32 protein-coding genes are annotated in these 45,685 nt (G+C 60.4%); 12 read left to right on the top strand and 20 right to left on the bottom strand.

Annotated elements, in window-relative coordinates:
• Nucleotides 1-439 precede the first annotated feature (439 nt).
• Together M0D69_RS32895 and M0D69_RS32900 are read left to right on the top strand one after the other, a co-directional pair.
• Nucleotides 440-1,837, top strand: coding sequence for an OFA family MFS transporter (locus M0D69_RS32895; protein WP_301786017.1), 1,398 nt, complete (start codon nt 440-442; stop codon nt 1,835-1,837).
• Between the two features lie 33 nt (nt 1,838-1,870).
• The gene (locus M0D69_RS32900; RefSeq protein WP_301786018.1) at nt 1,871-2,017 is read left to right on the top strand and encodes an oxalate:formate antiporter; all 147 of its coding nucleotides are present in this window, start codon (nt 1,871-1,873) and stop codon (nt 2,015-2,017) included.
• 121 nt (nt 2,018-2,138) lie between these two features.
• Here M0D69_RS32900 and M0D69_RS32905 read toward each other — a convergent pair whose 3' ends face one another.
• Nucleotides 2,139-3,218, bottom strand: coding sequence for a glycosyltransferase family 4 protein (locus M0D69_RS32905; protein WP_301786019.1), 1,080 nt, complete (start codon nt 3,216-3,218; stop codon nt 2,139-2,141).
• Nucleotides 3,218-4,465, bottom strand: a complete 1,248-nt coding sequence (locus tag M0D69_RS32910; RefSeq protein WP_301786020.1) for an oligosaccharide flippase family protein — start codon at nt 4,463-4,465, stop codon at nt 3,218-3,220. Before M0D69_RS32910 ends, M0D69_RS32905 begins: the two co-directional genes overlap by 1 nt.
• Before the next feature lie 344 nt (nt 4,466-4,809).
• On the opposite strand from M0D69_RS32910, the gene M0D69_RS32915 reads away from it, so the two are divergent.
• The gene (locus tag M0D69_RS32915; protein ID WP_301786042.1) at nt 4,810-6,012 is read left to right on the top strand and encodes a glycosyltransferase; all 1,203 of its coding nucleotides are present in this window, start codon (nt 4,810-4,812) and stop codon (nt 6,010-6,012) included.
• A gap of 177 nt (nt 6,013-6,189) precedes the next feature.
• Here the strand turns inward: M0D69_RS32915 and M0D69_RS32920 are convergent, their stop codons facing one another.
• Complete coding sequence (locus M0D69_RS32920; protein ID WP_301786021.1) at nt 6,190-7,395, bottom strand: acyltransferase; 1,206 nt, start codon at nt 7,393-7,395, stop codon at nt 6,190-6,192.
• 289 nt (nt 7,396-7,684) lie between these two features.
• On the bottom strand, nt 7,685-8,830 hold the full coding sequence (locus tag M0D69_RS32925; RefSeq protein WP_301786022.1) for an acyltransferase: 1,146 nt from the start codon (nt 8,828-8,830) through the stop codon (nt 7,685-7,687).
• A 742-nt stretch (nt 8,831-9,572) separates the two neighbouring features.
• On the opposite strand from M0D69_RS32925, the gene M0D69_RS32930 reads away from it, so the two are divergent.
• Both M0D69_RS32930 and M0D69_RS32935 read left to right on the top strand, forming a co-directional pair.
• Nucleotides 9,573-11,036 (top strand): hypothetical protein, encoded by a 1,464-nt coding sequence (locus tag M0D69_RS32930; RefSeq protein WP_301786023.1) that lies wholly within the window; start codon nt 9,573-9,575, stop codon nt 11,034-11,036.
• Nucleotides 11,037-11,116: 80 nt separating this feature from the next.
• Nucleotides 11,117-12,310 (top strand): glycosyltransferase, encoded by a 1,194-nt coding sequence (locus tag M0D69_RS32935; RefSeq protein ID WP_301786043.1) that lies wholly within the window; start codon nt 11,117-11,119, stop codon nt 12,308-12,310.
• Between the two features lie 783 nt (nt 12,311-13,093).
• Here M0D69_RS32935 and M0D69_RS32940 read toward each other — a convergent pair.
• Both M0D69_RS32940 and M0D69_RS32945 read right to left on the bottom strand, forming a co-directional pair.
• Entirely contained in the window at nt 13,094-14,836 is a 1,743-nt protein-coding gene (locus M0D69_RS32940; protein WP_301786024.1) for a GMC oxidoreductase, read from the bottom strand.
• A gap of 346 nt (nt 14,837-15,182) precedes the next feature.
• Entirely contained in the window at nt 15,183-15,908 is a 726-nt protein-coding gene (locus tag M0D69_RS32945; protein WP_301786025.1) for a putative colanic acid biosynthesis acetyltransferase, read from the bottom strand.
• A gap of 252 nt (nt 15,909-16,160) precedes the next feature.
• Here M0D69_RS32945 and M0D69_RS32950 point away from each other — a divergent pair, with 252 nt between their 5' ends.
• Entirely contained in the window at nt 16,161-16,631 is a 471-nt protein-coding gene (locus M0D69_RS32950; protein WP_301786026.1) for a hypothetical protein, read from the top strand.
• Between the two features lie 150 nt (nt 16,632-16,781).
• Here the strand turns inward: M0D69_RS32950 and M0D69_RS32955 are convergent, their stop codons facing one another.
• The 9 genes from M0D69_RS32955 to M0D69_RS32995 form a co-directional block, all read right to left on the bottom strand.
• A complete protein-coding gene (locus M0D69_RS32955) occupies nt 16,782-18,116 on the bottom strand; it encodes a glycosyltransferase WbuB (protein WP_301786027.1) in 1,335 nt (444 codons plus the stop codon).
• A 151-nt stretch (nt 18,117-18,267) separates the two neighbouring features.
• The gene (locus M0D69_RS32960; protein WP_301786028.1) at nt 18,268-19,410 is read right to left on the bottom strand and encodes a glycosyltransferase family 4 protein; all 1,143 of its coding nucleotides are present in this window, start codon (nt 19,408-19,410) and stop codon (nt 18,268-18,270) included.
• Between the two features lie 57 nt (nt 19,411-19,467).
• The gene (locus M0D69_RS32965) at nt 19,468-20,424 is read right to left on the bottom strand and encodes a GDP-L-fucose synthase (RefSeq protein WP_301786029.1); all 957 of its coding nucleotides are present in this window, start codon (nt 20,422-20,424) and stop codon (nt 19,468-19,470) included.
• A 5-nt stretch (nt 20,425-20,429) separates the two neighbouring features.
• Entirely contained in the window at nt 20,430-21,548 is a 1,119-nt protein-coding gene (gene gmd, locus M0D69_RS32970; protein WP_301786030.1) for a GDP-mannose 4,6-dehydratase, read from the bottom strand.
• A 73-nt stretch (nt 21,549-21,621) separates the two neighbouring features.
• Entirely contained in the window at nt 21,622-23,856 is a 2,235-nt protein-coding gene (locus M0D69_RS32975) for a polysaccharide biosynthesis tyrosine autokinase (RefSeq protein WP_301786031.1), read from the bottom strand.
• 106 nt (nt 23,857-23,962) lie between these two features.
• Nucleotides 23,963-25,144 (bottom strand): polysaccharide biosynthesis/export family protein, encoded by a 1,182-nt coding sequence (locus M0D69_RS32980; protein ID WP_301786032.1) that lies wholly within the window; start codon nt 25,142-25,144, stop codon nt 23,963-23,965.
• A 16-nt stretch (nt 25,145-25,160) separates the two neighbouring features.
• Nucleotides 25,161-26,537: an undecaprenyl-phosphate glucose phosphotransferase gene (locus tag M0D69_RS32985; RefSeq protein WP_301786033.1), complete on the bottom strand. Its 1,377-nt coding sequence runs from the start codon at nt 26,535-26,537 to the stop codon at nt 25,161-25,163.
• A 44-nt stretch (nt 26,538-26,581) separates the two neighbouring features.
• Nucleotides 26,582-28,057, bottom strand: coding sequence for a mannose-1-phosphate guanylyltransferase/mannose-6-phosphate isomerase (locus tag M0D69_RS32990; RefSeq protein WP_301786044.1), 1,476 nt, complete (start codon nt 28,055-28,057; stop codon nt 26,582-26,584).
• Nucleotides 28,058-28,245: 188 nt separating this feature from the next.
• The gene (locus M0D69_RS32995) at nt 28,246-29,247 is read right to left on the bottom strand and encodes a GlxA family transcriptional regulator (RefSeq protein WP_047844966.1); all 1,002 of its coding nucleotides are present in this window, start codon (nt 29,245-29,247) and stop codon (nt 28,246-28,248) included.
• A 1,535-nt stretch (nt 29,248-30,782) separates the two neighbouring features.
• Between M0D69_RS32995 and M0D69_RS33000 the strand changes: the two genes are divergently transcribed.
• The 3 genes from M0D69_RS33000 to M0D69_RS33010 all read left to right on the top strand — a co-directional run bounded on the left by M0D69_RS33000 (nt 30,783) and on the right by M0D69_RS33010 (nt 34,373).
• Nucleotides 30,783-32,864, top strand: coding sequence for a hypothetical protein (locus M0D69_RS33000; RefSeq protein WP_301786034.1), 2,082 nt, complete (start codon nt 30,783-30,785; stop codon nt 32,862-32,864).
• An 813-nt stretch (nt 32,865-33,677) separates the two neighbouring features.
• Nucleotides 33,678-33,818 (top strand): hypothetical protein, encoded by a 141-nt coding sequence (locus M0D69_RS33005; protein ID WP_160312457.1) that lies wholly within the window; start codon nt 33,678-33,680, stop codon nt 33,816-33,818.
• Nucleotides 33,819-33,920: 102 nt separating this feature from the next.
• A complete protein-coding gene (locus M0D69_RS33010; RefSeq protein WP_301786045.1) occupies nt 33,921-34,373 on the top strand; it encodes a GDP-mannose mannosyl hydrolase in 453 nt (150 codons plus the stop codon).
• Between the two features lie 244 nt (nt 34,374-34,617).
• Here M0D69_RS33010 and galU (M0D69_RS33015) read toward each other — a convergent pair whose 3' ends face one another.
• Nucleotides 34,618-35,550, bottom strand: a complete 933-nt coding sequence (gene galU / locus M0D69_RS33015; RefSeq protein ID WP_301786035.1) for a UTP--glucose-1-phosphate uridylyltransferase GalU — start codon at nt 35,548-35,550, stop codon at nt 34,618-34,620.
• A gap of 432 nt (nt 35,551-35,982) precedes the next feature.
• On the opposite strand from galU (M0D69_RS33015), the gene M0D69_RS33020 reads away from it, so the two are divergent.
• Together M0D69_RS33020 and M0D69_RS33025 are read left to right on the top strand one after the other, a co-directional pair.
• Nucleotides 35,983-36,993: a GlxA family transcriptional regulator gene (locus M0D69_RS33020; protein WP_301786036.1), complete on the top strand. Its 1,011-nt coding sequence runs from the start codon at nt 35,983-35,985 to the stop codon at nt 36,991-36,993.
• A 108-nt stretch (nt 36,994-37,101) separates the two neighbouring features.
• Nucleotides 37,102-37,692 (top strand): phosphatase PAP2 family protein, encoded by a 591-nt coding sequence (locus tag M0D69_RS33025; RefSeq protein ID WP_301786037.1) that lies wholly within the window; start codon nt 37,102-37,104, stop codon nt 37,690-37,692.
• Between the two features lie 44 nt (nt 37,693-37,736).
• Here the strand turns inward: M0D69_RS33025 and galU (M0D69_RS33030) are convergent, their stop codons facing one another.
• Both galU (M0D69_RS33030) and M0D69_RS33035 read right to left on the bottom strand, forming a co-directional pair.
• Nucleotides 37,737-38,660 (bottom strand): UTP--glucose-1-phosphate uridylyltransferase GalU, encoded by a 924-nt coding sequence (gene galU / locus M0D69_RS33030; RefSeq protein ID WP_301786038.1) that lies wholly within the window; start codon nt 38,658-38,660, stop codon nt 37,737-37,739.
• A gap of 266 nt (nt 38,661-38,926) precedes the next feature.
• Complete coding sequence (locus tag M0D69_RS33035; RefSeq protein ID WP_301786046.1) at nt 38,927-39,214, bottom strand: hypothetical protein; 288 nt, start codon at nt 39,212-39,214, stop codon at nt 38,927-38,929.
• Nucleotides 39,215-39,340: 126 nt separating this feature from the next.
• Here M0D69_RS33035 and M0D69_RS33040 point away from each other — a divergent pair, with 126 nt between their 5' ends.
• Nucleotides 39,341-40,519, top strand: a complete 1,179-nt coding sequence (locus M0D69_RS33040) for an acyltransferase (protein ID WP_301786039.1) — start codon at nt 39,341-39,343, stop codon at nt 40,517-40,519.
• Nucleotides 40,520-41,048: 529 nt separating this feature from the next.
• On the opposite strand, the gene M0D69_RS33045 is transcribed toward M0D69_RS33040, so the two are convergent.
• Both M0D69_RS33045 and M0D69_RS33050 read right to left on the bottom strand, forming a co-directional pair.
• The gene (locus M0D69_RS33045) at nt 41,049-43,556 is read right to left on the bottom strand and encodes a glycosyltransferase family 4 protein (RefSeq protein ID WP_301786040.1); all 2,508 of its coding nucleotides are present in this window, start codon (nt 43,554-43,556) and stop codon (nt 41,049-41,051) included.
• Between the two features lie 10 nt (nt 43,557-43,566).
• Nucleotides 43,567-45,066, bottom strand: coding sequence for a flippase (locus M0D69_RS33050; RefSeq protein WP_301786041.1), 1,500 nt, complete (start codon nt 45,064-45,066; stop codon nt 43,567-43,569).
• Nucleotides 45,067-45,685 lie beyond the last annotated feature (619 nt).

Consider the following 45,685-nt stretch of genomic DNA (forward strand, 5'->3'; position numbering starts at 1 on the left):
GGCGCGCTGTCCATCTCCGGCCTGAAGGCCGAGGTCTTTCGCGCAACCTGATAAATCTCGTTTATCCCTTCAGAAAGCTTGCACCGGGCCGTTATTACGGGTATTTGCCTGCGGTCTATCGGGAAGTCCCATTTTTTACTTATCGGGAATGACTAAAACCGGCCAAGGCCAGGCTTGCTCTATCGGTACAAATACTTATGTCTGAGGATATCCTATTGCAACTAGACGATGCCTTAACTAAGGTGGTACGGACGTACTGGTGCAAGAATCTTATGCAATTCAACTTCATATATCACCTGCATTCTCATCCCTTCACCGTGCAAACAGCCCTAGGGAGATTGGGCGGCACGTTGGCAGCGCTGCCAACGTGCCGCTGAAGCACGCCTAAAAAAAAGCCACCGATAAACAGCGCAAATAAACCAGATTGGAGATTCAAAGAATGAGCTCTCAGACCGGCAGCACAACAACCGGTTCGCCCGGATTTTTTTCCAAAGAAGCAACCATCGCAAAACCTGGATTTTCACGCTGGATGGTGCCGCCCGCCGCGCTCGCCGTACATTTGTGCATTGGTCAGGCCTACGCGTTTTCTGTCTTCAATGCTCCGCTCACGCGCGTGATCGGGATCACGGAATCGGCGCCGGACGACTGGTCGCTGACCACACTCGGCTGGATCTTTTCGCTGGCCATCGTGTTCCTCGGTTTGTCGGCGGCGTTCGCCGGCAAATGGCTCGAGAAAGTCGGCCCGCGACGCACCATGTTCACCGCGGCATGCTGTTTCGGCGGCGGTTTCCTGGTGGCCGCGCTCGGCGTGCATCTGCATCAGATCGTGCTGGTCTATCTCGGCTACGGCGTGATCGGCGGGATCGGGCTTGGGCTCGGTTATGTCTCGCCGGTGTCTACGCTGATCCGCTGGTTTCCTGACCGGCGCGGCATGGCGACGGGCATGGCGATCATGGGCTTCGGCGGCGGCGCGATGATCGCGGCGCCCGCCTCCGTGGCGCTGATGAACCACTTCAAAAGCGCGACCGGCAACGGCGTCACCGAGACCTTCGTGGTGCTCGGCATCGTCTATTTCATCTCGATGTCGATCGGCGCACTCGCCATCCGCGTCCCGCGTGCAAACTGGACGCCGGCTGGATGGACGCCACCGGTGACGAACGGCAACAAGATGATCACGCGCAATCACGTGCATATCGACGAGGCGCTCAAGACGCCGCAGTTCTATCTGATCTGGCTCGTTCTGTTCCTCAACGTGACGGCGGGTATCGGCGTGCTGGGACAAGCGTCGGTGATGATCCAGGAAAGCTTCAAGGCATCGATTACGGCTGCGGCCGCTGCCGGTTTCGTCGGCCTGCTTTCGCTCTTCAACATGGGCGGACGTTTCGTGTGGGCGTCGGCGTCGGACTGGATCGGACGCAAGAACACCTACTTCGTGTTCTTCGCGCTTGGCGCGGTGCTGTATCTGCTGGTGCCGCAGTTCGCGCAGAGCGGCAACGTTGCGCTCTTCGTGCTCTCGTATTGCGTGATCCTGTCCATGTATGGCGGTGGCTTCGCAACCGTGCCGGCGTATCTCGCCGATATGTTCGGCACGAAGTACGTGGGGGGCATTCATGGCCGTCTGCTGACGGCGTGGGCCGCGGCGGGCATCGCCGGTCCTGTGCTGGTGAACTATATTCGCGCGTACGAAGTGGCGCATGGCGTGGTCAAGGCTGAGGCCTATACAACGACGCTGCACATCATGGCGGGGCTGCTGGTGATCGGTTTTATCTGCAACCTGCTGGTGCGCCGCGTGAACGAGAAGCATCACATGAGCGCCTCCGCACTCGCGGCAGACTGAATCCACTGAACCTACTCTAGCCCGGAGAACGCGATGAACGCCGATACCAATCTGAACCACGACCTGAATGCCGCACCGACCAACAAGTTGCTGCTCGGCGTGTTCTGGATCTATGTGCTCGTGCCGCTTGCATGGGGTGTGATCAACACGCTGGTCCAGGCGACGAAGCTGTTTCATTGATCCACTGACGTTTCGACGCCGCCGCATTGCGTCGATCAAGCGTCGATAAAACGAAAACGCCGGCTGTCCCGATGAACAGCCGGCGTTTTTTTGTGCCGCCTCAACCTTAACGCCCCTACGCTCAAGCCGCCGCACCCGCCATGCTGCCCGTGACCTGACGCGCGACCGCGAGGTAGCGTTCTGCGGTATCGGCAAGCGTCAGGCCACCTAACGGCCGCTGCGCCCGCCCTTCCCCCAACGCCATCACGAGCGCGCGTGCATACGTTGCTGTGTCCTCGGGATCGAGCAAATGCACGGCCGGAAAATCCGCGGCGAAACTGAACGGCCGGATATCGCTGGCAACGATCGGCACGCCCGACGCCAGCGCTTCCAGGAACGCGATGCTATGGCCTTCAGAGCGCGAGGGCATGGCAAACACGCTCGCCTTGAAGAGAATGTCGGAGACGTCGGAGCGCGGCCCTTCCACCGTGACCCGCTGCTCGAGCCCGAGCTTCGCCACGAGATCCTTCACCGCGGTGAAATACGCGGGATCTTCAACCACGCCGACCAGCAGCAAGCGCGCAAGCGGCACCTGCTGGACCACTTCGTTGAACGCATGCACCGTCTGCAACTGGTTCTTCACCGACGTATAACGCCCGATCTGCACGATCTGCGCGTGGTCATCGGCGGGATCGGCGTTCAGGCCCGGCGAAAAGCGCGCCATGTCCACACCGTTCGGAATGAGCTGCATCGACGGATGCTGGCCGACGGCGGCCACATAGTCGGAGATATTCGCGGGCGACACCCCGATCACCGCCCGCGCCCGCCGCGACAACACCCGTTCGATACGCCGGAACAAGCCGCGCTCGAAGTCGTTGGTGGCGGAATGCATGACGTACACCACGGGCGCCGCGATCGGCAGTGCGCGTACATAGAAAGCAGGAATGGTCGCGTGGGCAAACACCACGTCGGGGCGATAGTGGTGTACCGCCTGGTACAAATGCCACAACTTGCCGAGCGGGCCGTGTGACCCGCTGGGGAACATGCATTCCACGCCGCTGGCATTGAGTTCACGGCGCAGCATGACGAAGTCGTCGTGTTGCGGCCGCAGCGACGCCATCCCGACTATCTCGCCGCCTTTCTGCTGATGAATCGCCAGGTCCTTAGCCAGGACTTCCGCCCCCGAGAGGCGTGGCGCGAGAACGAGATGAAGGATCCGCATCACGCCTCCCTGACGATGCGGAACAGCATCCAGCCAGCGGCGGCGCCAAGGCCGATGGTCATCGCCCAGGCAATGCCGGTGACACCCCACAAATGCGTTGCGACCGGCACGGTGACGAGCAGCACCACGGCCTGGATGATGGACGCATGCGTCGCGACTTTCGGCAAGCCGACTGCGCGCAGATACGACACCAGCACCGCAATAATCGCGCCGATAGCCATGTTCACCACGAAGATGCGGAACAACGGCACAGCGGGCAGCCACGCCGCTCCCAGTACGAGCTGGAAGAGCGGTTCGGCGGCGAAGCGCAGGAAGATCACCAGCACCACGAGGCCACCCGCGATCAGAGCAAGATAGCGGCGGAACAGCCGCGCGGCGAAATCCGCATCCTTGCGATGATGCTCGGAAAAGGTCGGAAACAAGTACTGCGACATCGCGATAGCAGCATCGGCCAGCAGCATTTGTGCGAGCTTCGAGGACATCTGGTACGCGCCCAATTGCGCCGGCCCGAGCAGCTTGGCCACGATCACCTTGTCGAACTGATTCAGCAGCAGGTTCACCACGCTGCCCGCCCAGATCCAGCGGCTGAAATTCACGTAGTGGCCGATACCCTTCCACGACAAGCGCAGCGGCGGGCGCGGCGACATGGTGGTCCAGGTCAGGGCTGTCTTGAGCGACTCGCCCGCTACCATGCCGAGCAGGACCGAATAAGCGCCCGCGCCGCCGAGGGCGAACGCCAGGCCGATCGCGCAATCGAGGAATGCCGACGACATCTCCACGCCCGCGATGCGCATGAACCCGCGTTCGCGCGTAACGATGTAATACGCCGGCGACGCCACGCCGCGAATCAGCGGCAGCAGCGCGGCGAGTTGCAACAGCAGCAGCGAGCCGCCCAGATGAAACTGCTGGTTCATCAACGGCGCCGCGCAGACGATCAGGACCGCGATCAGCACACCGCGTGAGGCCAGCGTGGTCCACACGGCGCCAAGCTGCGAGCGGTTCGGCGTTTCGCGGCCTTGCACGACGGCCTGCGCGAGGCCGGTGTCGCTCAGCGCTTCGGCTATGGCCACGGCGAGCAACGCCACGCTTACGCTGCCGATTGCCGCGGGCCCGAGGATCCGGCCGATCGCCAGGAACTTGACCGCGACGAAGCCTCGCACCACGATCTGTTGCAGCAGGACCCAGATGGCGGCGTCCTGATCGAAACGCACGCTTGCGGTTGAAAACGGTAAGCGAACTGCTCTCACAGACATTCCTCGCGTCGGGTCGAATTTTTGTAGTTGGAGCGTGGCAAACGGGTTGCCCGCGAGACGTGACTTTTCATTAGCGATGTAAGCCCCAAGGTTTCCGCAAAGGTAACGTGACCCGCCCTGTGCTGTGCGCCATCTCGTAGTCGATATCGGCCCTCGTGTGTGCTGGCTCACTGTCTTTTTTCGCCAGGGCCAAACCCTGACTTTGGCGGTTGCGCAGCGTCCGGCAATGCTAGTGTGACGATATCGACTGATGTTTGCCGCGGCGCGCGCGCTCGGGGTTCTCTGCGTTTGCTGCCCCGCACCATGCCCTCTTGTACGCTTTCAAAAAAATAATGACTATGGCCAATGACACGCTCGACACCGTGCTGATTGTCGAACCGAACTTTACCGGGCATCGCTGGCGTTACGCCGAGTGGGCCGCTGCGGCTTATGCGGAAGCGGGGTATCGGTGCGTAATAGTGACCGACCCCGCCAACGCGGGTCATGCACTGGCAAAGCGCATGGCCGGGGAGAACCGGCCGGAATTGCAGATCCAGTTTGTGGCGCCGCTCGAGCATGGCCGGCGTGGCGCTGCAAGGGTCAGCTATGTGCGGTATTTCCGCGATTTCAAGCACGCATTCGATGTCGCCAGCCACAACCGCAAGGTGGCGCTCGTGGTGGTGCCTTACATCGATTATTTCTTTTACTCGCTGCCGTTCACGGGTTCGCCGTTCGGCGCAACGCCGTGGGTGGGCATTACGATGCGCGCCAATTTTCATCACGCCAAGGTAGGCGTGAAAGCGCCGCGCGAGCCGCTTGTGAATGCAATCAAGGCGCAGTTGTTTCAGCGCGCAATTCGTACGCCGGGTTTGAAGACCCTGCTGACGATCGATCCCACGCTTACCGAATGGTACGCGGGGAAGCCGGGGCATCGTGAGCGTCATCAGGCGGGCCGTAGCGCGGCAGTTCAGTATCTCGCCGACCCGTTCCCCGACGCGAAGGCTACGGAGCCACTGGCGGCCAGTCAGCGCCTGGGGCTTGGCGCCGGCAAGCACGTGCTTGTCTATGGTGCGATCACCGAGCGCAAGGGCATTCAGGAACTGGTCGCGGCGCTTGCACAGCGGACTGGTTCTGAGCGGCCGACGCTTGTTGTCGCGGGAGCCCAGGACGATGAGACCCGCGCGTTCCTTTCTTCAGCAGGTAAGTTATCCCCGCCGGCAGTGTTCATGGACCGGTTCATCACCGCCGAAGAGGAGCTGGATCTGTTTTCCGCCTGCGATGTGGTCTGGCTTGGTTATAAAGGGCACTACGGCATGAGCGGCGTACTGGTGCAGGCGTACCGGTTCGGCAAGCCCGTGGTCGCCACGGCCGACGGGCTGATCGGATGGTTTTGCCGGACCGGCGAGCTGGGACCGGTGGTCGAGGATTTATCGGTTACGTCGATTAATCGCGCTTTCGATAAGGTGTTCGAGCAACGGCCTGGAGCGCCGGCCAGGGACCATTTGCTGGAACGCAATACGTTGAGCCACTTCAAGCAGACGCTGCGGCAGGCGATTATTTGAAGGTTCGAACGCGATCTGGTTTGCTGGCACTTTTAGGCCGCAGACCCCATGGCAAGCAACAGCAACCCGGCATCGGATGTGCGCAGTCTGACCGGCGGTCATAAAGCCACCTACGCAGCGGCGTGCGGCGGCTCAGGCCGGCAGCAAGCCGGTGCCCTCGCTGCCCCCGGGACAAGGTCATGCGGCCCGATCATGGAGCGTCGTTGCGGGCCGTTTTGGCGGCGCGATGGTTGATAACCTCGCGCGGATCCGCCTTCGCATGGGCTCTTCAAAATACTGAAAGATCACGGCACTCAAGCATATTGCGAAGACCATGGCGATCCACCCATTCGACTGCCTGAACCCAGCGATAAACGCCAGATGTGCTAACGGTACATGAATGAGGTAGAGAGAATAGCTTGCCTCACCAAGGCGCACGAGCCAGCGTTGATTCAGCAGGCCGATGACTGGACGTTCCAACAAGACAAGGCCGAGTATGAGCGCGGCGAAGAAGGGCGATTCGAGATAATAGGCGGGGGAAACCGGGCGCCAGATTGCCAGAACAACGATCACAGTGAGTGCCGCAGAAATCAGTGCTACGCCGCGAGAGTGGAGCGAGGTGCCACGCGAGCGCAACTCATCAAATTTGATCGCGGCGCCTATGCCAACGATGAATTCGAACAGGTGTGTAATTGGGAACTCTGCGACGAGAAAGCCGTAACGGCTAGCCGGTAGTGCATGCTGAAGAAGCACAATCCACAGCCCTTGAAGTATCCAGAGTCCCATACACACAAAGAACAACGCGCGCATTCGCATTGCTTCCAGCCTGCGCAGGAGCAGCGGAAATAGCGCGTAGAAGAATGCTTCGCAGGAGATGCTCCATGAGGGCCCGTTCCATGGTTGATTAACTGCAGCGAACGGAAACCAAGCGTTCAGAAGGAACAGTTGGCAGATCAGGCTGACGGCGAGTGAGATATAAATCGAATTCTTTAGCGCGTACCACTCGAGCATGAGCGATGCGTCGTCCGCATTAAGCAGATAAGCGCTCACAAGCGCCGACAGACCCAGTGACAGAAGCACGACCGGATAGATTCGGGCGAAGCGGGCGACATAGAAACGCGCCGGGCCCTCGGTACCGATCGTTTTCCGGTACGTATAAGTCAGGATGAATCCGGAGAGCACGAAAAATAGCGACACGGCGGGACGACCGCCATCCACGAAATCAAAGAACCACCTCGGGAGGTTGAGTAAGCCCAACTCGGTGAAATGCGATAACACCACCGTCAGAGCCGCAAGAAAGCGGATGCTAGTGAGCGCCGGTAGTACCCCGCCAGATTTGCTTGTAGTTGTGCTCATTTCGGTGCCTGTTGTTTGCTGGGAAATGGTAGCAGCGTCGAGCTGCAAGGCAGTATCGGCATGGCGCAGTTCGGCTATTGTTTGGCGGCATTGCACTTGCAAAAGAAGCCGCAGTGCTGCCTAGCTGAGCCAGCACTGCGCACGTAGCGCGCCGCACTGCGAATCCTGTCGACTTAGGTAGTGAAAGCCATGCGGTCAAGGCGTTTTTGCGCAACGTCACAAGACACCGGGTCTTTAACGCCGCACAGACTCAACTGAAACCGGAAATACCAGCGGACAATTCAGTCAATCAAGGGGAGAAACCGCGCTTGGGCGATCGCGGTTTCAACAGACGCACTCAGGAGACGTGCGTGCTCACCACAGGCACTTCCATTTCACCTTTGCGCTTGGCCGGGAACAATGCATCACGGATCTTGAGGAACGGGAATTCGATTGCACGCGTGGTCACGTAGCCAATCACGATCGCGATGCAAAACTGCGCGCTCAGCGCAAGCGCCCAGGCAGCGAGCGACGGAACGTGCATGGCAGCCATCTTGCGGATCATGATGTCGCCGGGCGCGAGCGCCAGCGAATGCCACAGATAGATGCCGTACGAATACACCCCGATCCACGCTACCGCACGGTACGCAATCGAATCGCGGATAGCCCCCGAGTATTCGACCGCGAGCACGATCGCGGCCGTAAAGCCGATAGCCTGGATCGTGTAGCCAATACTTTCATCCAGTGCGAAGTGCGGCGTAGCCAGGACAAGCCACGCAATCAGCCCCGCCACCATGCTGAGCAGCAGCCATTTCTGACTGGCGAATTTCTTATAGACCGCGGGTTTCATCCAGTAGAACGCGGCGAGGATCACGCCGAACAGCAGGCTGTCGATGCGGTACTGCGTCTGGAAGAACGCAGCATCCAGATCGCCGTTCGACACCACCGCACAACGCGCGAGCAGCACTATGGCGCATAACCCGAGCAAGGTGCCGATGATTGCATTCGCCCCCACCTTGAAGCGCACGAAAACCAGCAGCAGTGCGGGCAGGAACAGATAGAAATGTTCCTCGACCGCCAGGCTCCAGGTCTGATTGATCGACGTGCCCAGGTAGTTCTGCAAGTGCGTCAGGTTCTGGAACAGGAAGGTGTCGGTGGGATGGCGGCCGGCGAACACATGGAACAGGATCAGCACGTAATACGCGGGCCAGATCTTGAAGATGCGTCGAATGATGAAGCGCCGTGCGTCGATGCGTCCTGCTTCCGAATATTGCTTCAGCAGCAGCCCGCCCACGAGAAAGCCGCTCAGCGTAAAGAACAGGTTGACGCCCTCGCGGCCAAAGCTTTTCAAGGGATATTCGATCCAGCTGACAAACGAATAACCGGTCTTGACCGAGTGAAAGTGAAAGCCCATTACGGCGATGATCGCGATGCCCCGCACGAAGTCGAGCTCGATCGTCCGGTTCGATGTTTGTTGTGTCCGTGGTGTGCCGAACAAGCCCATGGTATTCCCCCTTTGCGGCGGCGCGTGCGCCTCACGTCTCCGACCTGTCTTCGGTATTTTTTCCTGACTCTCCAGGCAAAATCCGCCGCCATATCAATCTTGACTGGCAGTCCCTGAATCTTCGTCTGAGCACTCCGGTTTCATCCGCCAACATCACGCCGTTCACGGACAGGTACTGCGGGCTGTCGCACGCAAGCGACGCCTCGGGTGATTGCTGCGCGCTGCGCTGCGGCAATCACCCGACCATCTGAATCCCTTGCAGACAGGGGCTTTGCCTGTCGTTGAGCGCGGCGCCGCACGCGCGGCGGCCCGTCGATTCAAGACGAAGACTAGTGCTTAACCGCCTCCTCCGATGCAGCCGATTCCGCCACTGCTATATTCCGAGCAAACCAGTCAGCAGTAGCGGGGAAGGCGCTGGCCATCGAACACAGGCAGCGCGTTTTGGTCTGCAGCTGTGCTGCGGGAAGCGTTGGGCAGTTGCCGGTTGCCGGTTGCCGGAATGATTTATGCGGCACTGTTATGTCATCTGGATCCTTCGCTTGACTCACGTCGGAAGTCAACCAGCCGGCAGGTATTGAAGGCGCTATGCGATCCATGCAACGGAAGGAATACCTCCGGCAAGGCATGCTCGGGAAAACGATCGCGCAAACGATGCCTGGATCCTTATCAGGTCCCACGTGCCGCCGAACTTCGAAATGTCCGCAGCCAAGCCTCAAAACTAAGAGTTGAAGAGAGACAAGCCATGCGTAACAAATACACGAGCTTATGGATCTGGCTGCTTCTATGCCCTCTCGCGCTGGATTACAAGGCGGGCCTAGACGACGGCAACCATGTGATGCAGGTCATCATGATGATGCCGGTGCTCGGTGCCGGACTGATCCTCTGGCTCATCGCGCCGAGCTTCACGCGGCGCTCGCGGTTTCGTTCGATCATTACCGCCGCGACCATCACAACGGTGGTCGGCAGCATCGTGACCCAGCTTATGCAAGACAATGACTTCGGCAACTATCTGCGTACGGTGCTGCCCTTCGGGCTGTTCCTGCTCGGCTACCTGGCCGCGTGCCGGCCGTGGCAAGCCGACCGGCTGGAGCAGTTCGAAAAGGCGCTGTTCTGGTCGATGGTCGTCTCGCTCGTCTTCAGCTTCGCCTACGGCGTGGCGACCAGCGGTGGCCCGCTCGACGACGTCCGCTACCGGATCATATCGGTGACCTTCCTTGGCTTGCAGGGCGTCATACTGCATGAGTTCGTGGTGGCCAAACGCATCACCAAGGTCACGCTCGCGATCCTCCTCGGCACTATCCTGATCGAGCTGCTGAGCGTGACGCGCAGCTTGCTGGTGGGCACCGTCGCACTGTTCATCTTCGCTACATGGCTGTCGGCGCCGTCGGCACGGCACCTGGTCAAGGCAGGTGTGCGCGCCCTCTTGACCGGCTTGCTGATCGCCGCAATGGTGGCGGGCACAGCCTCGTTTTTCCCCGATGTCGCCGAACATTGGTCGCAACGGATCTACGCTTCGAAGGAAACAACTTCGGGCCGCGACCCGACCACGATCACGCGCCTCGCCGAGATGAAGGATCAATACGATCAGGTTACCTCCACGCCATCCGCGCTGATCGCCGGCAAGGGCTATGGTGCGATCTATCACTACTCGCCCGACTACCTGCCCGAGCTCGCTGGACAGATCTCCAAGAAGGACTTCTACGCGATCCGGGATTTCGCCGCAGGCCACAACTTCTGGGTGTACCAGTTCTTTGCGGGCGGTCTGTTGTTCGGTCTCTGGTTGCCGCTTGCAATACTGCTTGCGCTGGGCCTTGGTGGCGTCGCGTATCGTACGTGGCGGCGGCGCGTGCCGGACCTGCTGTACCTGCCCGTGATGGGACGTTCGCTGCTGCTGCTCGCGGGCTTGCCGGCGATGTCGATCGGCGGTAATCCGCTCGGTCCGCGATACTCCGGTCTGGTGTTCGGCGTCGCGCTCGGCCTGCTGGTCGCGACTTATACGCGCCTCTCCTACGCCATGCAGGTACGTGGAGCCCAGCGTGTCGCGCAACAAGGCATGGCGAAGAAGCACCGGCCGGGAACGCCCCCGCCGTCACAGGCACCGGCTGGGGCACCGGTCGCCATGCCGATGCCCGTGTCCGCACATGCTCCCACGCTGAACGAAGGCCGCGACAGCACGGACACGCTGTCGCGCTTTACGTCGGCATAAGGATCAAGCCGGCCCTGGCCGGCTGACGATCCACATCGATGCACATCGATCCACCGTTCAATCATCAAGCGGCGCCTGCAATGAAGATCCTGCATCTGTTATCGACTATCGACCCGCGCGCGGGCGGTCCGACTGAAGGCGTCCGGCAAAGCGGCGTCGACATGAGGTCGATGGGTCACGAAGTGGAAGTCGTCACACTCGACGACCCGGCCGCGCCCTGGCTCGTCGCGTTCCCGCTGACCGTGCATGCGCTTGGGCCGTCGCGTGGTAACTATGGCCTCACGCCGCACCTCGTGCCCTGGCTCAAAAGCCACGCTGCGCGGTTCGACGCCGTGATCGTCAACGGCCTGTGGCAGTACCACAGCTACGGCGCGTGGAAGGCGCTGCGCGAGCTGGACGTGCCTTATTACGTGTTCCCACACGGCATGCTCGATCCATGGTTCAAGCGCACCTATCCGCTCAAGCATCTGAAAAAATTGCTGTATTGGCCGTGGGCGGAATATCGCGTGCTGCGCGATGCGCGCCGCGTGCTGTTCACTGCCGAAGAAGAGCGTGTGCTCGCGCGGCAATCGTTCCGGCTGTATCGGGCAAACGAGGAAGTGGTTGCCTTCGGCACCAATCCGCCGCCGGCGTTTTCCGCGCCGGTACGCGATGCCTTTCTGGCGGCTTATCCCGGGCTCGATGGCAAACGCCTGCTTCTGTTCCTTGGCCGCATCCATGAGAAAAAGGGCTGCGATCTGCTGGTCAAGGCGTTCGCCGAGATCCGCGATATCGATCCGTCGGCACATCTCGTGATGGCGGGTCCGGACAGCGGCGAATGGACCCCTGCGCTGCAAAAGCTTGCCGTTGAACTGGGTATCGCCGATCGCATCACGTGGACCGGCATGCTGCTTGGCGATATGAAGTGGGGTGCCTTCCAGGCAAGCGATGCGTTTATCTTGCCGTCGCATCAGGAAAACTTCGGCATTGCGGTAGCTGAAGCGCTGGGCTGCGGCCTGCCGGCGCTGATCTCGGACAAAGTGAACATCTGGCGCGAAGTGGAAGCGGACGGTGCGGGTTTCGTCGCATCGGATACGGTGGCGGGGACGGCAGCAAGCCTCAGGCACTGGCTCGAACTGGAACCGTCACTGGCTGCCACGATGCACACGCAGGCCAGGCAGACTTTCCATCGACGCTTCACGGTCGAGGCCATGTCGAAGGATCTGCTGCGTGTGTTGCAAGCGGGTGCGAGAGAAGGGCGCGACACGGTAGAGAAGCGCCCGTTGACAGTGTGAGGGGGGGTCGGGGCGGTGGCGGTTTCGGGTGTTAGCGGTCGGAGTCAATGCCGGGTGGTTGCTGCTTGGGTCTGTGCTCCGCTTGAGCTAGCTGTTCTCTTTAACACTATTGGCCACTGTGCGTGGCGGCACGTCATTTCCGTGTCCAAAGCGACAAAGAAACTGAGCAAAGAAAGCGCTTTCCAACCAAGGGCGAGTTAGTGCCCCTGGCGTGCAGGTTAGAAGTTTCTGGCACCTGATAGCACGGTGCTCGCCACACTCACCGATGTTTGAAACCCTCCTTCTCGCGAACCCTGACACGAACACGCTTCGCCCCCAACGCTCTCGGGCGAGCACGATGACCCACAGACCATGACGGCCTCACGTGTGCTGGTTGCCTCATTTCGTGGTGGGTTGGCTACGTGATCTGAGTGGCTATTTTCGAAGCCCTTATTCGCGGATAGCGCGGGGTGTTCCTTGGGCAGGTTCAGTCACTGGTGGCGAAGCGCGTGGGTATCTGTCTTCGGAGAGGTCTGGGTTCAAACATCCGTGATGTCTGGCGAGCACCGTGCTATCGGGTGCCAAAAACTTTTATCCTGCACGCTAAGGACACTGACCAGTTGTTCATCGTGCGAGTGGCATTGACCCGGACCGCTAAGCCCCGAAAAAAGCCGCCAGCAACCCAGCACCACCTCCTCCCGCCCAAAGCCAAAAAAGAAACCCGCCGATGGAATCATCCACCGGCTGGTCTTTTTATCGGCTACGAATATCACGCAACGAATCTGCCCGATAAAACAAGCCGCCCTACTTCTTCGCCATGAAGGCCAGATCCGAAGGCGGACGCAACGCGGATGCAGCAAACGGCATGGTGTCTTCGGACGACGCCCGGCGCTCGGCGCCTGCACCTATAGACGTTACCGATGCAAGCGGCGCAATCTCGCCCCGCAATGCCTTCAGCACATGCTCGGACAGCCGCAGCGTCATTGCCGCGATCGTGATGGTCGGAAAATTCGCGCCGACCGTCGGAAATACGGAGCTGCCCGCCACATACAGATTACCCATGCCGTGCACCTGGCAGTTGCGGTCGACCACGCCTTGCTTCGGCGAGTCGTGCATGCGGGTCGTGCCCATGTGATGCCACGTGCCTTCCAGTTGCGCCGGCCACGGCTTGCCTTCGAGCGGCTCGTCCAGTTGCACATCCGCCACGCCGGTCCGCTGCATTTCTTCCGCCAGCAGGGTCACGGTACGGTCGAAGGTGCGCTTCGCCAGTTCGGTCAACTGCCAGTCCACCTTGACGCGGTTCATGCCGAGCGCATCCTTCTGCAACGACAGCGTCACGCGGCTGTCGCGATTCGGCTCCGCTTCCACGATGGTCTGGAACTTGACGTCGGTGATGAGCGGGCGCGGCTGCAACAGACGCGCCAAGCCGAAGCAAGCCGTATCGACGGGATGCATGGCCATGGTCAGCAGATCCTGCGAGAAGTTCCAGTCCGGCTGATCCTTCTGCAGCACCGCTTGCTTGCATCGGACCAGCGCTTCGGCGCCTTCCGTGTTCTCACCGCGAAACACCGAGTAGAACCACACGCGTGCATTGAGCAAACGTTCACGCTCGAGCACCTTCTGCGTCAGTGCGAACTGCGACGAGATGAACTGCCCGTGCGCGGACACCGATGCGTTCTGATAGTGATACTTGATGTCGTAAAGCTTGTTACGCGTCCACGGTTTCTTGAACTTGATGCTGCCCTGCATGGTGCGCGGGTGGTCCATGAAATAACGGCCCACCAGGTCGTTGCCGTTGCCAAGTCCCTGCGCCTGCACCTTGTTCGACGCAAGCAGCAGCCGCGCGTTTTCGATCCCACCCGTCGCCAGCACGAAGATCTTCGCGGCCACAGTGAAGCGCCGGCCGCTCAGCGTCCCGGCTTCGATACGCGAGACGTGGCGCGCATCGGTATCGGTGTCGATGTTCATCGCGTTGGCGTTGAGGAACACGCGCACATGCGACGACAGTTCGAGCACGGCCTTATACACCTTGCCGAAACGCACCGGCGGGCTGAATTGCGAGACCGTGTCGCGTATGGTGCCGCTCGGCAGCGGATGACGCCTGACGTCGTCGCGGCCGATGGCGGCTTCCCAGTAGGCCGGGTCGAAATTGTTTTCGCCGAGCTTGAGCAAGGCGTGCGTGCGGGCATAGTACGGACGCAACTCGTCGAGCCCGAAAGGCCAGCCGCTATCCTTCACCCAGTCACGCTTTTCGAAGTCCCACGAATCGAGCGGACGGCACCAGCCGCCCCAGCAGTTACTGCTGCCACCCAGAAAGCGGCTGCGGCTGCCGTCTGCGTAGGTGTAAGGAATCCCAACGTTCTCGCCGCGATACAGATCGCGCGTGGCATCGTCCGGCTTGTAGCCGCCGCTCTCCAGCAGAACGGTATCGATCCCGTGCTTATCCATTTCGAGCGCCAGCGTGATCCCCGCAACCCCTGCACCGATGATGCAGACCGTGGTCTCCACTACCGCGCGCTGCTCAACATTCCGGCTGTCAATGAACATTCCCCGTGCTCCCTCTCGTGTGCAGCGGTTCGCCCACTTGTTGTGTTCGGCTCTCCGCTGTCGTCACCCGTTATCGAAACGTTTTGCTGCCGGTGCCGCTTCGTGCGGCTAACGTACCGCCGGCACCCGACAGATTTCAGTCCCTATTTCATCCACGAAGCGCCGCGCGAGTTCGGTCGAAATTACTTGCAGCCAGGAAGCCATGCCAGCCTTACCTGCGTGTAATAATCGTCGGACCTGTGCTTCGTCACCCGCCAAGATAAAGGCCCAGACAGCCAAAAGCGCGCTGGTCGACGCGCTTGGCACCCGTGCAAGCCATTTCTTTTAACGGCGCCCTATCCTGGTGCTATGCGGCAAACCGCTTTCTGATAAATCTCACCGGATTACCGCCATATACACCCTCTGCATCCAGTGACCGATGCACCACCGACAGCGGTGTTACCACTGTCGAGCGGCCGATGGTCACGCCCATTTGTACGACGCATTTCGATGTAATCCACACACCGTCCTCGATCACGATTGGCGCAACGCGCAAATCCATGTTGGTCGCGAGATCGTGTGAACCGGTGGTGAGAAAAGCGTCTTGCGAGATGCATACGTTCGAGCCGATCCGGATCAACGCCTGGTTGTAGATCCATGCGTTCACGCCGAACCAGCAGTTGTCGCCCACTTCCAGGTTCCACGGCGCCTTCACGCGAATGGGATGCGGCATCCGGCAACCTGAGCCAATGCGCGCGCCAAAGCGGCGCAACAGCCAGACGCGCACAGCCGACACCGGTATGAACTTGTTGTTGATGATGGCCGCTTCAATAAAGAACCACACGATCTCCGTCAATGCACCGCGTTTGGCCACGTAGTTGCCCTTGCCGGCGAGACTGAGGTCGATGACCTTGCCAGTGTTGCTGCTGTCGCTGCTTTTTGTGTTGTTCGTGCTGTTTGTGTTTTTGGTGCTGTAAAAGCGCGCTGCGCCTTCGTCCGCGCGCGGGGCTGAATGATGCGCGCGCCGACTAGTGGTGGCCTGGTCTGTCGCCACCTGGTCCTGCACGCAATATTCGTCGATTGTTCTGAGCATGATCACCGGCCCCCGAGCCCGTAACGGCGAATCGAAATAACAACGCCGCATGAAACGATTATCTGCGATAGGTCCTGTCGTCCTCGTGCGCCAGCCCACTAATGGCCGCAAGGGAAAGACTTTTGGCGGTATCTGCATGAGCGTGCGCGTGAGGATTTGCTACCTTGAAACAAGGAGTGATAGCCACTCGACACCACGCCGGCTTTGGGATAACAATCAATCTTCATACTCGCCGGTTCTTCGGAGCGCATCATGAAATCATTCAATCGCCAACCCTCGCTTCATCGCGTATTAGCCTTGCTGATTGCGAGCGCCGCATGGTCCGCGTGGCCCTGCGCCCATGCAGCCGCCGGCGATACAGGCACGCGCGACTTCGCGGCCGAAGAGAAGCTGCTGGGCGGCCCAGATACCTATGGGGCAGGTTATGCCGATCCCTATGGCCAAGACCCCGCCGGCAAGGGCGGGAAGAAGGGTGCGAAGGCTGCGGCGGCCACCACCTCGGCCGAGAAGATGATGACCAACAACGCAGACCCGGCCCAGACCAACGCGTCGTTCGTCGCGCCCGGCGCGGTAGCGATGAAACCCGGTGCGCGCGTACGCGTGAAGGACCCGACCGGCAAGCTCGTGGCGACGCCCGACACCGCTGGCCAATCCGTGTACAGCCCAACCGGCCTCAAGCCGACCGGTAAAAAAACTACGGAGATCTATCGATCTCCGTATTGAGTGTGGCTTCGTTGAGTTTTTTGCCTCGTAAGGGCCCGAAAAACAAGCTGCCCGGCTGAATTTGCCGGGCTGACTTCATCGGGCTGACTTCATCAAGCAGATTGTGCCGGACCATAACCCGCATCCGGTTGCTGCAGGTCAATCCGCTGGTCAATCGATCTTCTCGATCTCCACCAGTTTCACAGCAGACCCTCCCGTGGACGGTACGCCTGCCGCGCTCGCGGCCTTCACTTCCTTGCGCTCGCCCAAACGTCTGGTCACGCGCTCGCCCCTGAGGACCCGCAGCTTCTCGTCCAGCCGTCCAAGCACCCACGCCGGCGACAAATTCAGCTCCGCAAACGCGCGGCCGTCGGCGCCCAAAATCGCGCGCTGCTCAGGATCGGCCACGAGCGCCTCGATGGCGTCGGACAATGCCTTCACATTTTCCGGCGGCACGACCACGCCGCGCGGCGCCACGACGTTATGAAGCTCCGTTCCCGGACGCGCCATCGCGATCACCACGCGGCCGCTCGCGAACATGCCCGTGAGTTTTGAGGGCATGACCAGGTCGGAGGCGTCGCCCCGTTGCGGGAGCACATGGATGTCGGCGAGGTTGAGCAGTTCGTTCAGATGCTCTGCTGCTTGCAGCGGAATAAAACGGCAGTTGGGCAAATGCTCGCAGCACTTCTGCAAGTCAGCCTTGGTCGCACCGTTACCGCAGAAAACGAACACGATGTCCGGGCGCTCAGCCAAAGCATGCGCTGCACCCGCCAGCACTTCGATGCCCTGCTTCGCACCCATGTTGCCGGAGTAAAGCACGACCTTCGCGTTCTCTGCGATCTTCAGCTCATCGCGAAACTTGTTGGTGCGATCGAGCGGATAGATCGCGCTGATGTCCACCCAGTTCGGCAGGCGGAACACGCTCGAAGGCGCGACGCCTTTTGAAATGGCGCGCTCGATCATCTTGTCCGAGATCGTGGAGACAACGTTGAACCGGCGCAGCAGCGCGCTCTCGACCACTCGCGCGAAGCGTCCCGCGCGCGGACTCTTGAGCAAGCCAAGATCGAACGCGGCATCTACTTCGAAATCCTGAATATGAAGCCACGAATTCGCGCCCATCAGACGCGCAAGCACCAGCGCGGCCGGCGCGTTGAGCATGGTCGGAGCAATCGACATCACGATGTCGGGACGCCACCACGCCTGCGCAACAAGCGCCGGCAGCGAGGCCACGGCAAACGTCGCCAGATGGATCATGCGCTTGAGGCCGCTGGGTCGCGCCGGCACCCACAACGGCGAGCGCCAGACGCGCACATGGTTGCGCGTTTCCCGCGAACTGCGCCAGCCCGAATAGCCCTTGGCGATCTTCCATTCCGGATAATACGGAGGCGCGCACACGACGTGAACGTCATGCCCCTGCCGCTGCAAAGCCTCCGCCATCTCGGCGGTGTATTTGCCCGTTCCCGTCAACTCGGGCGCGTAGTTGAGCCCGTAGATAAGGATTCTCATCGTGCCTCCACTTCCGCCGGACAAGCACGCCCCGTCGAAAAGGATTTTTGCGAAACATCACTCACGGGACCACATCCGCGCAATCGCGCCTCGGTGACCATGGGTGCCGCCCCTGGTTCTGTAATAAACCGGCCGTGCCAAAGATCCACGGTCAGTCGCTGAGCATCATCGCGCAGCCCCGCGCAATGTTTGCTGCAGCGGAAGGCGGATCGAAACGCTGGATCACGTCCATGCATTGCTTCGCCGCCCCGGCTGTGTCCGCGAAAGCCTCGATCGACTTGAGCATCGTGCGCTGCAGGGCGGGCACGTCACCAGCGGGAAACGCATAACCCGACACGCCATCGATCACCAGTTCCGGTACACAGCCACAGCTCTCGCTCACCACCGACGGACAGCCGTGGCTAAGCGCTTCGTTGACTACCAGACCCCAGGGTTCGCTCATGCTCGGCAACACCATGCAGGTGGCACTGAAGTATTCGCGCGACAACGGTTCGTCCTGCAGGCTGCCCAGGAACGTGATGGAATCGGCGAGACCCATTTCAACCACCTTGGCCTTGAGTTCGTCGCCCATCGGACCGGTGCCGACAATCCGCAACGCTGCGTCCGGAATCCGCTCCTTCAAACCGCGGAACGCATCGATCAGCGTGCCAATGCCCTTCTCCGGCGACAAGCGTCCTACATACACGAAAACGGGCTTGTTGGCGGCGCGGTAATGCAGCCGGTCGGGCAACGCACGTTCCGGCGAAAACGAGCGCGGCAGCGCAGCCGCCTGGCACGGGATGAAGATCTTTTCCTGCTTCGCGCCAAGCGACATCAGGTACTCGCGGCTGCGTTCACCGAAGCCGAAATAACCATCGCAGAGGGCAAAAAACACGCGCTTCGGAATTGAAGTCAACATCTTGCGCGGGCGGTCGCGTCCGGTGGAATCGCAGAACACCGCGCGACGCTTGCCCGTCAGGATGCACGCGGCCATCATCGCCCAGTACTCGGGGCGGTGATAACCGGGCAATACCACCAGATCCGTTTTCGCCGTCAGCACCTCCCACGTGAGGCGCGCCGTCATGCGCCAGGTCGGCACGTCTTCGTAGCAGCCGTTATAGAGCTTTCGCATCGGATAGCTGTGAAACGAATAGTCCACGTCCGAGAAGCCGATGCGATCGTGCTCGGTATCGGCGATCTGGACCACCGAATACTTGATCGAGCCGGAACCCGAGATATTGTGCAGCGCGGACAGCACTGCGCCTTTGTGCCGCGACCAGACGACGTTATGAAAAATGGTGACCGTTGCGTTCATTTTGTAGTTGTCCGTGAGTGGTAGCTCTTGTGTGCGAAGCGATCATCGGCTTCGAACTCACGCGTGTGCCGGTTGCTGGCTCAGCGCCTCGTAGCGCTGCAGGAAATCCTGGTACGTTGCGCGGATGCCCTGCTCAAGCCCCGTCGATGCAACCCAGCCCATCCCACCCAGCTTCGATACATCCAGCAGCTTCCTCATGGTGCCGTCCGGCTTGCTCGCGTCGAACACGAGCTGGCCCTGGAAGCCGACCACGCGGCAGACCGTCTCGGCGAGTTCGCGGATCGACAGATCCTCACCCACGCCGACGTTGAACACGCCGTCGTTATGGCCGCTTTCCATCAGGAACACGGCGGCGCCGGCCAGATCGTCCACATGCAGGAACTCGCGCCGCGGCGTACCCGAACCCCATACCGTCAGCGTGCTGTCGCCATTCAGCTTCGCCTCATGCGCCTTGCGGATCAGCGCCGGCAGCACGTGGCTGCTCTTCAGGTCGTAGTTGTCGTTCGGACCGAAGAGGTTGGTCGGCATCAGCGAAATGAACTTGGTACCGTATTGACGGTTATAAGCTTCGCATAGCTTGAGGCCCGCGATCTTCGCGATCGCGTAGGCTTCGTTGGTCGGCTCGAGCGCCGAGGTCAGCAAATACTCTTCCTTGATCGGCTGCGGGCAAGCCTTTGGATAGATGCACGAAGAACCGAAGAACACCAGCTTTGACACGTTCCAGCGGCACGCCGCATGAATCACGTTGGTTTCGATCGTGAGGTTCTCGTAGATGAACGACGCCGGCAGCGTCGAGTTCGCGAGAATGCCGCCGACCTTTGCCGCGGCGAGCAACACCACGTCGATGCTCTCCTTCTCGAAGAACATGTTCACCCCGACCTGGTCGGTCAGGTCCAGTTGCGACTTGGTGCGCGTGATGATGTTGCGATACCCCTCGCCGGCCAGGCGCCGGACCAGCGCCGAACCGACCATACCGCGGTGACCCGCTACGAAAATGCGTGCGTTTTTGTCCATGATTTTTACTCGTGGTGTTCAAGCGCTTTAAATCCGGCCATCGTGACGAGCGCGTCACGCCGTGCTATCTGGAAATCAGAACGAACCATCTCCTTCACCAGGGAGGAGAACGTCGTCGTCGGGCGCCAGCCCAGTTTTGCATGCGCCTTCGACGGGTCGCCGAGCAGCGTTTCCACTTCGGTCGGACGGAAGTAGCGCGGGTCGACGCGGACGATCACATCGCCCTTTGCCATCTTCGTTTCGCGCCCCTCGACCCGGTCCACGACGCCCACTTCGTTCACGCCTTCACCTTCGAAGCGCATATGAACGCCGAGCTCGGCCGCGGCCTGGATCACGAACTCCCGCACGCTGTGCTGCTCACCTGTGGCGATCACGAAGTCTTCCGGCTCTTCCTGCTGCAACATCAGCCATTGCATTTCAACGTAGTCGCGCGCATGGCCCCAGTCGCGCATGGCAGACAGGTTGCCGAGATATATTTCGTCCTGCATACCCACCGCGATACGCGCAAGCGCGCGCGTGATCTTGCGCGTGACGAAGGTCTCGCCGCGCACCGGCGACTCATGGTTGAACAGGATGCCGTTGCAGGCGTACATGCCATACGCTTCGCGATAATTCACCGTCATCCAGTACGCGTAGAGCTTGGCCGCCGCATACGGACTGCGCGGATAGAACGGCGTGGTTTCCTTCTGCGGCGACTCTTGCACCAGGCCGTAGAGTTCAGACGTCGACGCCTGATAGAAACGCGCTTTCTTCGCCATGCCCAGAATGCGGATCGCTTCGAGAATGCGCAGCGCACCGAGGCCGTCGGCATTGGCCGTGTACTCGGGCTCCTCGAACGACACCTGCACGTGACTCTGCGCGCCGAGGTTATAGATCTCGTCGGGCTCGGTGCGCTGCACGATGCGCATGATGCTCGAGGTGTCCGTCAGGTCGCCGTGATGCAGAACGAACTTGCGGTCCGACTCGTGCGGATCGCTGTACAGGTGGTCAATACGGTCCGTGTTGAAAAGCGAGCTACGGCGTTTGATGCCGTGCACTTCATAGCCTTTTGCAAGCAGCAGCTCGGCCAGGTAGGAGCCGTCCTGCCCGGTAATGCCGGTGATCAAAGCGACCTTGCGTTTCATCGTGTGCCTCTCTCGTCTTTCGGATTGGATGCGGCGCGTGCCCCGCGCGCCGCAAGGTCTTCGTGCCCAGGCATCACTCAGGGATGCTCTCGTAGCCGTAGTAATTCGTGTATGAACTGCCCGACATCAGTCTCGACTGCGGTACATCGGTCAGCAGCACGCCCTTCATGTTCACGCCGCCGTGGTGCAGCCGCTTCATCGTTTCGCCGATCTCTTCGACCTGGTTGCGGCCGTGGCGCACCACCAGCAGGCTCGTGCCGGCATGCTTGCCGATTACGGTTGCGTCGGTGACCGCGAGTACCGGCGGGGTATCGATGATGACAAGGTCGTACTTGTGCTTGAGCACTTCCAGCACTTCATGCATGCGGTCGCTCATCAGCAGTTCCGACGGATGCGACGGCAGCGATCCCTTGGTCAGCAGGTCGACGCCCGGCAGCACGTCATGCAGCACCGCCGATTCGATATCCGAGCCCATCAGCACGTCGGACAAGCCCGGCATATGACGCACGCCGAAGTGCGAGTGGACGTCGCCGCGGCGCATGTCGCCGTCGATCAGCAGAACGCGTTTTCTCGTCGATGCCACCAGGGTCGCGAGGTTGACCGAGAGGAACGACTTGCCTGCATCCGGACGCGAGCCCGTCAGCATGACCACGTTGTTGCGTGCATCGGCCATCTGCAGTTGCAGCGAAGTGCGCAGGCCGCGAATCCCTTCCACTGCCGCGTCTTCCGGCGAGGTCGCGGCAAGGACGTGAAGACCCTGGCTGCGCGAACCGACCTTCTGCTGCAGCCGCAGTTGCTGGCTGCTGCGCGGCACGATGGCGAACACCCGCACACCCAGACGGCTTTCGATTTCTTCCGGACGCTCCACGCCGCCATACAGCGCCTTGCGAATGAACGCCACGATAATGCCCAGCACCAGACCCGTTCCCAGGCTGATCAGGATCACGAGCAGGCGCTTCGGACGCACGGGGTCGTCAGCCGCCTCAGCGAAGTCGACCACCCGCACGTTGCCTACCTGGCCCGCCTTCGCCACGCGCAACTGCTGCGCGCTGTTCAGCAGGTTCGTATAGAGCTCCGTGTCCACCCGCACGTCACGCAGCAGGCGCAGCGCGGTCTGCTCGGTATCCGGCAGCACCGACACGTTCTTGGTCAGCGAACCTTGCGCGGCCTGCAATGCACCGATCTGCGCATCGAGTGCGGCCACCGACGGATGGTTCGCGGTGAAACGCTGCGAGAGTTCGGCGCGTTGCTGTTGCAGGTCCATCAGCTTCGACTTGTTGTCGACGACTTGCTGCAGCAACAGGCGGCTTTCTTCGCTCAGGTCGACCGTGCCTTGCTTGTTACGGAAGCTGTTGTACTTCTGCTCGGCCTGGTCGAGTTGCGCGCGGACTTCTGGCAACTGCTGCTCGAGGAACGCGAGCGTCTTGCCGGCTTCCGCCGAACGCGTATCGAGATCCTGTTGAATGAAGCGGCGCGCAATATTGTTCACGATCTGCGACACCAGCTTGCTGTCGTGACCTTCCAGGCTCAACGCGATGATCCCGGACTGCAGCGTGGTTTCAGCCACAGTCAGGCGCTTCTGCAACCCGTCCACGGTACCGAGCGTAGAAAAACGCGTCAGCTCGTACTTGGCACCCGGCTCACCGACCATGTTTTCGACCAGCAGCGTGACCGGACCGAGCGTGCTCGTCCCGCTTGCTTCCTGGCCGACCTTGCCGTTCATGATCGCAATGCCGTCCGGATCGCTCAGGACATAGCTGCCGTTTTCGCCCGCGGTCAGGATGTAGTTCTTCTCGTAGGCTTCCTTCGGCGTGTCGAACTTCGGCACGGAGATGCTTTCGTTGCCCCAGGCGAAACCCGACAGCCAGCTCACCGGCGCCTGGCCGTTGCGCGTGCCCAGGATGTCGCTGATCATGCCGCCCACGATCGGGAAGTAGCGCGGGCGGGCCGCGATATCCAGATGCAGCTTGTTGACCGTGTCCTCGACCACGAGCCGCGAACGCAGCAACTCGATTTCAGCAGCGGTCGTCGACTTCGCGTCGAACATCTGCGAAACGGTCTGCACGGCGTTCGCGTTGTTGTTATTGCCGTTGTTCGCCGGATTGCTTTCGGTCACCTGGATCATCGCATCGGCTCGATAAACCGGTGGCGCAATGAAAGCGTAGGCCGTGCCGAGCGCGACCACCGCCAGAGTCACCATAGCGATGATCCGCCAGTTCCCCAAGATGGCCGCCAGGTAGTCGGACAAGCGTAGCTCGTCCCCTGTCGACACCACATCCGCATAGCGGTTTTCAAAATTGATGGCCATTTTTTGTCGCTCACTCAAACGATCAATCGAAACGGGCCGGCACCTGAAGTCAACTTCGTCACATTCGTGATCTTCATGACGTTCGGCACCGGACACAGCTCCAGGACTACTTGGTTACGATCGCGGCGGTCAGGCCCGCGTTAATAGCCGGCAACAACAGGTTCAGCACGCGGTTGGCACGGACAAGACCGCTGTTGTCGACATAGACAACGTCCTTCGATTCCAGCGGAAACTGGTTCGCCAGCAGCATGGAAACCGGCGAGCGTGCATCGAGGCGATAGATCACCGGCGAGTCGCCGGTTGCCTGGCGGACCACGAAAAGCTGCGACGCATTGGAGGTTTCCTGGTTTATCTGACCCGCCTGCACGATGGCTTCGCCCAGCGTGAGCGTGCCGTCGCGCAACGGCGACACGGCGGTGGGTTTGGTCACTTCGCCCATCACGTAGACGGTGTTGTCGTCGCGTCCATCCACATGCAGCATGTCGCCCGGCTGCAGCATGATCTCGGCGGGGTTCTTGCCCTGCTTCATCATCTGCGCGACGTTCACGGGATAAGCCGTGCCGTTGCGCGTGATCGTCACGCGGCTTTGGTCCGCGGTCGGCGCAAAGCCGCCCGCGCGGCTGACGGCTTCGGTCAGCGTCATCGGAATGTCGTTGATCGTCTGCGCACCCGGAGCACGCACGTCGCCGTCCACATACACCTGAGACGCACGGAACGACGCCACGCGAACCGTCACTTGCGGTTTGACGAACACCTTGCTCAGATCCGTATAGATCTCGCGCTGGATCTGCTCCGCGGTCTTGCCGGTCGCGTGGATCGGATGGGTCACGTACGGAAACTGGATGTTGCCGTCGCCGTCGACGACAAAGCCCGGCGCCGCGTCGCTGGTCTTGGTGCTCTGAGCGGGCTGGCCGAGCGCTGCCGCGAGTTCCGGGTGATCCCACACCACGATCTGAAGCACGTCGCCTGACCCGAGCTTGTAGCCCGTCGGCTTCGCAAACAGGTTGAGCTGGTTCTGGGCCGTCGCGTTGTTCTTCTGGTCCGCGCGGATCTGGCGGATCAGCGTGAGGTCGATCTGCTTGATCGGGATCTGCATGTCGCTCGTCACGTCGCCGTTGTCGGCCGACGTAACCGGCAACGCAGCCGGTGTGATCATGTGCTGGCCCGGCGCAAGCGCACAGGCGGAAAGCATGGCGGCAATCGCCAGGGAAAGAGCCACACGCGTTCCAGGCACGGCATGGCTGTTCTTGTTCGGCACCGCGGCACCGGATAGTTGTTGGCTGTTCATGTTGTCGTCCCCTGCTTCAATAAGCGTTGGTATGGCGCAAACCCTTGAAGATCGTCTGGAAAATGATTTTCATATCAAGTCCGAACGACCAGTTTCCGAGGTAATACAAATCGTGTGCGACGCGTCCCTCCATTTTTTCGATGCGATCGGTTTCGCCGCGAAAGCCGTTCACCTGAGCCCATCCGGTAATGCCGGGTTTGATCCGGTAGCGGTGGATGTAGCCCGATACAACCTTCTGATAAAGATCGTCGTGCTCGAGGGCATGCGGGCGCGGTCCAACCACCGACATATCGCCACGCAGCACGTTGAAGAATTGCGGCAATTCGTCGAGGCTCGTGCGGCGCAAGAAACCCCCTACGCGCGTGATGCGCGGGTCGCCCCGCTTCGCCTGTTCGAGCACGCCTGCTTTTTGCGCATGCAGACGCATGGTGCGGAATTTGTAGATCGTGAAGACGCGGCCATCCGCACCTTTGCGGCGTTGCTTGAAGAACACCGGACCACGCGAGCTCAGCTTCACCGCGATCGCGCAGGCAAGCAGGATCGGCGAGACCGCGAGCAATGCACCCAGCGCGAAGAAGCGATCGAAGATCTCCTTTTGCATCATCGCGTTGGGCGGCAACGGCGACGCCGCCAGGTTGATGGTCGGCACGCCGAGCAGGTTCGTCACGCTGCCTTCGAAGAGCGCGAGCGTACGCACGTCGGGCATGAAACGGATGTTGATCAGGTCGTTGCGAAACTCGTCGACAAGCTTGAGGATCGTGCGTTCTTCGGTCAGCGGCAGCGCGAGCCAGACTTCACCGACGTTCTGCGTGCGCACATAATTAGCGAAGGCTTCGTGATCTTCGAACACCGGCACCCGCGTATTCATCTTGGTGCCGGCCTGCACGTTGTACGCGGCCGTCGCACGAAAGCCCGCGGCCGGCGCCGTGTCGATCTTGCGAACGATCTCGTCGCAGTGTTCGCCGCAACCGGCTACTGCGACTTGCTGCAGATTCAGGCCTGCATGGCGGACCCGCCCCAACACGCTATGCGTGACCAGGCGCCCGGCGATCATCGCGGCGCCCGCCATGCCGGTCCAGTACACGAACCAGAGACGCGACACGAAGTCGATACGGTGCAGGGAGAACATCAGCACCATCGCGCATGCCTGCACGACAAGCCAGCTCAGCGCGACCTGTCCCGCGAGTGCGCTTTTCGAGCGGCCGCGCCACGACTGATACACACCGAACGAGGGAAACACAGCAAGCGAAAACGCCGCTGCGAAAGCCACGAACGCCAGATAGAAGCTACGTTGCGAGATGTCGTCAAAACGAATTTGCGACGCCACGAGCGCACCCGCCACGATCATGGTGACGTCGAACACTCGCGCCAGCAGGTCTGTTATTCCGCGCATTTTTATTCTCCCCGAACCGCTTACTTATTTGGCTTGACGGTTGTTTAACTACACCGGCCATACTTGTCGTCGAATCTGACGATGTCGTCTTCGCCGAGGTAGGTCCCTGACTGCACTTCAATGATTTCGAGCGGCACGCGACCGGGATTCTCAAGGCGGTGACGCACGCCGAGCGGGATGTAGGTCGATTCGTTTTCGCTCAGCAGAAACTCTTCTTCGCCGCGTGTGACAAGCGCTGTGCCGCTCACGACGACCCAGTGCTCCGCGCGGTGGTGATGCATTTGCAGCGACAGGCGCGCACCCGGACTCACCACGATGCGTTTCACCTGGAACCGCTCGCCGTGATCGATGGAGTCGTAGAAACCCCAAGGACGGCGAACCTTTCTATGCGTGTCGGCTTCCGGCGACTTTTCCAGCTTGATGCGCGACACCAGTCCCTTGATGTCCTGCACACGCGAGCGATCGGCCACCAGCACCGCGTCGTCGGTCTCCACCACGATCAGGTTCGTCGTCCCCACACACGCCACGAGCCTGCCGCCTTCCGAGCGCGCATAAGTCGCGGTCGACCCTTCGAACAGCACACGCCCGCTTGCCACGTTGCCGGACTCGTCCTTATCCATCGCATCCCACACGGCGTCCCACGAACCAAGATCGGACCAGCCAGCTTCGAGCGGTACGACCACGCCCTTGAACGGCGATCCGGGCTTGCCGAGATGCTCCATCACCGCGTAGTCGATCGAATCGGACGGTGACTTCGCGAACTCTGCAGCGCATGGACGCAAGTATCCGTCTGCTTTATTCAATTGTTCGTACGACAAGACACATGCCGCGTGCATCTCCGGCTGGAGCTGTTCGAGTACGGCAAGCCATACCGATGCACGCACCACGAAGATGCCGCTGTTCCACCAGTAATTACCCGCTGCAACGTATTGCGCCGCCAGTTCTGCCGCAGGCTTTTCGACGAAGCGATCGATGCGATGCGCGCCGTCTCGCAGCTCGTCGCCCAGGCGGATGTAGCCGAAGCCGGTGTCGGGACGCGTAGGCGGAATGCCGAGCGTGGCGATGTCGCCGGCCTGCGCAAAACGCGCGGCAATTTCAATCGATGCGTGCAGCGCGGCAAGATCGGCAATAGCGTGATCTGCCGGCATGGCCACGAGGATGGCGTCCTGGCCGTCAGCGCAGGCAGTCAGTGCGGCAAGCGTCAGGGCGGGGGCGGTATCGCGGCGAGCGGGCTCGACCACGATGCGCGCCGTCACGCCGCTTTCGCGGGCCTGCTCGCCGGTCGCAAAGCGATGTTCTTCACCGCACACGATCACCGGCTCGGCAGCAACGTCCCACGCTGCCGGAAAGTTCTTCATGCGCAGCACGGTTGCCTGCAACAGCGACTCGGTGCCAATCACGCCAATCAGCTGTTTCGGAAACTGTTCACGTGACACCGGCCACAGACGCGTGCCCGAACCGCCCGCGAGGATCACCTGAACCAGGCGCCGGCACTCCGTCGCCATTCCGGGAGCCACCATCGTCTCAGCGATTTCCTCGATGCCCTGCCTGATCTTGCCGTCCATTTTAGTATTCCTATATTCTTTAACCCGTTCCCCGAGCGGAGCTGCGCGCGCCATTTGCACCGATCGTCGACCCTGGTTCAATCGAACCGTCTACGTTTCAACGCTCCGTGACTACGGTCAAAAAAGCCTGGACTCACCCTCAATCAGACGCCGGCATCGCGGCGGCTTTGCATCCGGTATTCGGTTGGTGAAATAAGAAGACGCTTGCGGAAGATCTTGGCAAGACGGTCGCCGTTACCCATGCCGCTGCGGCGCGCGATCTTGTCGACCGGCAGTTCAGAATCGGTAAGCAACGTGCAGGTGACAGCCAAGCGCGCTTGCAGCAGATAGTCCGAAGGCGTGATCCCCATCTCGATCTTGAAACGGCGCAGGAAGTTGCGTTCGCTCATGGCCGCCACTTGCGCGGCATCCACGACCGAGATCGGCCTCTCGCAGTTGTCCTGGAGCCAGCGCGCCGCGGTGCGGATCTTGTCGCCGGCGGATGCGGTGCCACTGTCGCCGAGCAACGGTACGAGCTTCGACGCCGAACCGGGCATGAGACGTTCCGCGACTCCGCGCGCCACGTCCACACCGAGGTCGCGCTTGATCATCAGCAAAGCGCCCTTCATGGACTCGTAGCGGTCGCCCGCTTCGCTCGCCTGCTCTTCGCGCACGGCGTGCATCATCGAATGGCCGATGCGGATCTGCGACTCGGCCGCGTGGCCGATGCCGGCAGCATCGAGCACCTTGCGCCCTTCCGCAATCGACTTGACCACGGTGGTCTTGGAGTGCACGCGGCGCAGCCATTCCACGATACGTTCGTCACCGGCCGCACCGTCCGCACCCTTGCCGCCCGCCACGAACAATGCGTCGAAGCCGCCGTAGTGGCGTGCATCGAGACCGTCAGTCCACACGCGCACCGAGGACGAACACGCCACGTTGCCGCCTTCGACGGACAGGAAACGCACGTCGTAGGTCCAGTCGTTGCGTGCCTTCAGGACCGCCAGTTCGTTCGCGACATGGAAGACTTCCGCGACAATTCCGGCGCCCAGCAGCGAGAAGCCGTCGAACAGCAGGATCGCGATGCGGCGAACTTCCGCCTGGGTGCTGCGGGGGGCCGGCTGTAGCCATCCCATAACGGCGGGTTCAAGACTGGCGTACGGCATGGCGTTCCCCTGCGAACTTGTTAAATCCAACATGATTGGATAGTGGGTTCTCATTGCGGTGCATCATAGACACCCTCGAATTTGATTAGGTTGTCGTGACTGAAAGTAGCGAGATGTTGGCGGAAAACTTCCGACGTCGCCATTCAAATCCTTTCAATGCGTGCGGTGCCGATCATTCGGTAATTTTGAATACGTCCGTTCGTTAAATTGGTAAAAAAATCACATGTCCTGGATTTTGATTTCCACAGGCACATTGCAAGACGAATGCCAGTCCAATTCGACCGCACATATCGGACAGGGCTGTCGGAAGCCATGAACGTCATACAAATCAACCGTCTCCGGCATTTATAAAGCCCCGTGCGGCAAGGCTTCCGACGCGTTCTCAGGTCCGGCGCCATCACGGTTGAAGCGCCGGAAAGCGGTAAACGTTGCGTGTGTGAAACATGAGTTAATGTGATTAAAAATGCGCTTCACGAGAACTTCGCCATTTAACAGCCCGCGTGCGGCTTTGAAAAACCACTTCCAATTAAAATACAAGCGTTAAATGGCGCCTTTAAAGCTTACGAACGATTAACAACATGATCTGGCAACGTGCGGTGGCGCACATACTTTCAATGTTTTCTAATATCCAGACAGATGACGTTTCATAATGGAAACAAAATTAATTCATCTGACAAAGGCGTTTAAAAAATATGATGAAAATGATCTCTCGGGGTGGTCGCCGACGATAAATCCCGATCTGACGGGGCTTTGGACGGTCCTCGAATGAGGATCGGACAGACGCAAACGGCCGCGAAGGTAGGCAAAAAAATCCGCTCTACTGGCGGTTGATGACGAGCCGATGCGACCACTCGCATACCAGTTGTCTACAAACATTCGCCCGCGGACCTATGTTGGATCGGTCACGTACGGCACGGCAAACGGTCGCGGCGCACCTGTCGCGCGTTTTGATACAGATTAGTTACGCTAGGGTTCTTCCCGCGGCTTACCACCGGACAACGCCGGATCAGCCAGAAAGTCGCGCTATCCCGCCACCCATATAAGCGCCGACGACCCGATGCAGTCAGCATCCGACAACGTTCATCGCCACGACTGGCGCGTTCGTTACGCCTCGCCTATCCTCAGCGCAATCGGAGGCGGTATCAATCAACGCGCCGGTTGCCGCGCGCCTGCTCGCGGCACCTTAAAACAGTGCCGGATGCTGCATCGCGAGATAGAAACTTATGGAGGTTTACCGCGCGGCCGGGCACCGCGAGGCAGCGCATCAGAAAACGTTTCATTCAGGTAGCACGAAGGTGGTGAGTGCCTTTTTCCTCGGTGGAAAACGCCGTTGCTGCGGACTCGAACCACCCGGCTCTCGACCCCGGGGTGTAATGGAAAAGTCATCAACAGAAAGACTTGCCGGACGCACGACATCACGTCCAACGCGCGGGCTGGCCCGATGCGCCCGGATTGCGCTGGTCTTCGCCGTCTTCGCGTCCGTGTGCGCTTGCCGGGGCGAAACCGCGGCGGCTCAGGCTCAGGACGGGCCGGTAATGTCTGAGGATTCCGTCAAGATCGACGGATCTTGGTGGACACCTTGCGCGGCGGAATACGAGCGTTGTTCCTTCGATGGCGCGAAAAAGGTGCTCTACGGCACGCCGGACAAACATGTCATCAAGACCTTCACCGGCGGCACGGGTTGCGACAACGGCGTGTTCGACGACCCCGCGCCGGGCGCGTCGAAGCGCTGCTGGGTCGAAGCCGTGGCCGAGAGCGCCGCGGCACGGTTCATAGCCGACGCGCCGCCGCCATCCACCCCGCTCGCGATGCAATGCAGCCCCGCTGCCGCCCCGGTCGACGCCCCCGCTTCCGGCGATACAGTCGAAGCCGACACGCCCGGCAGCGACGGCACACGCATGTTCGCGCTTCATAAACCGTTCGAACTCGCGCTGACCACACGTGCCCAGTCGGCAGGCACACTCACGTGGCGGATACAGGACGCCTGGAACACCGTGAAAGCGAGCGGCCGTCTCGCCGTGACGCCCGGCGCGCATACATCGACTATCAAGTGCACGTCGCAGGCCGCCGGCTATTTTTCGGTCGCGGCTCAACTCGACCCCGCCAATGCAGCCCCTGCCGTGCTGCCGTCGCGCGGCACGCGGCCGGCGGGCATCGCCACGTTCGGCGTGCTGCCTGACGTCGCCACGGTGCTGCCGGCCGTCACGTATAAGAACCTCGATCTGCATCGCTTCGGCGGTCAGGGCGCGGCGTATCTGCGGCCTGGTCAGACGTGCTGTTCCGGCGATGGGTACCGCCCGCTCTATACCGATCTCGGCCTGACCTGGGTCAACGACAACCGCAACTGGTACATCACCGAGCCGAAAGCGCCGAACACCTTCGAAACCGCCGGCGATCACCTCGAACCCTTCTTCAAGCCCGGCGATCTGCTGCGGCTGATCCAGCTCGATGGCATTCCCGGTTGGGCGAACCGCACGGGCAAGGACACGCATAGTTATGCGCCCTCCTCACTCAGCGATTACAGCGCCTATATGAAACGCGTTGGCGAGGAATCGAATCGCGTGCGCTCAAGCGTCTTTCCGCAGCAATCGAATAACTACTATCAGGTGAGCTGGGAGCCCGACTATGAAGGCGGCCTGCCGTGGCGCGATACGGACGCCAATCTCGTCGCTATGTACAAGGCTACTTACGAAGCGATCCACGCCACCGATCCTCATGCGGTGCTGATGGGGGTGACGTTGTCGTCGCTGGGGAAAAACACCGAGTGGCTGAACCGGCTCGCACCGCTTGGCATTGCCAAGTATCTCGATGGCGTTAGCGCGCATGGCTACTACGACGTGGGGACATCGCCGTCGCATCCACCGGAGCGCATGGCGGGTAACAGCGATCCGCAGAAGGCCGCACAAAGCTTGCCCGCGATGATGCGTGCGCTGCGCCACACCATGACGCAGATGCTTAAGCCCGGCGCGAAACTGTTCATTACGGAGTCGGGGATCAGCTATGACATAGGCACGAAGTACGGACCCTCGACGCCATCGGCGAACGTGCTGTATGCGCAAGGCGCGCTGGTCTCACGGTCGCATCTGATCCTGCTCGGCGAGGGTGCGGACATGAGCTATATCTTTTATGCGACTGATCCGCCTGAAGTGGGTTATGGCGTTTTCTTCGATCTCGTCAACAAGGAAGGCGGCTTCGGCCAGACGCAGATCAGCCCGAAGCCCGCCGCCATGGGCGTGGCGGCAATGACGCGCATCATCGACGGCACCAACACGCTTGGCCCCCTCAAGGGCACGCCAGCCGGCGTCTATGCCTATGCGTTCCAGCGGCTGAACGGCGGCAAGGTCGTCACAGCGCTGTGGACGCACGACAATGCGGTATGGCCGGGCGCATCGGGATTTAGCGCGACACATGGCGTGCGGTACACGTTGCAGGTGGATGCGGCGGGAACGTCTGGAACGGTCACCGTCCTCGACATGATGGGCAATCCTTCCACGCTGTCTTATGCAAACGGGCGGGTTGCGCTCACGCTGACCGAGGCGCCGGTGTATGTGGTGTCGCAAAATGCCGGCGTGATGAAGGCGAACGTCAACGCGCCCGAAGGGTACGTGGCCCGGTAACGTCCTGTTGCTTCCCCAGGAAGTCGATATGCCCCGGACACTATGTGTCCGGGCGCTCGTAGTTCATGTTCTGTGCTCCAGTCCGGCATGCGGTAACGGCTGGCGAGACCGCATAAAAGTGACGTTCAAGCAGCACATCTTTCATCCTCACAGCGTTTGAAGACCTCATCGGACTTTTGCGAAAACTCCGACAGATTCGACTTTTCCGCACGCTTCACATTCGCTATCCATGACGACGGCAGCAGGCAACGCATCGCTTGGCCCGAGACCTGCTTGAGTCATCTGATCCGCATAGGCAGCTACGCCTTGGCACATTCGTTCGTGCCAAAACGCAGATCGTTGTGCAATGCAATTTTTAGGGCAGTGGCGAAGACCACTGCAATCGCCATGAATCGACATGAACAAGGGCATGCCACCGCATCCTCAGGCAGCCTGCTTTTCGCCTCGACACTCGGCTGCCTGACCGTGCTAAGCGCTTGCCCGCCTGAGACGGTCCACGACAACACTGTGGAGACGAAGCCTGACTGGCCGCGCAATCGAAGCGCACTTACCTTATAAAGCAGCCGCCGCTTTCTTCCTGCCTCGCTCTCCCCTGCCTTTGAGGCACCCGCAAGGCCGCTCGAGGACTATTCCTTCGATTGGCTTCCAAACGCGATCTTTCGGCGTAATAAGCCAGTTCAAAGCCGATACGGCAGCGATGACCCCGCGCTAAACTGACTCATCTGCATAAAATGCCGACGCAGTGAACGAAGCCACGCAAACATTGCTTGTCTGGCCGGAAACACAGCGATCGAAAGCACACTCGGAACCATCATGGACGGCCTGCGCTGGACGGCAATCATTGCCGTCGCAATGCTCGGCGGTGGGTTGGCAGTTTGCGCGCTGATCGCCCTCGTGGTGCTTTTCATAGGCCACGCTGCCGCGCGCTTATTCAATAACGATGACCATGACTGAGGTACCACGAGCGTGACAGATCTCTCTTCGTTTTCGTCAGTTGCCGCTACCGCGCAACAGGCCGAGCTGCTCAAGAAAGCGCCGCCGCCCAACGAATCCGCGATCCTCGATGACGCGGATTTCCTCCATGCCATTCGCCTCACGCCGCTTGTGTCCATCGACCTGATCGTGACCGATGGCAACCGCCGCGTGTTGCTCGGACAACGTCGCAACCGGCCCGCGCAGGACATGTGGTTCGTGCCGGGCGGCCGGGTCCGCAAAGGTGAAACGCTCGATACGGCGTTCACGCGCGTGGTCCGCGACGAACTCGGCATAGCCAGCGTCCAGCGCTCGTCGTCGCGTCTGTTCGGCGTGTTCGAGCACTACTACGACGATAACTTCGCGGGTGTCCCGGACATCGCCACGCATTATGTCGCGCTCGCTTATTCGATCATGCTGAGCGGGTCGGTGCCTATCGGGCGCTTTGATCAGCACAGCGACTATGCATGGCTGATGCCGGCCGAAGTGCTGACCCGCGACGACGTGCACTCGAACGCAAAAGCGTACTTCCGTTGAAGCATATGGCGGCTCTATAAGAGGCTCGAAAAGCGGCTCAATGAGCCGCTTTTTCATATGTTGAGCGAAAAAAAGCCCGCTCATGGCGGGCTAAAGACCATAGCGCACACCGGGGGGCTAGCGCTACTTACAACGCGGTTCATGCTGCAATTCAAACCCTGTTCAGCTTGGTCGCCAGATGTGTCTGCAGCTAACACCGGTCCGGCGCATTCACCGATTCATGCTCATGGAACCGCTCACGAAATCAGCCGATCAACTCCGGTGTCTCGTCGAGCGGTTCGTCACTCGTCACCGGTACGCTGTTGCGGCTCGCGAGAAACGCGCGCAAGTAAGCTTCAAATGGCTTCGCCACTTCCGGATGACGCAGTGCAAACTCCACCGTGGCCTTCAGATAACCAAGCTTGCTGCCGCAATCGAAGCGTTTGCCCTTGTACCGGTAAGCCAGCACCTGTTCGTGAGCCAGCAACGCCTGGATCGCATCGGTCAACTGGATCTCGCCGCCCGCACCAGGCTTCTGCGTGCGCAGATGCTGGAAGATGCGCGGCATCAGCACATAGCGTCCGACCACGCCAAGATTGGAAGGCGCCAACGCCGGTTCGGGCTTCTCCACCACACGCGCCATCTTGAAGAGCCGTTCATCCCACTGCCGGCCATCGATCACGCCATACGAACCCGACTCGCTCGGATCGATCTCTTCGACGCCCAGCACCGACGAGTGATAGCGGTTGAAGACCTCCACCATCTGCGCCATCACGGGCGGCTCGCCATCGAGCAGATCGTCGGCAAGCAGGACGGCAAAGGGTTCGTCATCGATCAGCTTTTCCGCGCACAGCACCGCATGACCGAGTCCGAGCGGCTCCGCCTGGCGCACATAGACACAGTTGACGTGCGACGGTTTGATGTTGCGCACGAGGTCGAGCAGCGCGTGTTTGCCGCGTGCCTCGAGCTCGGATTCAATTTCGTATGACTTATCGAAGTGATCTTCAATCGCACGTTTGCCGCGGCCCGTGACGAAGATCATTTCCGTGATGCCCGCCGCGACCGCCTCTTCCACCGCATGCTGGATCAGCGGTTTATCGACGATGGGCAGCATTTCTTTCGGACTTGCCTTGGTAGCAGGAAGAAAGCGCGTGCCGAGTCCTGCAACGGGAAACACCGCCTTGCGTACCTTGAGCATGTCCGACCCCTTGTTTTTTTGTCCGGCGCTCGATAACGGGCCAGGATTTCTAGTCAATGCGGCCTTTTTGAACGCCTCATGTGATGCGTTACAGCGACCGGTGACGGTTTTATTCATCACTGAGGGTCAGCTTATTACTTGAATATCGAAACCATCTGCCAACATCTCGTTCTTTTCAGACGACTGGCATGACGCTTCAATGGCGCCGCGTATAGTGCGACGCATACGAGATCAATCCCCACCGCTCGCACCGACACCGGAGACAAGTTGATGGGACACGCCAATGGTATGAGCCGGCTGCAAATTGTGCGATTACCGACCGCAGAATCCGCGTCGGCGCATGATGCATCCCGCTCGAACAGGCACGGACCCGCGCATGAAACCTCATCGGGCGACGCGCACGATTCAGGATCCGGGTCAGCAGACGAAGCCATGCAAGAAGCCATGCATGAAGCCCTACAGGAAGGCAAGGCCGCGCCCAAACGGATCGGCATTCTGATATTCGAGGACTTCTCGCTGGTCGAGGTGAGTTCGATATCGGAAGTGTTTTCGCTCGCCAACGAAATTTACGCGATGTCCGATTCCGCGGCCGTCAAGTCGGGCGCGGCACCAGATTACGCGTTGCTGTTCTTGTCGAGCGATGGCGGCAGCGTTGCCAGCAGTTGCTCCATGCGCATCTGGACCGAGAGTCTGGACACGCGCTGGATGAGCGATTGCGACGCCCTGTTCATCGCGGGCGGGGAAGGCGCGCAGCGCGCGAAACTGGACACGCAGTTGCTCAGGCGGCTGAGCCGGGTTGCGCCGAAGATATCGTTCGTGAAGGCTATTGGCGAGGGCTCGCAGATCCTCGCGGCGGCCAATCTTTCACTGCAGAACCGCGCGCCCGACTTCGAGGACCCGGCGGCGGCGTCCGCCTTGACGAGTTCGCTGTTCATCGCCGAGCAGACGCTGACGCTCGACGATCCCAAGGGTCCGATCGCGGCGGCGTTGTCGATCATCAAGCGCGATTACGGTCCGGCGGTGGCGCGGGAAGTATCGGAGCGTTCCATTCCGGGTGCGTGGCCGAAGCTGTCCGCCGTGCTCGACGATACCGACGTGGGTGGTGTCCGTCAGAAGATCGACGCCGCGGCACGATGGATGCGCGAAAATTACATCCGGCCGATTTCGATTGCCGATGCCGCGCGCGTGGCGGCAATGAGCGAGCGCAATTTCCTGCGGCGCTTCAAGGCGCAGATCGGATTGACGCCCTCGGAGTATTTGTTGCGGGCGCGGCTGGATGCGAGCTGCATGCTGCTCGCCGCAACCGATCTTCCCGTCGACAAGATCGCGCGTCGATGCGGCGCCGGCAGCGGCGACGGCTTAGCTAAAATATTCCGCAAGCGCCTGTCCATTTCACCGACCGAATACCGGCTGGCCGGGCGCAGGAAAGCCGCAGAGGAGTGATGGCGTTACGAGGGTAACAACAGGTGTGGCAGCAGCGTCAGGCACAGCGCAAGAAGCGCAGCGGCGACGATTCCAGTCGCGGCTAAGCGCGCGCTTTTCGGGGGGCGTATGACGAGTACGACGGTTTTAAGTTGGATCACCAATTTCGGCGATGCGGGTTTGACCATTCCCGTTGCAGCCGGATGTGCGTTGTGGCTGAGCACGACTGACAAGCGTGAAGCGCTGGTCTGGATTGGCGCGTTGCTGGGTGCGTTGGTGCTGGTCGGCGTGAACAAGGTCCTCTACGCGGGTTGCGGCGTTGAAATTCGCTCGCTCGATTTCCGCGTGATCAGCGGCCACACCATGCTGACATCGGCGGTGTGGGGCGTGACGTTCGGCTTGCTTGCGGGAAGCAGGAGCGTGAAGTGGTATCGGCTGGGCGCTGCGGCAGGGTTGGGACTGGGTGCGCTGATCGGCTTCTGTCGGGTCGTGCAGGACGCACATACGCCGATTGAAGTGGTGGCCGGGTGGTTCCTGGGCGGCGGCATTGCGTTGTTTTTCCTGCGGCGCTTTTTCAAACAGCCGCGCAGGATGCCCGGATCGATCTTTGCAGGGTTGGGTTTGCTTGCGGTGTCGACGATTGCCTATGGGCATCACGCGCCGATTCAGCAGATGCTCGTGGCGTACTCGCCGTGGTTATGCCGGTGGTTTGATTTCTGACGGATCGCGCGCGCCAGAGTTGATGCTGGCACGCGCGAAATACCTTAGAGCGGCTCGATCAACTCGGGTTGTTCGACAGCCGCGGCCTCGGGAAACAACGCTGGCAGGCACTCACGCAGGTACGCCTCGAAGTCTGCACGCACTTCGGGGTGCTGCAACGCAAGTTGCACCGTTGCCTTTAAATATCCGATCTTGCTGCCGCAATCAAAGCGCGTGCCGTAATACCGGTACGCCAGCACTTGCTCCACCGCCAGCAACGACGCAATCGCATCGGTCAATTGAATCTCGCCGCCACTGCCCGGCCGCGTATTGCGCAGATGCGTGAAAATGCCCGGCATGAATACATAACGCCCCACTACACCCAGATTCGATGGCGCCAAGGCCGGCTGCGGCTTCTCCACGATGCCCGACAGCTTGATGATGTCCTCTTCCCACTCGCGTCCTTCAATCACGCCATACGAGGCACTGTCGATCCGGCTGATCCGCTCCACACCAATCACCGAGCTATGGTAGTGATTGAACACATCGACCAGTTGCTTCATGACCGGCTCTTTGCTGTGCAGCAAGTCGTCGGCAAGGATCACAGCGAACGGGTTCTCGCCAATCAGCTTCTCCGCGCACAGCACAGCGTGGCCGAGGCCGAGCGCTTCGGCCTGACGAACGTAGAAGCAGTCCACGTTCGCGGGCTTGATCTTGCGCACGACTTCGAGCAACGCTGCCTTGCCACGCGCTTCGAGTTCCGCTTCGATCTCATACGATTTGTCGAAGTGATCTTCAATCGCACGCTTGCTGCGGCCCGTCACGAATATCATTTCCGTGATTCCAGCCGCGATCGCCTCTTCGACCGCGTACTGGATCAGCGGTTTATCGACGACGGGAAGCATTTCCTTTGGGCTCGCTTTTGTCGCGGGCAGGAACCGGGTGCCGAGTCCCGCGACAGGAAATACGGCTTTGGTGACTTTCAGCATCGCACGCGCTTCCTAAAATGCCTGCAAATTAATGCACGAACGCCCGTTCGTGCGGTGTCCAACACATTGGATTCGCATTCATTCAAAATTTTCTATCACGGTGCCGATTTCCATCGATAGCCGGTTTTGAAAACGTAAAATAAATTGCTGCATCGCAAAGCGGCGTGTCGGATACCCCGGATCCAGCAACGGCGCGGGGCTGATCGATCATCGGAAAAAAATATTCATCCGCCTGCCGCGGCGCAGCACGATCGTTCGTGAAACGTTTATTCCTGGTCGTCCAAATGCGGGAAACGAATGCCCGAGGCGTTCAGTTTCGACATGGGATCGTTACGCAGCGCATCTCGATAAGCAGAGACCGCGGCGAGAATCAACAGAACAGCAATACCGGCAAACGCGTGCATGTCCATGGCGTACCCCTGTTTTTGAATGGTCTGAAATGAAGTTAGCAGAAAAAAATCGGTAAATAATTGCCGAATAAATTCGTTACCTTTCGAACAGATCAAAGGGACGTTTTTGCTCATCATGCGCAAGACAAGGTGTTTGCCACGCATATTTTTCCATTATTTGCAGGACTAATATGGAAGTTGCCTAGCGCGCCACTTCGTACGCTGAAGTAAGGCGCCACAAGGCCGGGAATCCCCTCCGGCCTTCATTCAAATCTGGACACGAGGTCTTCAATGAGCGATTCGTCCCTGCTCGATCCGGCCGGTTCCTCCCTGCAGTTACCGCTCGAACGCGCAGCCGCTGTGAGCATCGACGACCGGGATGTCGCCATCAACGCGTGGCGCGGTTTCGCGGCATTACTGGTCGCTTATTTTCACTGCCGCCAGATCACGTGGATCGGCATACAGCAATTCCATAAAACCGGGGCCAGGTTCGACCTCAACACGGTTTTCAGCTACCTCACCTTTCCAATTGCTTGGGGTTCGGCCGGCGTGCCGATCTTCTTCGTGATCAGCGGTTACTGCATTCATCGAGGAACGGCGCGCAAGCTGCTCGCCAATCCCGCCGCGCCCTTCGATACGGGCAACTTCCTGATGCGCCGTTTTGCGCGGATCTATCCGGTGCTGCTTGCGGCGCTGGTGCTGACGTATGTGCTGGACACGTTCAGTCTTGGCTTCACGCCGGTCAGCCCCAAGATCGGCACGGCGGATCTGCATTTGTTCATCGTGAACCTGCTCTCGCTGCAAGGCGTGGCCGGTGGCACGTTCGGATCGAACGGGGCGTTGTGGACGCTGTCGCTCGAAGTGCAGTTCTATCTCGTGTATCCGTTGCTGATTGCACTGCGCCGGCGGATCGGGATGAAGGCGGTGCTGGTTAGCGTCGGCATCGTCAATGTGATTTCGGCGCTCGTGTTCGAGCGGCATGAGATTGTGTTGTTCGCGTCGTACTGGTTCTCGTGGACGCTTGGCGCGTGGATCGCCGAAGCGAAAGCTGCGCCGGATGCAGTCAAGATGCCCAAGGGGTCGATGAAGCTGAAGATCGCGGCCGTGGTGGTTGCGGTGATCGGCTGCGGCGCGTTCAAGCTCGGGCAATATCTGGCGTTCCAGTTCTGGGCGCTGGCGTTCGCGCTCTATCTGTTCCAGGTGTTGGATAAACCGATGCGTAATTCATTACCCGTGCGCGGTTTTTCGTGGCTCGGCGAGTTCAGCTTCTCGCTGTATATCGTGCATATTCCGATCCTTATCCTGCTGGGATCGGTGCTGTTTCACTCGGCGCTGCAAACTACGATCTGGGCGTCGTTTGCCTTCATGGTCGTGCCGATTGCCGTGGCGTTCGTGTTCTACATGTTGGTCGAACGCCCGGCGATGAACTGGTCGGCAAGTCTTAAGCGGCGTCAGTCTGCTACGGCTTAAAGCACCTGGCGGGTTTGTGCGCAGCAGGAGTTAGGCGACCCGGTCGCCGCGCTCCTGTACCTTGCAGACTTTCCGCCCGATAAGTTGCTCACGGTCGAGCAAGTGCTAACGCTGATCCCCATTTAAATATCCACCCGAAGACGCGGCGTTCGAAGCGCACGCTTCCCGCCCGGCGTGCGCTTGTCCGCTAGGTCTGTCTTCTGGCGCGTCGATGTTATCCGCGCGTTGGCGCAAAGCCCTTGATGCAAACCCCTTGAAAGTCACCACCCGCGCGCCCGTCTGTTTATTGAGATGGGCGCGCGGGCCATGCGGGCCTTTCTTCATCAATAGTGGCGGGTCTTATGCCGCGTTGCTGGCGATATCGTCGTTAGCGGGTTGCTGCTCAAACCGCTGTTCCCACGCACAGTGGCTAACAGTGGCTAGCAGTGGTAAAGAAAACAGCCAACTCACGCGGACCACTAACACCGAAAGCGGCAACCCAGCACGACCCTCCAACCATCGGCGCCAGCGGCCCCCGGCAACCGCTTGGCTACCCCCGTTTCAACCGCGACTTCCCAGCGACATCGGAGAGAATCTTTTCGACGCTTTCCACATACCGTTCCGTACCGAAGCGACTGATCGCGTTGGCATAACCCTGCTCGACCAGCCGGTTGCGCAAACCAACATCGGCCGACAGTTCGCCCAGCGCGCCGGCGAGTGCGTGGACATCGCCGGGCGTGCACAGAATGCCGTTCTCGCGATCTTCAACAATATCCGTCACACCACCCGCACGCGCCGCCACGATCGGCCGCTTCGCCAGCATGCCCTCGATAATCACCCGACCGAACGGCTCCGGGCTGATGGACGTATGTGCGACGACATCGACGGCTTTCATGCACGCCGCGATGTCATGCTGGAAGCCTAAGAAATGCACGCGATCGGCAAGACCGTGTTCGAGCACGTAGGCACGCAATTCCGCCTCGTAGGCGTCCTCGCCGAATAGCGCCGCGCCTACCAGCACGGCATGCATCTCGGGCGCCTGCAGCAGCGCTTCAAGCAGGATGTGCTGCCCTTTCCAGCGCGCGAGCCGGCTAAACGAGCCCACCAGAAACGCGTCCTGCGGCAAACCGAATCGCGTCCGCAGTTCGTGCTGCGCGACCGATTCCAGCTCGGTGAACGGCTCGGCTGAAATGCCGTTGAACACCACATCCAGCCGCTCTTCTTTCAAGCGCGTCAACGCGGTAAGTGCGACGGCGGAGGCCGTCGAGTTCGCGATCACGCGTTCGAGCATGAGCTTCGTGCACCACTTGATGATGGTGAGCTGGGTCTTGCCGAAATGCTCCTTGCTGACGATATCGCGCAGATGCCACACCACCGGGCGCCGCGAGATCAGCCCCGCGATCGCACCGACCACCATCGCGCGCTGCGTGTTCACGTAGATCACATCGGAGTTGCGTGACTTTTCCAGCGTGCCGCGCACGAGGCTCATCACGCCGCCGATCATGCCCGCGCCCGGCCGCTTCAAGCCGCCTTCCTTGCTCACGCCGCCGAGCGCAGCGCCGTCGAGCACATCGACTTTGATCCCTACCGCTTCGAGTGCGATGCGAAACGGACCGTCGTCGAACAACACGGTCTCGTTGGTGCCGCGCATGTTCTTCATCACCTCGAGCAACGATAGTTCCGCGCCACCGAGCACACCGCTTTGATCGACGGCGAGCACACGCATTGAGTCGGCCGCCTTGTGCTCTTCATCTTGCTTTGAAGGCTCAGCCTTGAGCGCACGCTCGACCGGCACCGGCGGCAACGCTGGCGGTGCAAGCGTGAACTGCGGCGCGATGCTTTGTACATACGCGCGCAGCCCATCGCGGAAATGCTTGATCGAGAAACGCTCGGCATTCGCGCGGCAATCCGCGGGATTGACCTTCACCACGCCGAGTTCGAAACCTTCCACCGCTTCGATGATCGCGCCGGTTGTCTGTTCGTCGAAGAAGAGCCCAGTCGGGCGCGCGTGCGAACTATCGAGCACCGTCTCCAGCGCGCCGCCCTTGCCGTACGCGATCACCGGCGTACCGCACGCCTGCGCCTCGACCACCGAAATGCCGAAGTCCTCTTCGGCCGCGAACACGAACGCCTTCGCGCGCCGCATCTTGTCCTGCAGGACCGCGAACGGCTGATAGCCCATGATCTCGACATTCGGCGTGGCCTTGCCGCGGATCTTGCGCATGTCGGGGCCATCGCCGATTACGACCAGCTTGCGCTCCGGCATCTTCGCGAACGCCTCCACGATCAAGTCGATCTTCTTGTACGGCACCATGCGCGACGCTGTCAGATAGAAGTCCTCTTTCACCTCGCAAAGCTGGAACGCTTCGACATCGACGGGCGGGAAGATCACGTGTGAATCGCGGTGATAGACCTTGTTGATCCGCCGCGCGATGAACGCCGAATTCGCGATGAAATGATCCACCGAATTCGATGTCCGGATGTCCCAGTTGCGCATGTAGTGCAGCACGAGACGCGCAAGCAACGACTTCACGCCCGCGGTCAGATTCGATTGCTGCAAGTACTGATGTTGCAGATCCCATGCATAACGAATGGGTGAATGCACATAGCTCACGTGGATCTGGTCGGGGCCGGTCAGCACACCCTTGGCGACAGCGTGACTGCTCGAAATGACGAGGTCATAGCCCGATACATCGAGCTGTTCGATCGCGAGCGGCATCAGCGGCAGATACGAGCGGTAGCGTTTTTTCGCCTGCGGCAGCTTCTGGATGAACGAGGTCGTGACCGTCTTGCCGCGCATCCACGCGCGCTCATCCATGAAGTCGACGACGCTGAAAAGATCGGCATCGGGGAAACACATGACGATCTGTTCAAGCACCTTCTCGGCGCCTGCAAAAGCGACGAGCCAGTCGTGCACGATCGCCACGCGCGGTACACGTTGCGCGACTCTTGCGCGGTGCATGGGCGGAGTGCTCTGCGCAGCCGGCGGGGGTAGATCGGCGGGCTCGAGGTTCACTCGCACCGGGTCGATGACCGCTTCATCGAGATCATGTCTCATGCGACTCTCCTCACCTTAAAACCGTGGATTTCACGCGCCGTTTAAGGCGCACATTCAACTCATGAACGAGGCTTCGCGCCATGGAGCGCAACGCGGGCCGCGTGAGAAGGGAGCAGCCTGCGTTCAGGCCCGCGATAACAAACGCCGCTGCGATCGACTCCAGGGGGTACGCGATCGGATCGACGACAAACGCCACGCCCAGGCTTGCGACCAGGAATGCGAGGTGCATCAGCATGTCGGCGGCGATCGGCCGGGCATGGAGTCGCGAGATCCAGAGCAACAGGGCATAGTCGGCCAGCGAGCGCAGCACGACGACCGCGGCCGCGCCGATAGGGCCGAAGTGGGCGATGCCGAACCACAGCGCCGTTACGAAGAACGGCAGTTGGACCAGGCCGATGCGCGCGGCCGTGGCAGGATTGATCTGCGACTGGATCATGATGCGCGTGACGCTTGCTTGCCCGACGAGCCACACGCCGATGATCAGGACACGTCCCACCGGCGCACTGGCGATGGCGATCTCCTGCCCCACCCAGAGATGCAGGAATGGCGCGAGCACGAGCACGGCGAAGAGCGCGATTGGCGTGAATATGCCGTTGAGGAATTCGAGTGATTGCCGGACCATGGCGTCGGCGTCATCGCGTTTGACTGCGGACAGACGCGGGAACAAGGTGCGAACGAGTGCGTTCGGCAGCATGTTCAGGCGGGTGACGAGGTTCTGCGGCACCGTGTAATACGTGACGAAGCGTGCGCCGAGATTCGCGCCCAGGAGGATGCGGTCGAGTGAGTCCGTGATCATGCTGGAGATGGTTGCGACCAGCATCCAGCCGCCGAACTTAAACAGGCCGCCTGCTACGTGGAGCTGCGGCCATTCGATGCGTTTGATGTCGAGTACCTTGAAGCTTGCGCGTGCGAGCAGAATGACGGCGAGCACGCGTGCGAGCACGGCGGCGGCGAGTACGGTTTGCAGGTTCGGTGCGATTTTCCAGGCCGCGGCGAGCGGCAGCAACTGGAACAGGAAGGTGCCGATGGTTTGATTGGTGTTGTAGATACCGAAGCGTTCGACGCCGTTGATTGCGCCGGCGCAGACCCATGAGACGTTGGCGATGGGGATGGCTAGCGCGAGCCACGGCAGTGCGTGATAGACCTCGCGTTGCATGGCTGGCGATGAATGTGCGACGTAGGCGGTGTAGGCGAAAGCGCCGAAGTAGATGAGGACGCCGCCGACAATGCCGGTGCCGAGGTTCAGCCAGATGGCGCTCCAGAACACGCGCGAGCGGGCTTCGGGGTCATTGGCGGCGTGGGCCTTTGAGATCTGGTGTTGAGCGGCCATGCCCATGCCGAGATCGAGAATGCCGAAGTAGCCGATGAGCGTCCAGACGAGGCTGATCACGCCGTAGCGCTCGACGCCGACGAGATGGATGTATGCAGGCACGGTGATCAACGAGACGAAGGTAGGTAGTACCAGTCCCGAGAAGTTGATCGCCATGTTTTTCACCATCGATTTTTCCATCGTTCGCACTCGTTCTTAGGGGTTTGTTCGCATTTGGGGTTTTGGGTGATCAGGGGTGGTGCTGGTCTGGTTCGTTCGGGCGTAGTGGTCGGAGTTAATGCCGGGTTGCTGCTGCTTAGGCCTGCGGTCGTTATATGTTGGATGTTTTCTCTATCACTGTTAGCCACTGTGCGTGGCGGCACTTCCTTTCTTTTTCCAACGGCGAAAAAGAAACAGAAGCAAAGAAAACGCCTCTCAAGAATCGGCAAGTTAGCGTCCCCAAGCGTGCACGCTGGGAGTTTTTGGCACCTGGTAGTACGGTGCTCGCCAGACTCACCGATCTTTGAACCCCGACCTCTCCGAACACCGATACCCACACGCTTCGCCACCGGTGACTGAACCTGCCACAGGTTCACCCCGCGCTATCCGCGTACAACCACCCACCAAACTGAGCTCGCAGTCCGCACAGCAAAACCAACAACCAGCAATAAACAAATCAACGCGCCGAGCAAGAGCAAGTGATCAGTCAACCAACACGTGAGGCCGTCATGGGCCGTGGACTGCGGTACTTGCCCGAGCGCGTAAGGGGCGAAGCGTGTTCGTGTCAGGATTCGCGAGAAGGAGGGGTTCAAACATCCTT

Origin of the sequence: Caballeronia sp. SEWSISQ10-4 2 (assembly GCF_030464885.1) — a bacterium.
Lineage (GTDB): Bacteria > Pseudomonadota > Gammaproteobacteria > Burkholderiales > Burkholderiaceae > Caballeronia.

Coding starts and splice junctions, on each gene's coding strand:
- M0D69_RS33000 (WP_301786034.1), top strand. CDS start 30,783: ATGTCTGAGGATTCCGTCAAGATCGACGGATCTTGGTGGACACCTTGC.
- M0D69_RS32930 (WP_301786023.1), top strand. CDS start 9,573: ATGCGTAACAAATACACGAGCTTATGGATCTGGCTGCTTCTATGCCCT.
- M0D69_RS32980 (WP_301786032.1), bottom strand. CDS start 25,144: ATGAACAGCCAACAACTATCCGGTGCCGCGGTGCCGAACAAGAACAGC.
- M0D69_RS33025 (WP_301786037.1), top strand. CDS start 37,102: ATGACGAGTACGACGGTTTTAAGTTGGATCACCAATTTCGGCGATGCG.
- M0D69_RS33020 (WP_301786036.1), top strand. CDS start 35,983: ATGCAAGAAGCCATGCATGAAGCCCTACAGGAAGGCAAGGCCGCGCCC.
- galU (WP_301786035.1), bottom strand. CDS start 35,550: ATGCTCAAGGTACGCAAGGCGGTGTTTCCCGTTGCAGGACTCGGCACG.
- M0D69_RS33045 (WP_301786040.1), bottom strand. CDS start 43,556: ATGAGACATGATCTCGATGAAGCGGTCATCGACCCGGTGCGAGTGAAC.
- galU (WP_301786038.1), bottom strand. CDS start 38,660: ATGCTGAAAGTCACCAAAGCCGTATTTCCTGTCGCGGGACTCGGCACC.
- M0D69_RS32990 (WP_301786044.1), bottom strand. CDS start 28,057: ATGGTGGCTCCCGGAATGGCGACGGAGTGCCGGCGCCTGGTTCAGGTG.
- M0D69_RS33005 (WP_160312457.1), top strand. CDS start 33,678: ATGGACGGCCTGCGCTGGACGGCAATCATTGCCGTCGCAATGCTCGGC.
- M0D69_RS32950 (WP_301786026.1), top strand. CDS start 16,161: ATGAAATCATTCAATCGCCAACCCTCGCTTCATCGCGTATTAGCCTTG.
- M0D69_RS32995 (WP_047844966.1), bottom strand. CDS start 29,247: ATGCCGTACGCCAGTCTTGAACCCGCCGTTATGGGATGGCTACAGCCG.
- M0D69_RS33035 (WP_301786046.1), bottom strand. CDS start 39,214: ATGCGTGGCAAACACCTTGTCTTGCGCATGATGAGCAAAAACGTCCCT.
- M0D69_RS33040 (WP_301786039.1), top strand. CDS start 39,341: ATGAGCGATTCGTCCCTGCTCGATCCGGCCGGTTCCTCCCTGCAGTTA.
- M0D69_RS32935 (WP_301786043.1), top strand. CDS start 11,117: ATGAAGATCCTGCATCTGTTATCGACTATCGACCCGCGCGCGGGCGGT.
- M0D69_RS32905 (WP_301786019.1), bottom strand. CDS start 3,218: ATGCGGATCCTTCATCTCGTTCTCGCGCCACGCCTCTCGGGGGCGGAA.
- M0D69_RS32895 (WP_301786017.1), top strand. CDS start 440: ATGAGCTCTCAGACCGGCAGCACAACAACCGGTTCGCCCGGATTTTTT.
- M0D69_RS32915 (WP_301786042.1), top strand. CDS start 4,810: ATGGCCAATGACACGCTCGACACCGTGCTGATTGTCGAACCGAACTTT.
- M0D69_RS32985 (WP_301786033.1), bottom strand. CDS start 26,537: ATGCGCGGAATAACAGACCTGCTGGCGCGAGTGTTCGACGTCACCATG.
- gmd (WP_301786030.1), bottom strand. CDS start 21,548: ATGAAACGCAAGGTCGCTTTGATCACCGGCATTACCGGGCAGGACGGC.
- M0D69_RS32975 (WP_301786031.1), bottom strand. CDS start 23,856: ATGGCCATCAATTTTGAAAACCGCTATGCGGATGTGGTGTCGACAGGG.
- M0D69_RS32960 (WP_301786028.1), bottom strand. CDS start 19,410: ATGAACGCAACGGTCACCATTTTTCATAACGTCGTCTGGTCGCGGCAC.
- M0D69_RS32900 (WP_301786018.1), top strand. CDS start 1,871: ATGAACGCCGATACCAATCTGAACCACGACCTGAATGCCGCACCGACC.
- M0D69_RS32945 (WP_301786025.1), bottom strand. CDS start 15,908: ATGCTCAGAACAATCGACGAATATTGCGTGCAGGACCAGGTGGCGACA.
- M0D69_RS32955 (WP_301786027.1), bottom strand. CDS start 18,116: ATGAGAATCCTTATCTACGGGCTCAACTACGCGCCCGAGTTGACGGGA.
- M0D69_RS32925 (WP_301786022.1), bottom strand. CDS start 8,830: ATGGGCTTGTTCGGCACACCACGGACACAACAAACATCGAACCGGACG.
- M0D69_RS32940 (WP_301786024.1), bottom strand. CDS start 14,836: ATGTTCATTGACAGCCGGAATGTTGAGCAGCGCGCGGTAGTGGAGACC.
- M0D69_RS33050 (WP_301786041.1), bottom strand. CDS start 45,066: ATGGAAAAATCGATGGTGAAAAACATGGCGATCAACTTCTCGGGACTG.
- M0D69_RS32965 (WP_301786029.1), bottom strand. CDS start 20,424: ATGGACAAAAACGCACGCATTTTCGTAGCGGGTCACCGCGGTATGGTC.